This window comes from Xanthomonas sp. NCPPB 3570 (assembly GCF_056725115.1).
Genome location: NZ_CM161513.1, coordinates 57,672 through 112,154 on the forward strand (window position 1 = coordinate 57,672; position 54,483 = coordinate 112,154).

Annotated in this window: 56 protein-coding genes (1 of these 56 cut by a window edge); 42 read left to right on the forward strand and 14 right to left on the reverse strand. The window is 67.7% G+C overall.

The genetic code is table 11. The features are described 5' to 3' along the window. Positions 1 to 83 precede the first annotated feature (83 nt). The 7 genes from AC1PLR_RS00250 to AC1PLR_RS00280 all read left to right on the forward strand — a co-directional run bounded on the left by AC1PLR_RS00250 (position 84) and on the right by AC1PLR_RS00280 (position 6,085). Positions 84 to 437 (forward strand): DUF2185 domain-containing protein, encoded by a 354-nt coding sequence (locus AC1PLR_RS00250; RefSeq protein WP_481102265.1) that lies wholly within the window; start codon positions 84 to 86, stop codon positions 435 to 437. Positions 438 to 1,887: 1,450 nt separating this feature from the next. Continuing rightward, positions 1,888 to 2,583, forward strand: a complete 696-nt coding sequence (locus tag AC1PLR_RS00255) for a DUF1963 domain-containing protein (RefSeq protein ID WP_481102266.1) — start codon at positions 1,888 to 1,890, stop codon at positions 2,581 to 2,583. A 593-nt stretch (positions 2,584 to 3,176) separates the two neighbouring features. Continuing rightward, positions 3,177 to 3,650: a hypothetical protein gene (locus tag AC1PLR_RS00260; RefSeq protein ID WP_481102267.1), complete on the forward strand. Its 474-nt coding sequence runs from the start codon at positions 3,177 to 3,179 to the stop codon at positions 3,648 to 3,650. 167 nt (positions 3,651 to 3,817) lie between these two features. After that, a complete protein-coding gene (locus AC1PLR_RS00265) occupies positions 3,818 to 4,300 on the forward strand; it encodes a hypothetical protein (protein WP_481102268.1) in 483 nt (160 codons plus the stop codon). A 334-nt stretch (positions 4,301 to 4,634) separates the two neighbouring features. Continuing rightward, complete coding sequence (locus AC1PLR_RS00270) at positions 4,635 to 5,201, forward strand: hypothetical protein (protein WP_481102269.1); 567 nt, start codon at positions 4,635 to 4,637, stop codon at positions 5,199 to 5,201. 76 nt (positions 5,202 to 5,277) lie between these two features. Beyond that, a complete protein-coding gene (locus AC1PLR_RS00275; RefSeq protein WP_481102270.1) occupies positions 5,278 to 5,556 on the forward strand; it encodes a hypothetical protein in 279 nt (92 codons plus the stop codon). A gap of 70 nt (positions 5,557 to 5,626) precedes the next feature. Next, the gene (locus tag AC1PLR_RS00280) at positions 5,627 to 6,085 is read left to right on the forward strand and encodes a T6SS immunity protein Tdi1 domain-containing protein (protein WP_481102271.1); all 459 of its coding nucleotides are present in this window, start codon (positions 5,627 to 5,629) and stop codon (positions 6,083 to 6,085) included. A gap of 336 nt (positions 6,086 to 6,421) precedes the next feature. Here AC1PLR_RS00280 and AC1PLR_RS00285 read toward each other — a convergent pair whose 3' ends face one another. After that, on the reverse strand, positions 6,422 to 7,099 hold the full coding sequence (locus tag AC1PLR_RS00285) for a hypothetical protein (protein ID WP_481102272.1): 678 nt from the start codon (positions 7,097 to 7,099) through the stop codon (positions 6,422 to 6,424). Between the two features lie 251 nt (positions 7,100 to 7,350). Between AC1PLR_RS00285 and AC1PLR_RS00290 the strand changes: the two genes are divergently transcribed. The 10 genes from AC1PLR_RS00290 (at position 7,351) to AC1PLR_RS00335 (ending at position 12,543) form a co-directional block, all read left to right on the forward strand. After that, positions 7,351 to 7,827 carry an Imm26 family immunity protein gene (locus tag AC1PLR_RS00290; RefSeq protein WP_481102273.1) on the forward strand — a complete coding sequence of 159 codons (477 nt, stop codon included), beginning with the start codon at positions 7,351 to 7,353 and terminating at the stop codon, positions 7,825 to 7,827. A gap of 100 nt (positions 7,828 to 7,927) precedes the next feature. Next, positions 7,928 to 8,209 (forward strand): hypothetical protein, encoded by a 282-nt coding sequence (locus AC1PLR_RS00295; protein ID WP_481102274.1) that lies wholly within the window; start codon positions 7,928 to 7,930, stop codon positions 8,207 to 8,209. Between the two features lie 124 nt (positions 8,210 to 8,333). Next, the gene (locus tag AC1PLR_RS00300) at positions 8,334 to 8,690 is read left to right on the forward strand and encodes a hypothetical protein (RefSeq protein WP_481102275.1); all 357 of its coding nucleotides are present in this window, start codon (positions 8,334 to 8,336) and stop codon (positions 8,688 to 8,690) included. Between the two features lie 73 nt (positions 8,691 to 8,763). Further along, complete coding sequence (locus tag AC1PLR_RS00305) at positions 8,764 to 9,246, forward strand: hypothetical protein (protein WP_481102276.1); 483 nt, start codon at positions 8,764 to 8,766, stop codon at positions 9,244 to 9,246. A 98-nt stretch (positions 9,247 to 9,344) separates the two neighbouring features. Beyond that, positions 9,345 to 9,797, forward strand: a complete 453-nt coding sequence (locus AC1PLR_RS00310) for a hypothetical protein (protein ID WP_481102277.1) — start codon at positions 9,345 to 9,347, stop codon at positions 9,795 to 9,797. Between the two features lie 142 nt (positions 9,798 to 9,939). Next, complete coding sequence (locus tag AC1PLR_RS00315; RefSeq protein ID WP_481102278.1) at positions 9,940 to 10,200, forward strand: hypothetical protein; 261 nt, start codon at positions 9,940 to 9,942, stop codon at positions 10,198 to 10,200. Positions 10,201 to 10,465: 265 nt separating this feature from the next. Then, positions 10,466 to 10,858, forward strand: a complete 393-nt coding sequence (locus AC1PLR_RS00320; RefSeq protein WP_481102279.1) for a hypothetical protein — start codon at positions 10,466 to 10,468, stop codon at positions 10,856 to 10,858. A 124-nt stretch (positions 10,859 to 10,982) separates the two neighbouring features. Continuing rightward, positions 10,983 to 11,423 (forward strand): hypothetical protein, encoded by a 441-nt coding sequence (locus AC1PLR_RS00325; RefSeq protein ID WP_481102280.1) that lies wholly within the window; start codon positions 10,983 to 10,985, stop codon positions 11,421 to 11,423. A 307-nt stretch (positions 11,424 to 11,730) separates the two neighbouring features. After that, on the forward strand, positions 11,731 to 12,195 hold the full coding sequence (locus tag AC1PLR_RS00330) for a DUF3828 domain-containing protein (RefSeq protein WP_481102281.1): 465 nt from the start codon (positions 11,731 to 11,733) through the stop codon (positions 12,193 to 12,195). A gap of 30 nt (positions 12,196 to 12,225) precedes the next feature. Then, positions 12,226 to 12,543, forward strand: a complete 318-nt coding sequence (locus tag AC1PLR_RS00335; RefSeq protein WP_295944739.1) for a MafI2 family immunity protein — start codon at positions 12,226 to 12,228, stop codon at positions 12,541 to 12,543. A 16-nt stretch (positions 12,544 to 12,559) separates the two neighbouring features. Here AC1PLR_RS00335 and AC1PLR_RS00340 read toward each other — a convergent pair whose 3' ends face one another. After that, complete coding sequence (locus tag AC1PLR_RS00340; RefSeq protein ID WP_481103655.1) at positions 12,560 to 13,297, reverse strand: OBAP family protein; 738 nt, start codon at positions 13,295 to 13,297, stop codon at positions 12,560 to 12,562. Between the two features lie 384 nt (positions 13,298 to 13,681). Here AC1PLR_RS00340 and AC1PLR_RS00345 point away from each other — a divergent pair, with 384 nt between their 5' ends. The 6 genes from AC1PLR_RS00345 to AC1PLR_RS00370 all read left to right on the forward strand — a co-directional run bounded on the left by AC1PLR_RS00345 (position 13,682) and on the right by AC1PLR_RS00370 (position 22,525). After that, a complete protein-coding gene (locus tag AC1PLR_RS00345) occupies positions 13,682 to 16,060 on the forward strand; it encodes a TonB-dependent receptor (protein WP_481102282.1) in 2,379 nt (792 codons plus the stop codon). A gap of 726 nt (positions 16,061 to 16,786) precedes the next feature. Beyond that, on the forward strand, positions 16,787 to 19,048 hold the full coding sequence (locus AC1PLR_RS00350) for a TonB-dependent receptor (protein ID WP_481102283.1): 2,262 nt from the start codon (positions 16,787 to 16,789) through the stop codon (positions 19,046 to 19,048). Beyond that, positions 19,048 to 19,338: a hypothetical protein gene (locus tag AC1PLR_RS00355; RefSeq protein WP_481102284.1), complete on the forward strand. Its 291-nt coding sequence runs from the start codon at positions 19,048 to 19,050 to the stop codon at positions 19,336 to 19,338. The genes AC1PLR_RS00350 and AC1PLR_RS00355 overlap by 1 nt, the downstream gene beginning before the upstream one ends. Continuing rightward, complete coding sequence (locus AC1PLR_RS00360; protein ID WP_481102285.1) at positions 19,328 to 19,600, forward strand: hypothetical protein; 273 nt, start codon at positions 19,328 to 19,330, stop codon at positions 19,598 to 19,600. Before AC1PLR_RS00355 ends, AC1PLR_RS00360 begins: the two co-directional genes overlap by 11 nt. Further along, positions 19,597 to 21,144 (forward strand): PepSY-associated TM helix domain-containing protein, encoded by a 1,548-nt coding sequence (locus tag AC1PLR_RS00365; protein WP_481102286.1) that lies wholly within the window; start codon positions 19,597 to 19,599, stop codon positions 21,142 to 21,144. The genes AC1PLR_RS00360 and AC1PLR_RS00365 overlap by 4 nt, the downstream gene beginning before the upstream one ends. Before the next feature lie 202 nt (positions 21,145 to 21,346). Beyond that, positions 21,347 to 22,525 carry a GGDEF domain-containing protein gene (locus tag AC1PLR_RS00370; RefSeq protein ID WP_481102287.1) on the forward strand — a complete coding sequence of 393 codons (1,179 nt, stop codon included), beginning with the start codon at positions 21,347 to 21,349 and terminating at the stop codon, positions 22,523 to 22,525. 183 nt (positions 22,526 to 22,708) lie between these two features. On the opposite strand, the gene AC1PLR_RS00375 is transcribed toward AC1PLR_RS00370, so the two are convergent. Together AC1PLR_RS00375 and AC1PLR_RS00380 are read right to left on the reverse strand one after the other, a co-directional pair. Next, on the reverse strand, positions 22,709 to 24,349 hold the full coding sequence (locus AC1PLR_RS00375) for a carboxylesterase/lipase family protein (protein ID WP_481102288.1): 1,641 nt from the start codon (positions 24,347 to 24,349) through the stop codon (positions 22,709 to 22,711). Between the two features lie 97 nt (positions 24,350 to 24,446). Beyond that, positions 24,447 to 25,457 (reverse strand): alpha/beta hydrolase, encoded by a 1,011-nt coding sequence (locus AC1PLR_RS00380; protein ID WP_481102289.1) that lies wholly within the window; start codon positions 25,455 to 25,457, stop codon positions 24,447 to 24,449. A gap of 397 nt (positions 25,458 to 25,854) precedes the next feature. Here AC1PLR_RS00380 and AC1PLR_RS00385 point away from each other — a divergent pair, with 397 nt between their 5' ends. From AC1PLR_RS00385 to AC1PLR_RS00425, 9 genes are all read left to right on the forward strand, one after another. Then, the gene (locus AC1PLR_RS00385; RefSeq protein ID WP_481102290.1) at positions 25,855 to 26,679 is read left to right on the forward strand and encodes a 2-keto-4-pentenoate hydratase; all 825 of its coding nucleotides are present in this window, start codon (positions 25,855 to 25,857) and stop codon (positions 26,677 to 26,679) included. A 36-nt stretch (positions 26,680 to 26,715) separates the two neighbouring features. Continuing rightward, complete coding sequence (locus AC1PLR_RS00390; RefSeq protein WP_481102291.1) at positions 26,716 to 27,711, forward strand: TRAP transporter substrate-binding protein; 996 nt, start codon at positions 26,716 to 26,718, stop codon at positions 27,709 to 27,711. Between the two features lie 10 nt (positions 27,712 to 27,721). Continuing rightward, a complete protein-coding gene (locus tag AC1PLR_RS00395; RefSeq protein WP_481099489.1) occupies positions 27,722 to 28,240 on the forward strand; it encodes a TRAP transporter small permease in 519 nt (172 codons plus the stop codon). 2 nt (positions 28,241 to 28,242) lie between these two features. Continuing rightward, positions 28,243 to 29,526: a TRAP transporter large permease gene (locus AC1PLR_RS00400; RefSeq protein ID WP_209029945.1), complete on the forward strand. Its 1,284-nt coding sequence runs from the start codon at positions 28,243 to 28,245 to the stop codon at positions 29,524 to 29,526. 210 nt (positions 29,527 to 29,736) lie between these two features. Then, positions 29,737 to 30,795: a LacI family DNA-binding transcriptional regulator gene (locus tag AC1PLR_RS00405; RefSeq protein ID WP_010343057.1), complete on the forward strand. Its 1,059-nt coding sequence runs from the start codon at positions 29,737 to 29,739 to the stop codon at positions 30,793 to 30,795. A gap of 121 nt (positions 30,796 to 30,916) precedes the next feature. After that, the gene (locus tag AC1PLR_RS00410; protein WP_481102292.1) at positions 30,917 to 31,309 is read left to right on the forward strand and encodes a VOC family protein; all 393 of its coding nucleotides are present in this window, start codon (positions 30,917 to 30,919) and stop codon (positions 31,307 to 31,309) included. Between the two features lie 141 nt (positions 31,310 to 31,450). After that, the gene (gene kduI, locus AC1PLR_RS00415; RefSeq protein WP_481102293.1) at positions 31,451 to 32,305 is read left to right on the forward strand and encodes a 5-dehydro-4-deoxy-D-glucuronate isomerase; all 855 of its coding nucleotides are present in this window, start codon (positions 31,451 to 31,453) and stop codon (positions 32,303 to 32,305) included. 59 nt (positions 32,306 to 32,364) lie between these two features. Continuing rightward, positions 32,365 to 33,120 (forward strand): 2-dehydro-3-deoxy-D-gluconate 5-dehydrogenase KduD, encoded by a 756-nt coding sequence (kduD, locus tag AC1PLR_RS00420; protein WP_481102294.1) that lies wholly within the window; start codon positions 32,365 to 32,367, stop codon positions 33,118 to 33,120. Positions 33,121 to 33,242: 122 nt separating this feature from the next. Beyond that, a complete protein-coding gene (locus AC1PLR_RS00425) occupies positions 33,243 to 33,899 on the forward strand; it encodes an RpiB/LacA/LacB family sugar-phosphate isomerase (protein ID WP_481102295.1) in 657 nt (218 codons plus the stop codon). Between the two features lie 81 nt (positions 33,900 to 33,980). Here the strand turns inward: AC1PLR_RS00425 and AC1PLR_RS00430 are convergent, their stop codons facing one another. After that, positions 33,981 to 34,499 (reverse strand): hypothetical protein, encoded by a 519-nt coding sequence (locus AC1PLR_RS00430; RefSeq protein WP_010343052.1) that lies wholly within the window; start codon positions 34,497 to 34,499, stop codon positions 33,981 to 33,983. Between the two features lie 509 nt (positions 34,500 to 35,008). Between AC1PLR_RS00430 and AC1PLR_RS00435 the strand changes: the two genes are divergently transcribed. The 3 genes from AC1PLR_RS00435 to AC1PLR_RS00445 are packed head-to-tail and all read left to right on the forward strand — an operon-like array spanning position 35,009 to position 36,731. Further along, positions 35,009 to 35,683 (forward strand): CsgG/HfaB family protein, encoded by a 675-nt coding sequence (locus AC1PLR_RS00435; protein WP_481102296.1) that lies wholly within the window; start codon positions 35,009 to 35,011, stop codon positions 35,681 to 35,683. A 20-nt stretch (positions 35,684 to 35,703) separates the two neighbouring features. Beyond that, complete coding sequence (locus AC1PLR_RS00440; RefSeq protein WP_481102297.1) at positions 35,704 to 36,075, forward strand: DUF4810 domain-containing protein; 372 nt, start codon at positions 35,704 to 35,706, stop codon at positions 36,073 to 36,075. Beyond that, positions 36,072 to 36,731: a DUF799 domain-containing protein gene (locus tag AC1PLR_RS00445; protein ID WP_167522045.1), complete on the forward strand. Its 660-nt coding sequence runs from the start codon at positions 36,072 to 36,074 to the stop codon at positions 36,729 to 36,731. Before AC1PLR_RS00440 ends, AC1PLR_RS00445 begins: the two co-directional genes overlap by 4 nt. A 55-nt stretch (positions 36,732 to 36,786) precedes the next feature. On the opposite strand, the gene phhA is transcribed toward AC1PLR_RS00445, so the two are convergent. Beyond that, the gene (gene phhA / locus AC1PLR_RS00450; protein ID WP_481102298.1) at positions 36,787 to 37,677 is read right to left on the reverse strand and encodes a phenylalanine 4-monooxygenase; all 891 of its coding nucleotides are present in this window, start codon (positions 37,675 to 37,677) and stop codon (positions 36,787 to 36,789) included. Positions 37,678 to 37,804: 127 nt separating this feature from the next. Here phhA and AC1PLR_RS00455 point away from each other — a divergent pair, with 127 nt between their 5' ends. The 4 genes from AC1PLR_RS00455 (at position 37,805) to AC1PLR_RS00470 (ending at position 43,085) form a co-directional block, all read left to right on the forward strand. Then, positions 37,805 to 38,284 carry an Lrp/AsnC family transcriptional regulator gene (locus AC1PLR_RS00455; RefSeq protein WP_010343045.1) on the forward strand — a complete coding sequence of 160 codons (480 nt, stop codon included), beginning with the start codon at positions 37,805 to 37,807 and terminating at the stop codon, positions 38,282 to 38,284. 233 nt (positions 38,285 to 38,517) lie between these two features. Then, positions 38,518 to 40,719, forward strand: a complete 2,202-nt coding sequence (locus AC1PLR_RS00460; RefSeq protein WP_481102299.1) for a TonB-dependent siderophore receptor — start codon at positions 38,518 to 38,520, stop codon at positions 40,717 to 40,719. Between the two features lie 132 nt (positions 40,720 to 40,851). After that, entirely contained in the window at positions 40,852 to 41,724 is an 873-nt protein-coding gene (locus AC1PLR_RS00465; RefSeq protein WP_481102300.1) for a hypothetical protein, read from the forward strand. A gap of 32 nt (positions 41,725 to 41,756) precedes the next feature. Beyond that, complete coding sequence (locus AC1PLR_RS00470; protein WP_481102301.1) at positions 41,757 to 43,085, forward strand: XVIPCD domain-containing protein; 1,329 nt, start codon at positions 41,757 to 41,759, stop codon at positions 43,083 to 43,085. Positions 43,086 to 43,253: 168 nt separating this feature from the next. Here AC1PLR_RS00470 and AC1PLR_RS00475 read toward each other — a convergent pair whose 3' ends face one another. The 5 genes from AC1PLR_RS00475 to AC1PLR_RS00495 form a co-directional block, all read right to left on the reverse strand. Further along, entirely contained in the window at positions 43,254 to 44,288 is a 1,035-nt protein-coding gene (locus AC1PLR_RS00475; RefSeq protein ID WP_481102302.1) for a patatin-like phospholipase family protein, read from the reverse strand. 183 nt (positions 44,289 to 44,471) lie between these two features. Further along, positions 44,472 to 45,485, reverse strand: a complete 1,014-nt coding sequence (locus AC1PLR_RS00480) for a TIGR00266 family protein (RefSeq protein WP_481102303.1) — start codon at positions 45,483 to 45,485, stop codon at positions 44,472 to 44,474. A gap of 104 nt (positions 45,486 to 45,589) precedes the next feature. Continuing rightward, entirely contained in the window at positions 45,590 to 46,420 is an 831-nt protein-coding gene (locus tag AC1PLR_RS00485; protein ID WP_481102304.1) for an acid phosphatase, read from the reverse strand. Positions 46,421 to 46,602: 182 nt separating this feature from the next. Further along, a complete protein-coding gene (locus AC1PLR_RS00490; RefSeq protein ID WP_481102305.1) occupies positions 46,603 to 47,385 on the reverse strand; it encodes a rhomboid family intramembrane serine protease in 783 nt (260 codons plus the stop codon). A gap of 102 nt (positions 47,386 to 47,487) precedes the next feature. Continuing rightward, complete coding sequence (locus AC1PLR_RS00495; protein ID WP_017913055.1) at positions 47,488 to 48,441, reverse strand: TerC family protein; 954 nt, start codon at positions 48,439 to 48,441, stop codon at positions 47,488 to 47,490. A 258-nt stretch (positions 48,442 to 48,699) separates the two neighbouring features. Between AC1PLR_RS00495 and AC1PLR_RS00500 the strand changes: the two genes are divergently transcribed. The 3 genes from AC1PLR_RS00500 (at position 48,700) to AC1PLR_RS00510 (ending at position 51,920) form a co-directional block, all read left to right on the forward strand. Beyond that, the gene (locus AC1PLR_RS00500) at positions 48,700 to 49,881 is read left to right on the forward strand and encodes a class I SAM-dependent rRNA methyltransferase (RefSeq protein WP_481102306.1); all 1,182 of its coding nucleotides are present in this window, start codon (positions 48,700 to 48,702) and stop codon (positions 49,879 to 49,881) included. A gap of 87 nt (positions 49,882 to 49,968) precedes the next feature. Then, a complete protein-coding gene (locus tag AC1PLR_RS00505; protein WP_481102307.1) occupies positions 49,969 to 51,126 on the forward strand; it encodes a glycerate kinase in 1,158 nt (385 codons plus the stop codon). A gap of 392 nt (positions 51,127 to 51,518) precedes the next feature. After that, entirely contained in the window at positions 51,519 to 51,920 is a 402-nt protein-coding gene (locus tag AC1PLR_RS00510; RefSeq protein ID WP_010343033.1) for a DUF2628 domain-containing protein, read from the forward strand. Positions 51,921 to 51,965: 45 nt separating this feature from the next. On the opposite strand, the gene AC1PLR_RS00515 is transcribed toward AC1PLR_RS00510, so the two are convergent. The 3 genes from AC1PLR_RS00515 to AC1PLR_RS00525 form a co-directional block, all read right to left on the reverse strand. After that, entirely contained in the window at positions 51,966 to 52,697 is a 732-nt protein-coding gene (locus AC1PLR_RS00515) for a DUF6882 domain-containing protein (protein WP_481102308.1), read from the reverse strand. Continuing rightward, positions 52,694 to 54,136 carry an amino acid permease gene (locus AC1PLR_RS00520; protein WP_481102309.1) on the reverse strand — a complete coding sequence of 481 codons (1,443 nt, stop codon included), beginning with the start codon at positions 54,134 to 54,136 and terminating at the stop codon, positions 52,694 to 52,696. Before AC1PLR_RS00520 ends, AC1PLR_RS00515 begins: the two co-directional genes overlap by 4 nt. A 248-nt stretch (positions 54,137 to 54,384) precedes the next feature. Beyond that, positions 54,385 to 54,483, reverse strand: partial view of a response regulator transcription factor gene (locus tag AC1PLR_RS00525; protein WP_481102310.1) — the 3' portion only. It continues 522 nt past the right edge of the window; 99 of the gene's 621 nt are visible here — the last part of the coding sequence; its start codon lies off the right edge, out of view; its stop codon occupies positions 54,385 to 54,387.

The following is a 54,483-nucleotide window of genomic DNA, read 5'->3' on the forward strand; positions in this document are numbered from 1 at the left end:
GCTTGGAGTACTAGCATCCGAGCCAACAATTTGCTCAACCTGACCCCGCTTCGTGGTGTCGCCCAATCCAGGTGTTAGGACGCATGACCAAGCAGTTCCGACTCTCGCAAGATCAGATCAAGCCAATGGCCGAAGGCTACGGAGGCTGTATTGCCACCGACAGGATCACCGTCGACGGTGATTCCGTGCGCTTCATGTACCGCGAGGCGCCGGACAACGACATCGATAGCGGTTGGCGTTTCATGTCAGGCTCCGAAGACGATGCGTACATGGACAACCCAGCCAACCATGCCATCTATGACGTCAACACGATCGCCAACTACGACCCAAGCATTATTCCGTTTCTGGATGCCCCGGAAGGCAGCGCATTTGAAAAGCTCCCGGAGTCAGAGCAGTTCATCGCGGTGACAAACTGGACGCCGGAGGATGAGTCCTGACAGTTGATTCAAACCGCCTCCAGATCGTGGCGCGGTTTAACTGTGGTGCTAGTGACAATGGGCAATCCTCCGCGAATTCGGATCTATGCAGACTTCAACGGTCTGGTGCGTGGCGTCATCAGTCCGGAACGTACCGCTGTCGTTCTCGACACATTCGGTAGCATCCGCGATCTATCAAACGCTGGGGTTGTGCTGTCGCCTGGCCTTCCGCTTATAGCCTACGATGAGTCGGATGAGTCCGAGGATCTTGAGGGGCATGGAACGGCGCAGTACGACCGGAAGCGCCGTTGGTGGGTAGTTGAGTTCGATGAGCTGGGGGTTCGGTATGTCCCGCGTGTTGGCCAAGTCTCAGAGGCGGTGTTTCACTGCGTTCGTTGCCGTCTTCCGGTGGCTGGAGTTACCTGCAATACGCTTGGCGACCCTGGGCTCTGTTGCAAAAGCTGTGGGACAAGTGCGATGGCGGCAATCAATCCGCCTGCATGACGTGCCACCTAAGTATTTAACCTGGCTGACCCTCAATTGCTTCGCTCTTGGTCCGCTGTGTAGTTCAAACCTTGACCGCACATGAAAACTCCTTTTGCTCTCGTATTGCTCTTGTTCCTAGCATTGCCACTGACGCTAAGCGCGTCTGGTCCGGATCTATTCTGCATTTACTTCAAGCCTGGACAGCCTTCTATTGACAATGATCTGACCACATCCGTCGACTCTACAGAGTGGTTAATGCGCGCCGTGGAGCACGATTCGCAGATCATGTTGCGCGTCAATCAGATTCGGTATCAGGCTGTTGGCAGAGCCGACCCAAGCGAATGTGCGGATGCGCAATGCAGCGCCCTGGCACTCAAGCGTGCGCAGCTGTTTCAGGATGCCTTGGTGAGCGCCGGAGTTCCGCTCTCACTGTTCTGTCCACCCGTCGCGCTTGGGCCACCTTGGCCCGCCACATATCGACCCACGTCGGAGCAGCTGCTATTGGCGCGACAGGCTGGTGTTGAGCCTGTCTTCGACGGCTGTGAGCAAAAGTAGAGGCAAGAGTGCGCTGCTAGGTGCGACACCCTTGAAAGCTAGTCCGATGATTGACGTACATGGGACGCATGCCTACGGTATACCGGAGACGATCGCGCTTCGTGGCGCGGCTGAACCCAGTTGGTGTATCGCTCATGGAATCCATGAAGCTCTTCCCCGGATTGCTTGTCGCTCTTGGTGGCCCGGTGAAGGCCACTGCACCTGACCTCGGCTTAGAAGAGGTTGTCCTCTGTTGCTTCTCGGATTCTGATCTACGCGTATACGAGCGGCTCGTTGCGCAACGGGGGGCCTGACAACGCGCTCAAGTCCGAGGTACCGGGGAAACGGGATCGGAGCGCACTTGTCTTGGAATTGCACACTGGTTCCTGTTCTATCGAACGCAAAGCCAGTAAATACGGCCCAGCCTGGATGAAGCGCGGGAGACGCACACGTGACGACGACAGCTGACGACCTCAAAGCCCAACTCGCCCGCTCGGGTGTCATCCTGGAGATCGGTGGATTCCGGCCGCCCGACGATCCCCTGGCGAGTTGGTTCGGTCGCGTGAACGTCTGCGCGCCGGGCGAGACATGGCCGGAGACCGCGGGACGGCCGATGCATGCGCTGTGTCAGATCAACGTCAGCGAATTGCCGCTGCGGCCGGCCCGCCTCGCGGATATCGCACTGATTGCGGTGTTCATCGGTCCCGATACGCTCCCGGTCGATACGCCCAACGGGGAAGGGTGGTGTCTGCGGGCGTACAAGCGGCTCGATGGACTGATCCCGCTGACGCCACGGCACACTGATTCGCCGATCAGTGCATTTCCGATGCGGCCGCATGTCTTTCATGACGACTACCCGTGCTGGGAGGATGCGCCGATGGATCTGCCAGCAGATATCGAAGCGCACTACCACGATCTCTTCCGGAACCTGGATGGCTTCAAGCTGGGAGGATGGCCGACGCTGATCCAGGCCGAGATCTTCTGGGCACCTTTCAAGCGCCATCCCGCATCGCCGGAGTTCGTCTTCCAGATCGACTCCACGGACAAGGGGCGCTGGATGTGGGGCGACGGCGGCGTCGGCTACTTCGGCCGCGGAACAGCGCCCGGAAAAGAAGACGAGTGGGCGCTTGCGTGGCAGTGCTATTAGACTCGCCTGCTGGAGATGGAAAAGAGGGAACAGAGTGCGCTTTGTTGACTGCGACACCCTTGAAAGTTCACTCTGACACAAGTTCTATCTTTGGCCTTGACGCATCGTGGAACTGGCGAATTCAAAACTTCTAGGATTCGGTGTCTACCGTGATGGTGGATCGCTCAGCCTTTCCTTTAGAACAGCCGATGGCACTGAATGTGAGTTGATATTCAAAGTCAATTTGGCGCCACCAGCGTACAAGCCCAATGGATATGTTGGAGCCCTGCTCTATGAGTACACCCCAACCAGCCGTGCAAATCCGATTACCGGCATGACCGGGTGCGGGGGAAAAGTTGAGCCCCGATCCATAACGTGGCAGGAGGCTGCAATAATTTTGAAATACTTTCACCCACAACTCTCTGTCCTTTCGACTGAGTACTCATGGGTATATCCTGAAATGGTACGTGCTGCGGACTTGAATGGATTGGCAGAATAAACCGGAAGATCTTATGCGAAAAAATGGGCTCCGAATTGCCTTGCCTTGTGCGTGAAACTCCGAAAATTCACTCTTGCTGCCCTCAAGGCATCCTTCAGCCGTAACGAGTAAGAATATGAGCGCTTCTCTTTCGCTAGCGGAAATGTACGGGCACTGGGCGCATTGCGATTCTAGAGTCTGCGAGTTCCAGCATGGGACAACAATGATCTACATCGAGTACAGCGAAGAATATCCCATGGGTAGAAGTTTGGAGGATGCTCAGAAGACCATTGATGTCGTCTTTGAAGAAGCCGATTACGCGTTAGCGTACGCTTCTGCTATATCTTCCGGACAACACCAGGATTTTTGGAAGGCCGCAAACCGCATCAGCCTTAGGCAGAGGCCGCTCATCGTCTACAGTGTTCGATATCCTTTAATTAGCGGTTTTCCAGTTTATGAAATATCGTGGAATCCGCATTTTGAAGTTGAATATGGACTGGCTTACTCCGATGACTGGGTTGAGGAAGTGGTGCGTGTAGAGGTTCCGGATACTAATGATTTCATTAAAGTTAGACGTCGAGCCCCTTACCAGTACGAGTATGTACCGTAACTTCCGGTTAAAGCGAGAGCAGCCTCGCCAGTTGGATTAATTGAGAGGGGAAAAGTCGCGGGCGCACTTTCTCTGTACTAGGATGTCTGGGAATTTCTCGTATCCGACGCCCTGAGACCACTATTGCAAGCCACGCAACAATGCGCGTCAGCTCCTGGAGAGACCATATGAAAAAGCATCTCGCCGTACTGCTGCTGATCGTGGGCCTGGTCTGCAGCGCGCCCGCGCTCACCCAATCCTCCAAGTCCGCATTGCTCGGAAAATGGGTGCTTGATGTCGCGAGCATGCCGGCGCCGCCCGCGCAGCGGCCGAAAAGCGCCTCTCTCACCTACAGCGATGTGGGCACGGGCAAGTGGCAGACGAATGCCGACATCGTCGGTGGTGATGGGCATGACATCCATGCCGTCGCCATTTATCCGCTAGACGGAACCGCAGCCCCAAGCAAAGGCTACCCGACGGTCGACACCACGGCCGTATGGCTGCCGGCGCCGAACGTGATGGTCGCCGCCTTTTACTTGAAGGGAATGCCACGCACGACGCGTACCTACACCGTCGCGCCTGACGGCAAGACGATGACCGAAACAGTGGTCTGGTTGAACATCAACGGAGAGCCGGCGATCACGATGAACCGCTTCAACCGCGCGGAGTAGCCAATGACGCACCGGCGGCGTTGCCCATCGCGCTGCACTGACGGTTACAACCACTATGTCAAGCACCATTGCCGGCCATGCATGCGCAGGCCATGTATGCGGCCGGCAACGCGATGGAAGCACTGCGGATCCTGATACATGCTTACGTCGTACGGCACTACAATGCGGCGACCAAGGTTGGTGGCTCTACTGCGCCAAAAACCTGTTGGTGGCCTGTGAACACTCGGTGGTCACAGAGGAGCCGGTCGTGGCGAGTGTCGACTAAGACGGGAGGCCCCGGACGCTTCTGCAATCTGACAGCACTCCGCACGAACTTGCGTCAAGGCTAGACAGCATGTCGACCAGTCATCTCTCGACCAGTCATCTCGATGGGTTGAAGGAGCAGATACGTGAGCTAAAGGTAGTACAACCTCCACGTCCTTGGCGCCAAATGGCGAAGGTTGCTGTTGGCGGTTTGCACTCCATCGGATTCGATATTGACTCCGAGTATTTGCTCGTCATTTCAAGTGCTGGGCGGGGTGTCATCGACTGTGATACCGGGCAGAAGGTTTCACGAGACTATGATGGGGACTATGAGGGAGAGGAGTTCCTGGAGGCCAATGGAATTGGCCCACTGCAGGGAAAGAAAATCCGCACATCCGGCCTAATGGGTGGAGGTCTACCGTTAAGCACATTCGATGGTTGGCATATTGAACTGGTAACCCTCGACTGGCCCACCAGGGAAATTATTCTCGTAGAGCCTTTTTCATCTCTCTACGGCGCCCGATACGGTAAGCCAGCGATCTTTCATAAGATCTGTGCGGAGTACGAGCTGAGAGCTAGTGGATTTTCGTACACGGGCAAGACGCTTGTCATTGCCACGTCAAGCGATATCGTGATCTTCTCAAGAAGTGGAAGCTGACGTCTCCATTGCCTAGAAAATGAAGATGTCGGCACGGATAGTCTCGATCCACCAAACTCGCCGCTGGTATCGATTCATGCATCTGCCCACCATGACCACATTCCAATTCCAACCCCGATGGAAGGAAGAACTCGTCTGCATCGGGCCGGGTGGCGCGTTCTTGCTGGACTTCCCGATGGGCGTGCCGACGGTCTACGTGCCCACCGGGCATGCCTGGGTGCAAAGTGCACCCGAATGGGCGCGCGACCTGTGGCCGGTGTTCAAGGCCGAACTGGAAGTTTGGTGCGAAGCGCGCGACGTACAGTTCTTCCTGGATGGATCGGCCAAGTGCTACGGAGCCACGGCCAAGGCCTAGGTGAACACGCTGACAGCAGGCGGATGCACGTGGCTTGGTATCCTGGCGCGCCATCGCAGCAAGGTATCCAATGAGCCAGAGTACAGAGCGCGCCGACGCGACGAACGTTTCGCTGTACCACTTGATCGCGCCGGAATCGCACGAGGTCCTCGGTCCGTGGGCGGACACGTTCCCGGCGTATACCGTCGTGGTCGGCTACTCGAGTCTCGGCCACTTCTTTCTGCATGACCCGGCCAGCCAGGATTACGCGGTGCTGCACCCGTTCAAGGCTGCCGGCAAGTCCTATGGCGCGCACGCGTCCACCACGGCGTTCGAGGCGGCCATCCTGCGCGATCCGGGCTTCGAGGCGTACGTGTTGCGCGGCGACCACGTGCGGGCGATCGCGACGCGTCTTGGCCCGTTGAAGCCCGGGCAGATCTATATCCCGCAGCCGTATCCGACGCTGGGCGTCACGGAAGCGCCCGAGACGTACGACAAGGGCGATGCATGGGTGTTCGCGGATCTCGTCGCGCAAAGCGTGGGCTTGTGACGTGAAACCGAGCGATTTCGCAAGGCATGGCTGATGGGGATGGTGCGCGCAAGTCGTCGATCGACACGTGTGTTGTGCTTGCTCGTCGGCGCGCTACTTGGTGTTGCCGCGCTCTGCGTGGGCGTTGATCCTGCGTCGCCGGTACGGTCGGGCGCGTGCGTGCTGCTTGCGATCGGCGCCGGTGTCCACGTGTTCTCCGCGTTCCTGGGCAGCGACGCCTGGCGGAGTCGCTTGATCGGGCTATGGCCGGGCATCTGAAGGCAAGCTTTCGAGAACCCAGGCGGCACGACCTCGCCGCCCGGATGACATGCAACCCGAGAGCCGCAAACGCTCGCCTCAGTGCTTTGCGGCCTTGCGCCGGTACACACCATTGAAGCTCACATTGGCGCCGCCGCACTGCAGGTTGTCCGAGACCACCAGCAGGTCGCCGACCAGCTGCAGGCGGACCTTGCAGTCGTCCTCGCTCAGTTCCAGTCGATTGCCTTCCGGAAACCCCCGCGCGGTGACGGCGCCGATGTTCGGGCCGCCCGGCCGGTCTTCGGGGCTCGGGTTGGCGCTGGGCCAGTAGGCATCGCCGTTGGCGGTGATGGTGCCGTCGCCGTTGGCGATCAGTTGCAGGCCGTTGTCGCCGTCGTGCCACTGACCGACCCAGGCCTGCGGCTTCGGTGCGGCCGTCGTCGGCAGCGGCTGCACGCTGGACGCCGCCACCCAGCCAGCGCTGCCGCCGACCTTGTTGGGGTAGAACGCGCAGACGAAGCCGCCCTGGCGCTGCGCCAGGATCACCGTGTCGTCCTTGACCACATAGGCGCGCTGCCGGCACGCGGCCTCGCCCTTGGCCGGGCAGCCATTGTCGTCGTTGAGCAGGTACAGGCGCGGCACCGCGACCTTGGCGAGCGAGAACCCGGCCGTGCTCATGGGGAAGCCGCCGTTGCGGCACATCGCCGCGTCCTCGTCCGGCGCCGCGTAGGCCAGTGCGGGAACCGCCAACAGGGCGAGCAGCCAGGTCTTGTGCATCAGAGTCGCTCCAAAGGTGGGGCGATAGTGTGGGCCAACGGGGGTGAACCGGTGGCGAGCGAACAGGCAGGTGAGGGCTTTGTGGTGCCTGCCAGGCACTGCCGCCACGGTGTGCAGTGGTCCAGCCGCAACTCATTCGAGTGGCGTCACCCACGTGGAAAAACGTCTGGGCCTGTAAGGTAAATGCCATCAGGCACGTTGCAGGGATCTCCTTTGCGGCGATCCAGCTTTAAAACGCAAGAGGTAGTGGAATGGCAGTGAAGTACCGGGCAGGCGATGTCTTCGCGATCCCGTTGGACACGGGAACGTATGCGCTATGCCAGGTGCTGTGGGCGCCGCAGGGCGACTATCGCCAGGTGGTCGGCTTCTGCGTGCTGGAACGGCATGCCTCCACGCCGGCGCTTGGCCCGTCGCCGGGACAGCCGCTGCCCGTGCACGACGGGGACCAGGACATCCGCTTGCTGTTTGCCGGCACCCAGAAGCTCAAGCGCGGCGACTGGAAGATCATTGGCCACGCGCCGCTGCCCAGCGACATCAGGGACCTGCTGACCTTCCACATCGCCGGGGAGCTGCACGAGGGCGACAGCTTCGTGCGAATGCTGTCGGTGGATGAGTACGCCCGCTATAGCTTCGTGCGGATGCTGTCGGTGGACGAGTACGCCCGCTATCCGTCGATGTCGGTGTTTGGATTCGAACTGGTGCATCGGCTGCTCAGCGGCAGCCAGTGAGCCGTTGACGGCCACCGGCCGCTGGGCGAGCATCGCAGGCAGGCCCAACGCAGGGGCGTGGCCGGCGCCGTACATCACTCTGTCTGGATCAGCTGACACCATGCCCGCACGCCTGTTGACCGAGATCGTCCTGCGCCCGCTGCTGGAGATCGTCCTGTACGGCCTGTGCTATGTCGTCGGCATGATCGTGGTGCCGGCGTTCTCGTTCGGCCACTACAGCGTCGAAAAGTGGAGCAGCAAGCAGCGCAGGAAATCCGGCAAGCGCAGTGCCTATCTGGCCCCGCGCGTGGTCTCGGCCGACACGGCGGCCTTCTGGGGCGGGTTCGCGCTGGTGGGCTTTGGGCTGTTGGGCTATGCCCTGTGGCAGGCGGCGGGGAGCTGACGCCAAGGCTGGGCGAGGCAAAACGGAGTAGTAAACCGATTGAGTCCTGGCTGAGCAAGCGGCATCTAGAGTGCCCTTACCTTGCCTCGTCATGCTTCTGCTTCATCCATATCAACATTGCTCTATGAAGGTCTACGTGATGGCAAAGGATCTATACTGCTGGCGTTGCGACAAGGTGGTGGCAATGCTGGACGACGCAGAATGGGAAACCATGGATCCTGCATTGACCGAGTCGCTCTACGATATTCAGGAGCTCCGGCGGCAGAATGGAATCTCCTTGCATGAAGCGCTGGCAATGCCATACGGACAGCGGGCGCGCCAGCTCTATCACGAATTGACCGGGCGGACCGAGACCAATCTGGCCGTGATCTGGCATCACCGCCTGTCCATCTACGGCCCCCCGTGCCACGTCTGCGGAAAGCCATTGCGAACGCCGCGGGCCAAGCTCTGCGCCGCGTGTGGCAAGAGCATACCCATTTGACCCGCCTGGCTGCACGCGATTGCATCGGGCCTGCCGGTATACGCTGGTGGATGTCGGCGACAAAGGAATACACATGCGAGATCCAGAGAGAATCGATGGCGTCCTCGCCGCGGTGAAGGAGGCATGGCAGTGCGATCCTGATCTGCGTCTCGGCCAATTGATGATGATTGCGGTAAAGCCTGAGTTGCCGTGTCGCGAGATGTTCTACATCGAAGACGACGCATTATTGCGGTCTCTGCGGAACGATGCAGATGTGCGTCGCGTCGCATCGACACGCCGTCAGGATGAAATGCTGACCTTGCGTCGCGCGGTCAGCGAGGTGCTGCACTACTTCTGGGACCCAATCGGCATCGCAGGAGTACCGCAGGCGCGCGACGAGTACGAAGGCTATGTCGAGCCGATCTGCAGTCTGCTCTGGCAAGGTGCGGACCATCCGGCGCTGGTTCGTCATCTGCTGCAGCTCAGCGAGCAGGGTATGGGTCTTCCCGGAGTGCAAGAACAGGCCGCACGGGCGGCAGACAGATTGCTGGAGTGGCGTGAGATCGTGACAGGCTGAGTAAGGAGCGCTATTCGCGACCTTGGCTCTACGGCGCGCCTGTGCCAATGTTGCATGGCGATGCTCGACTCCCTCGCAATGGACTGCACCTGACCCTTATGCCTCATTCCGCCACCTGCTTCACCACCCGACACACGCTGTCGGCGCTGCGCGATCAGATCGACGAACGCCCGGAACTGGAGATGGCGTTGGAGTGCATGATCGAGGTGGAGGAGGAACATTTCCCGGACCCACCGACCTTTGCGGCGCTGTCGCATCTGGCGCAGTGCACGGCGTGCCAGGCCTGGAGAACCGCCTGGATGGACGCGCAGTTCCCGGAGCGTGTGGTGTGGCGCAAGCGAATCGCACGCTACTGCTGCAGCAGCATGTTCGCCGCGGTGACCAAGCCGGACAGGACGGTACGGATCGGGTTCGAGCTGTTCCGCGGCGAGGATCCGACCTGGTACCTCAACGACGCGATCTGTGTGCAGTTCTGTCCGTGGTGCGGGCAGCGTCTGCCCGATCGGCCTTTCGAGCCGGATCTGGAGCCGGAACCGGAGCAAACACCGTGAGGCTGTGCCGCCGCTACGTCGCCATGACGGCGGCAGGGCTGCCGCGACGGTCGATCGCCCTGTGGCTGCTCAACCAGCTTGCGGATCCGTCGCACGATCACGCTGCTTGCCGCGTGCCGACGTCGGCGCTTGGCGGTGTGCGATGAAGCAGCGCCTGTTTGCCCTCGCGATCGCGCTGCTGTCCGCCGGTTGGGTGCTGCCGCTGTGGTGCGGTGTCGAGGCGTGGCTGACGTTCTGGCAACGTGGAGGCGCAGCGTCGTTGCAAGGTGGTTCTCCCGGCGACTCGTTTCCGTACCTGGCCTTCGCCTCGGCCTGCAGCAAGGTGGCCAGCGTCTGGCTTGCCGTCGCAATCGGTATCTGGGCGTATCTGGGCGCGCGTGCCTGTCTACGACAGATGCGATGAGTTGTCATGCGCGCGTGCTGCAATGGGTCCGGCCGGTCGCTGTACCACGGTGTCGGCCCCTGGTGGCAGGGCGCTGCGAGACGCCCATGTGCCGCAGACGGCGATGCCGGCCGCCACCGGGTTGCATGACGTGCCGCACCGTTGTCCACCTGGGCGGCCGTGCATGCGTTACCTTCCTGGACCGCCCATCCGCGCCTGATCGCCATGACGCAGCCGCGCCGATGCGCGCGTCCGCCCCCTGATCGTTCGAGAGTCAAGCTGCCGCATGCATCCTGTCATCCACTTCCGCTCCCGCCTGCTCGAGGTGAGTGCCGAGCCGGAGAATCCGATCAATCCGATCCATGGCAGCTCGCTGCTGGACTGGCTGCGCGTCCGCGTCGGCGACAGCATGGTGCTGTCCGAGCCGGACCCGGAAGACTGGGGCTGGGCCTCCGAAGCCGAATGCCAGGGGCGCACCTACCTAGTCGGCGCCTACGCCGAGGAAGAGGTCGACGGCAACCATACCTGGATGCTGCAGATCGAAAAGGAGCGCTCGTTCTGGGAGCGCCTGCTCGGCCGCCATGCGATGCATGACGACGATCCGTGCTTTGTGCGGTTGCATGCGCTGATCGCCGCCGAACCGCGGTTCACCCACGTGGTGGTGGAGCGCGAACCCTGACGGCCTCCGCCGTCTCGACGGCGGCGCAGCACGGTGCGCGACGGTGGACGCCTGGCTGCAGCACGCCCGCCATCGTGCTTGGGTATGCTCGCAGGCCCGTCCACGTCCATGTCCGCGCGCCCCGATGCCGAGTCGAACCCTGTCGCTGTTTCCGCTGCTGCTGATCGGCATTGCGCCCGCGCTGATGGCGGCGCCCAGGCACTGCCTGCCGTACGGGCCTACCCAGGTCACCCTGTCCGGCACCCTGGCGCCGTCGCCCACAGAACCCGCGGCGCCCACCGCGCCGCATGCCCACACGCATGCCGACGCCGCTGCCGCAGCGACCCAGGAAGAGGTGCTGATCCTGCCGCAGCCGCTGTGCGTGGCGGCATCGGCGGACGGGCATCAGCCGCGGCACGAGCAGGTGCGCCAGCTGCGGCTGGCGGTCACCGCGGACCAGGCTGCGCATCTGCGCGAAGAAGGGAGCGGCCAGGTGGTGCGGGTGACCGGAAGACTGGCGCATGCGCCAGCCGGCCCGGATGCACCGCCGCTGCGCCTGAGCGTGCTTGGGGTGGACAGCGACTGAAGGACCGCCCTGGTACGTGCTTTTGCTTCGACGTAGCGGAATGTGCCGTGGCCTTGTTTACGCGCGATGGGCGTTCCCGGTAAAGCCCGTCGCGGCTGAAGCCGCTCCTACGTGGGTGGGTGGAGTCCGGGTCAGATCGGATGTTTCCTGTTACCCAGGCCCACCTGATTGCTGCGTCCAAGCCGGCCGCTAGCGCGCACGGGGAGCGCGCATTGACGGCGCGCAGCGCCTCGTTGAGGATCGCCATGCCGCGCCTGGCGGCTCAAGGTGTCGGCGATCGATGAGGGGAATCCGTTTTCTGTGTGCGATGAGCCTGTGGCTGAGCGCGTTCGCCGCCATCGCGGGCGAGTCGCCGGCGCGCACGGTCCAGACGTTCTATCGCTGGGCGATCGTGCCCGAGCACGCCGACGGGGACGTTGCGCAGGTGCGGCAGCTGCTGGGGCGGGACTTGTTCGCGGCGCTGCAGGCGCAGCGCGCCTACGAGGCGGCCTGCGCCAAACTGGTGCCCGCAGACGTCAAGCCGCATATGCTCGACCAGAGCCCGTTCTTCCTGTGGCCGGACCAGCCGACTGCGCTGGTCTCGACGACCGCCCAGGTCACCGGCGACACCGCGCAGGTGCGCGCCCGCCTGGTCGTCGATAACCAGCAATGGACGGACACGGTGGTGCTCGGCCGCCAGGACGATCGCTGGGTGATCCTCGACATCGCCTGGCAGGAAGGGACACTCACCCGACGTCTGACCGAATTTGCCGCGCAGCCGTGCACGCAGTGATGGCCACCGGCGCGGACGAGAGAAGGCACGATGGATGACGTCGGCAGCCGTGCCGCGTTGCTGCTGAGTCTGCAACGCGGCCTGCTCGGCGAGGTGCACCCGCAACTGCGGCAAGCCTCGATCGAGGCCGATCGGGCGCGGCGCGTGGTCCGATTGCGCTTCGAATACGATGGCCAGCCGTTGGAAGCGCCACACGAAAGCTGCTCGCGCGCCGCCACCGAGGTAATCGCGGACTTCCCGGCAGGCTGGAACCTCGAAGAAGCGCATGTCGCCGTGCCGATGCCGGCGCCGCTGCAGGCCCTGCAGCACGTGGCATATCGCCGCGCAGAAGCGGATCATTCGGCCTGACTGGCGCCGCCGGTACCTACCGGGCCTCCGTGCCCGCCTCCACCACCCCGGGAATCGGCGTGGCCGCGGGAAACGCGTCGCGCAGCAGGTCCACGCCCTGCTGCGGCTTGGCCAGCGGCGTCAGATCCTGGCGGTCGGCGCGCAGTTCGGCGCTGCGGTGCGGGGCGATGGCATCACGACGGGCCTGCAGGTCCGGCCGCAGTTCGCCGTCGCGGTTGAACGACCAAGCCAGCATGGGCTCGCCCAGCGGCAGGGCGTCGCCGGCGGCATCGCCGTCGCGCGAATGCCAGGTGTGCCAGGTCTTGCCGTAGCTGTTGAGCTTGCTGCGCATCAGCGCCTTCTCCGCGGTCAGCGGCAGCCCGGGTGCGGACAGCTGGCCGGACAGGATCTCGCCGTTGTGCGGATGCCAGTAGCGGCGCTCCTGGGGCGGGAGTTGCTGGAACAGCCGCTCGGAAATGATGTACTCCACGCCGGTGAGGTTGGCCCGCGCGGTGTCGCCGTCGAACAGGGCGCACTGGGCGAAATCCTCGTTGGCCTGGCGGCAGAAGTGGTGGGCTTCCATCTGCTGGTGCGGATGCTCGCGCATCGGATGGAAGCCGACCAGGTGGATGTCCAGCACCGCGGCGGGGCCACTGTCCTGCAGTGCCTTGGCGCCGGCTTCCAGGACCCGGGTCTTGGCGCTCTCCGCCGCGCCGGGCGGTTGCGTGGCGGGTTCGGGGCGATCGCGGCCGCAGGCGGCCAACGTCAGCAACAGGGGAGCGAACAGGATGCGGCGCATGCGGTGCCTCCAAAGGCGCGGCGGCGTGGGCCGCATGGCCCGGACGCGTGGCGCACGACAAGGGGCAGCATCGGCTGCGCCACGTCGATCGGCCGTGGCCGGGGTGTCTGCACGGCGTCGTGATGTGCAAAGCCGACCTGTGCCGTGACGCATGCAGGTCCACCCATGTCTGCTGCAGCGGCGTCGCGTGACGTCGGGTGGTCACGCACCCGTCGCCTCGTGGCCGCCACGCCGTCATTGCAATGGCGTTGCAACACAGGCGACATATCGTGCCGCGCTGCGCCACCGTATGGCGCATGCCGTCGCGGGCTGCTGCGCAAGCCGAACGGACTCGATTCTGCGCGCTCACAAGGATCCGACATGCTGCTTTCCTCTCTCTCCCCGTGGCCGCTGACCGCGCGCGCCGCGCCGGCCCGTACCCGCCTGGCGCAGGCCTACGCCGCCCTGGTACTGGCCTCGGTCGCCGCCGCGGCCGCTGCGCAGGACAGCGCGCCGTCGCTGGCCGGCAGCGAGACCCGCCCGGCCAATGCCGCCGGTACTGGCGACGCGGCGACCTCACTGGACACCATCATCGTCACCGCCGAGCACCGCGAGCAGAACCTGCAGGAGGTGCCGGTGTCGGTGGGCGTGGTGCAGGGCGAGGCGATGCGCGACTTCACCGCCGGCGGCGACGACACGCTGCTGGCGCTGTCCGGCCGCGTGCCCAGCTTCTACGCCGAAACCACTACCGGCCGCATCTTCCCGCGCTTCTACATCCGCGGCCTGGGCAACATCGACTTCTACCTCGGCGCTTCGCAGCCGGTGTCGATCATCCAGGACGACGTGGTGCTGGAGCACGTGGTGCTGAAGTCCAACCCGGTCTACGACGTGGACCAGGTGGAAGTGCTGCGCGGCCCACAGGGCTCGCTGTTCGGCCGCAACACCACCGCCGGCATCGTCAAGTTCGACAGCATCAAGCCCAGCGACGACTACACCGGCCGCGTCACCGCCAGCTACGGCAGCTACAACACCGTTTCGGTGGACGGCGGCATCGGTGGCCCGATCAACGACGTGCTGTCGTTCCGCGTGTCCACGCTGTACCAGCACCGCGACGACTGGGTGAACAACACCTACACCGGTCCCAGCGCCGACGGCACGGTCACCCCGAAGAAGGACGCGATGGGCGGCTACGACGACCGCAACGCGCGCCTGCAGCTGCTGCTGAAGCCGAGCGAGAACTTCTCCCTGCTCGGTTCGTTCCATACCCGCGACTACGACGGCACCTCCACGCTGTTCCTGCGCGGCGCGCTGCACAAGGGCTCGAACAAGGTCGACGTGCCGCGCGACCAGGTGGCCTACGACGAGGCCCACGACAACCCGCAGGCGTACAAGACCCACGGCGCCTCGTTGAAGGCGATCTACGACTTCGGCGGCGTGTCGCTGACCTCGATCAGCGCCTACGAGACCACCTCCGGCTACAGCCGCGGCGACACCGACGGCGGCGCCGCGGCCAATTTCCCGGTCAACGGCGTGCCCAACGGTTACGGCCAGTCGATGGGCCAGGTGCGCGACCTGGACCAGTACACCCAGGAACTGCGCCTGGCCAGCGAAGGCGACGCCGCGCTGCAGTGGCAGGCCGGCGCGTTCTACTTCGACGGCAAGGACACCACCGACTTCTACCAGCGCGCCTACTTCCTGCAGACCGCCGCGCGCAATCCCAACAACTGGGTGCGCCTGCACAACAGCAATACCTCCTGGGCCGGCTTCGGCCAGTTGACCTACAAGGTCACCGACGCGCTGACCCTGACCGCCGGCGTGCGCCAGACCCGCGACAGCAAGGAGACCAAGCTGCTCAAGACCGCCGACACCGCGGCCGGCGTGGTCACCTACAAGGGCCGCCGCGACGTGCGCCTGGCCGACACCCAGCCAAGCTGGGACCTGAGCGCGATGTACGAGATCAACCCGAACGTCAACGTGTACGCGAAGGTCGCCCGCGGCTTCCGCGGCCCGACCATCCAGGGCCGTTCGGCGGTGTTCAACTCCGATTTCACCACCGCCGACTCGGAAACCATCCTGTCGTGGGAAGCCGGCATCAAGAGCAACCTGTTCGACAACCGCCTGCGCCTGAACGTCACCGGCTTCACCTACACCGTCGACGACATCCAGCTCAACGGCAACGACTCCAACGGCAACGGCGTGCTGTTCAACGCCGACAAGGCCAAGGCCTACGGCATGGAAGCGGACCTGGACTGGCGCCCGATCCCCAACCTGTCGCTGACCGCCGGCCTGAGCCTGCTGCACAGCGAGATCCAGGACAAGCGCGTGTACGCGCAGGTGTGCGGCCTGAATGGCGTGGTGGTGTGCACGGTGAAGGACCCGACGATCCGCATCGGCAACAACACCTTCGCCCAGATCGACGGCAACCCGCTGCCGAACGCGCCCAAGTACAACGTCAACCTGGCCGCCCGCTACGACATCCCGGTCAACGACGGTGGCGCCTTCTTCGTCGCCACCGACTGGAACAAGCAGGGCTACACCAGCTTCGTGCTGTACGACTCCACCGAGTTCACCTCCAACGGCAACTTCGAAGGCGGCCTCAAGCTAGGCTACACCGGCGATTACGGCGCCTGGGAAGTGGCCGCATTCGCCCGCAACATCACCAACGAGAAGAACCTCAAGGGCGTGATCGAGAACTACATGGCGGCCGTGTACAACGAACCCCGCATCGTCGGCGTCTCGTTCAACCTGCACTGGCACTGATCGCAGGCATCGCAGCATACGCGCCTGCAGCACATGCCGGCGCCAGCGGGCGGGAGGGCGAGAGTCCTCCCGCCCGTTTGCGTTTGGCAGCATAAGTTGCGGCGGCTGTAGCCGTTGCCGTTGCCGTTGCAGTTGCAGTTGCTTGGCTTTGGTTTTAGCTGTTGATTTACCGGGTTCCCTTCCGAAGCGGCGGCCAGCGCGGGGAAAAACCCGAAGGGCGGCGCACAAGGATGTGCGCCGTCCGCGGCAGGGGCAGGATGCCCCTTCCGCGGATCCCCGTGATGGACGCGAACCCGGAGCGCGCAGCGCGGAGGGCGCAAGGCAGGGCGCGCTTTCTTTTGGTTACCTTTTCTTTGCGCGAGCAAAGAAAAGTAACTCGCCCGCAAGGGCGAAAGCCTTTGCTGTTGCTTCAAAGCATGAGTGTCAGACAAGAAAAACCGTAGGAGCGGCTTCAGCCGCGACCGCGATTTTCACGGTAGAGCCCGGTCGCGGCTGAAGCCGCTCCTACGACGCCTACGACGCCTACGCCCCCAAGAGCCCAAGAGCCCAAGAGCCCAAGACAAACCCGCCACCCATCCCAAATCCCATAGCGCCCCCGCCCCCGCTCTGCTAAAGTCCGCGCCCAGCGCTGCCGGGTCCGGCAGCCGGGCACAGCCGCCGCCATGCCTTCATCCGTGCGTTTTTCGGGGGGAGTGGTGCATGCGCGTCGCGCGATCGGTGTTGTCCTTGTCTGTCGTCTCCATCCTGCTGGGCTGGGCGCCCACAACGCGCGCCGCAGGCGGTGAGGCCGCGCCTCCCCCCGATCCCACCACCCTCGACCAGATCGTCGTCACCGGCGAGAAAAGCGGCCGCAGCGTGCAGGACACCACCAGCTCGGTCGCCGTCACCACCGAAGCGCGCATCGAGCAGGAGAACCTGCAGAGCGCCTACGAGGTGTTCAACCGCACCGCCAACATGGCCCAGACCTACGGCGATGCCGGCTTCAGCATCCGCGGCATCCGCAACATCGACGGCGGCAGCGATGCACCGCTGGCCACCATCTACCTCGACGGCGCCGCCCTGCCATGGAAAGCGATCAGCTGGGCGCCGCTGAGCCTGTGGGACCTGCAGCAGGTGGAAGTCCTGCGCGGCCCGCAGTCCACCCTGCAGGGCGAGAACGCCCTGGCCGGCGCGATCGTCCTGCGCACCGCCGAGCCGACCATGGACTGGCAGGGCAAGCTGCGGGTACTCGCCTCCGACCCGTCCGACCGCAGCCTGGCCGGCGCCATCGGCGGCCCGATCGTCGCCGACGAACTGGCGTTCCGCGCCTCGGTGGAGCAGCGCAGCTTCGACGGCTACACCTGGAACCTCACCCGCCAAGCCGCCGACGACGCACAGGTCTCGGCGATCTACCGCGGCAAGCTGCTGTGGACGCCGTCGGCGATCGCCGGGCTGAAGGTGCAACTGGGCTACACCCGCTCGCACCGCACAGGGCCGTACATGTACAGCTACGTGCGCACCGATTTGCCCGACTATTTCGTGCACCGCTATACCACCAACAACACCCCGGACCGCACCCGCAGCGACAGCGACATCGTCACCCTGCAGGCCGACTACGCGCTCTCCGACGCCTGGTCGCTGTCCTCGGTCAGCGCCTGGAACAAGGTCACCTCGTCCAGCATGTGGGACATGGACCATGGCCCGGACAACGCCGGCTACGCGCGGCGCCAACTCGACGACACCACCGCCTCGCAGGAACTGCGCCTGCACTACGCCGGCGCCGCGGTGCAGGGCCTGCTCGGCGCGTACTGGGCGCGGCACGTGGAAGACAACGACGCGCAACTGCTGAACAACGTCGCCACGCCGACCACCACCATCGCCGGGCTGCTGCGCAGCGCCGGCTTCCCCACCGCCACCGCCACCGCGATCGCCACCCGCTACGCGCAGGCCCTGCCGGTGATTCCGGTCGACTACGTCAGCGCCAGCCCGACCCGCTCCAGCAACCGCGCGCTGTTTGCCGACGGCCAATGGCAGGTGGGCAGCGGGTTCTCACTGCTCGGCGGGCTGCGCTACGACCGCCAGCGCTATGCCATGGCCTCCGAAACCACGGCTGCGTTCGCCGGCCGCTATCCCGACCCGGCCGCCTTCGCCGCCAGCGGCACCGCGCTGTATCGGGCCATCGTCGCGATCAACCAGGGCGTGGCCGGCATCGTGCGCTCGGCCAACGGCGAGGTGGCCTGGAACACGCGCGACTTCGACGCGCTGCTGCCCAAGCTCGGCGTGCGCTACGACTGGAACCCGGACCTGTCGGCCAGCCTGGTGGTACAGCGCGGCTACCGCTCCGGCGGCTCCAGCTTCAACTCGGCGCGTAGCCAGGCCTTCCCCTACGACCCGGAATACACCTGGAACTACGAGGCCGCGCTGCGCTCGCAGTGGCTGGACCGGCGCCTGACCCTCAACGCCAACGCCTATTACATCGACTGGAAGGACAAGCAGACCACCGCCTACTTCGGCCTCAACAGCTTCGACTTCAATACCGTCAACGCCGGCCGCGCGCATCTGTACGGGGCCGAGCTGGAGGCCAGCCACCGCCCCAACGAAGCCTTCGACTGGTACGGCTCGCTGGGCTATGCGCGCACCCGCTACGACAGCTTCGCCACCATCGCCGGCGCCTCGGTGATCGACTACGCCGGCCGCGAGTTCGCCTACGCGCCGCATTGGACCGCGGCGCTGGGCGCCAACTGGCGCTTCGCCGAGGGCTGGCTGGCCAACCTCAATGCCAGCTTCCGCGACCGCGTGTACACCGACATCGGTGCCGGCGCGGTGCAACTGGCCTCGCGCACCGTGGTCAACGCCAAGTTCGGCTACGAGAACCTGGACTGGAGCGCGTGGATCTTCGCCAACAACCTGCTCGACCGCGACTACGTGCAGTACCGCTGGGCCACCGAGCCGGTCGCGATCCTGGGCGCGCCGCGCGTGGTCGGCATCGGCTTCGAGGCACGCTGGTGATGCCTGCCGTCGCCACCGCCAGCTATCTGCTGGCCGCCGCGCTGGCGGCGCTGGCCTTCTACCTGGCTACGGCACACCAGCGGCTGCGCCCGGCGTGGCGCCGGCATGCGCGCGCGCTGCGCGTGGCCGGCACCCTGCTGTGCGTGGCGGCGCTGGGCGCGGCGATCGCCGCGCTGGGCCTGTGGGCCGGCGTCTTCGCCGCATTGAGCGCGACGATGCTGGCGGCGATGGCCTTGCCGTACCTGGACGCGTGGCGGCAACTGCATCGAGGGGCTGGCGATGTGGGCTAGGTGGCTGGCGGCGATCGTGCTCGGGCTGCCGCTGGCGGTGGGTGTGATCGGCCTGTGCGTGTTGCTGTGGCCGGGCGATCTGCAGGTGCATACGCTGCCCTGGCTGTTGCTGGTGTTCCCGGCGTGGGTCGGCGCGATGTCGCTGGCTTTCGTGTTTCGCAGCGGCGCGCGCGCGTGGTTGTGGCTGGGCGGTGCGACCGTGCTGTGCTACGTGGCGCTGTTCCTGCTCAAGGCCAGCCATCTCGTGCAGGTGACCCCATGAAGGCCGCGACCCTGCGCCAGTTCCTGTCGGCGCACAGCTGGATGGGCCTGCTCGCCGGCATGGCCTTGTTCATCGCCTTCTATGCCGGGGCGATCAACGTGTTCACCCATGACCTGGAGCAGTGGCCACGGCCGCCTGCCGTGCACGCGCCTGCGCTGCCGCCGGAACAGGCCGCGCAGGCGCTGGCCGACGCGGTGCTGGCGCGGCATCCGGCGCTGGCCGAGTCCTACACCCTGATGCTGCCCGGCGAAGGGCGCACGTTGCCGCAGCTCTATGCGTTCGGGCCGGCCGCGCAGCAGGCCTTCGGCGGCATGGTGCAGTTCCAGCCCGGTGCCGATGGGCAACCGGTGCAACTGCCGCAGCGCAGCGGTTTCGTCGATTTCCTGTACGACCTGCATTTCACCGCCGGGCTGCCGCGCACCTTCGGCACGTATCTGTTCGGCGTGGTCTGCCTGCTGTACGGGTTGGCCCTGGTCAGCGGCGTGGTGCTGTATGCGCCGGTGCTGCTCAAGGACCTGTTCGCGCTGCGCCGCGGTCGCAACGTCAAGCGCCTGTGGCAGGACGCGCACAACGCCATCGGCATGCTGTCGCTGCCGTTCCACGTGATCTTCGCCTGGTCCGGCGCGGTGCTGACCCTGGGCGTGCTGCTGCTGGCGCCGTTCCAGACCCTGGTGTTCGACGGCAAGCTGATGCAGGTGCTGCAGCCGGACTTCGAACTGGCGCCGCACGTGCAGCCCGCGCACGTGCCTGCGCCGATGCTGCCGGTGGCCGAGCTGGTGGCGCGGGCGCGCGCGGCCAATCCCGGCTTCGTGCCGGAGAGCCTGTCCTTCCACGATGCCGGCGACGCCAACGCGCAGGTGGAGCTCTACGGCCACCAGGACCAGCGCCGGCTCAACACCCTCGGCGGCGTGGCGCTGCGCGCGGCCGACGGCCAGGTGCTGCGGGTGCTGTCGCCGCAGACCATGTCGCCGGGCGTGGCGGCGCTGCGCGGCCTGCAGACCCTGCACTTCGGCAACTACGGGCGCTGGCCGCTGCAGTGGCTGTACTTCCTGCTCGGCCTCGGCGGTGCGTTCCTGTTCTACAGCGGCAACCTGTTGTGGGTGGAAGCGCGGCGCAAGCGCCGTCAGCATGCGCAGCCGCTGCGCACCCACGTCATGGCACGGCTCACCACCGGCGTGTGCCTGGGCTGCGTGGCAGGGGTCTCGGCGCTGTTCGTGGCCGCACGCCTGCTGCCGCCGGGGATGGAGCGCGGCGCGTACTACGCGGTGTTCGCGCTCGGCGTGGCCTGGGCGCTGTTGCGGCCGACCGCCCGCGGCGCCTACGAACTGCTGCTGGCCTGCGCGGTGCTGACCGCGCTGGTACCGCTGGCCGGATTGCGCGGCGCCGCCGGTTGGGTGGGGCCGTGGAGCAGCGGCACGCTGCTGGCGATCGATGCCTGCGCGCTGGTGTTGGCCTGGGCCTACTGGCAGATGGCGCGCGCGGCGTACCGTCGTGGGCAGGGCGGCGATCCGCACAGCGTGTGGGCGTTCCCGCCGCCGCGCTGAGGCGCCGCATACCGCGCCATGCGGCGCAGTAGGGCGCCGCTGTCACGCAATCGATCGCTGCGAAAGTGGACAATCGCGCGCCGGTGCTTTTTCATGGTCTCGACGTGGGCACCGCAGCGTCCGCACGAAATGGAGTCGGGTTCCACGACCTGATGTGACCCGCTCCGCACTTCGCGCCGCGCTGCCGTCGACAGGGGACTGCATGCACGAGCGTTACCAGGAGCCACACGACACGCCGCCGGGCGAGGCCTACGCGGCGCAACTGCGCAAGGGATTCGCCGCGCTGCGTTTCGATCCTCCGCTGGAACGGGCGTACCGCCATTACACCGCCACCACGCTGGGCTTCGCGCAGCGCGTGGCGGCCTCGCTGGGCGTGTTGATCGCGCTGCTGCTGCTGGGTTGGGATGCGGTGCATTTCGGCTGGCGCGGCGGCGGCGGCCTGTTGGGCTATGCGATCGCGGTGCGCGCGGCGACCCTGCTGGCGTTGCTGTGGGTGGCGGCGGCGATCCACCGTGCCGACACGCACGGCCCCGGCCGCGCCGCGCTGCTGCTGCTGGTCGGCGGTACCGGGCTGGTGCTGTCGAGTATCGGCTACCCGCCGCAGGAGCTGCGCTACGCGGCGGCGGTGATGACCCTGGTGCTGGTGGCCGGTTTCTTTCCGCTGGGCCTGGCGCTGTGGCAGAGCGCGGCGGTGGCGCTGCTGCTGTGTGCGATCAGCGCCGCGGCCGGCCACCTGCTGCTGGACGGCGCGGCCCGGGATGCCTACATGCGCCTGCAGTGGCTGCTGTGGACGGCCGTACCGGTCGGCGCGGTCGGCGGCTACCTGCGCGAACACTCGCGCCGCGAAGGGTTTCTGCAGCGCCGCGTGCGCGACGACGAGGCCTTGCGCGACGCGCTCACCGGCCTGGGCGACCGTCGCCGTTTCGACGAACACCTCGCGGTGGCGCTGGCCGAGCGCGGGCGCCTGCAGCGCGGTCTGGCGCTGATCCTGGTCGAACTGGACGGCTTGGCCGCACTGGTGCAGCGCGCCGGTGCCGGCGCCGGCGACCGCGCGGTGCTGGAGGTGGCCGAGGCCATGCAATGCCTGCTGCGACCGCTGGACGTGGCCATGCGCATCGGCGTCAACCGCTTCGCGCTGGTGCTGTACGACGCCAGCGGCGCACACCTGCGCCAGGTGGCGCCGGCGCTGCGCGACATGGTCGAGGTGATGGCGATCGCGCAGGACACGGCGGACGCGCAGCCGCTGACCGTCAGCGTGGGTGCGTTGCTGGCCACGCCCGAGGACACGCCGGCCACGCTGATGCAGCGTGCCGAGGCGTTGCTGGACGCCGCGCGCGCCGTCGGCAACCGTGTGGTGCTGGCCGAGGACACCGGTTGGTAGCGCGGTGATCCGGCGCACCAGCCCTCGCGACTGACGCCGCCGCCGCGGCAGCCATTGTGGGAGGGGCTTCAGTCCCGACGCAGCACACCAACCTACCCGGGAAGCGCGCCTCTGCTTTCGACAGGCGCACACCCGTGTTTCGTCACGGCCACGCGCGCCGCGCGCCGCGATTGTGGCACCGCCTCACAACGTCCCGCGCTGCACGAACGGCACTTGCTGGTACAGGCGCCGCTCGCCGCCGCGCGGGTCGTGCGCCAAGCGGCTGTCGGTATCGAACAGCATTGTTTCGCGTTGGGCCAGCGAATACGGCTCCCAGCGCGGCAGCCCGGCGTGGTTGGGATCGCCGTGGCGGGCGAAGGCCAGCAGCGCTGTGCTCATCGCATCGGCCATGCGTTGCGCATCGGCGCCATCGCCGGTGCGCGATCCGGGTTGGCGGATGTTGTCGAACACCAGCGGGATGTCCAGAGTGTGGAAGGCGCCGAACTTGCCGCCGTCCAGCGGCGAGCCCCAGTCCAGTTGATAGACCCAGGTCGGCGCGCCCTGCCGCGCACGCGCCTCGGCTTCCTCCACCGCACCGCGCCAGGAGCGACCGGCGGTGGTGGCAGCGAAGAACACCTCGCTCGGCGTGTAGTGCGGATACAGCCGCCGGTACTCGGCGATCACCACCTGCGGCGACAGGTCCACGTACTGCTCCTGCGCCAGCCTGGCCGGCAGCGTGTCCCAGGTCAGCGCGAAGTTGGCCGGATCGTGGCCGAGGAAGGCGCGGGTCTCGTCGTGGGTGTTGCCGATCACCATCGGGATGCGCGCCGACTGCGGCGGCGCGTCCGGCCAGAACGGATGGCGGTGCAGCACCTGCGCATCCAGCACCGGGCCCAGGTACAGCGCGGTGTCCTCCGCGCGCGATGGATCGCGGATGCGGGTGGCCTCGAGCACGCGCTGCAGCGGCAGCGTGCGCAGCGCGTCCAGTTGCGTTGGCGCCAACTGCAGGGCCTGCAGCAGCAACTGCGCGCGCTGGCCGGCGGCGCGTGGCCCGGCGGCGGTGACCTGCTGCCCGCTCATGGTCCAGGCGCGGTGGAACAGGCCCTGCGCGGTCGGCATCGCCATCAGCGTGGCGATCTTGGCGCCGCCGCCGGACTGGCCGAACACGGTGACGTTGTCGGCATCGCCGCCGAACTCGCCCGCATGCGCGCGCACCCACTGCAACGCCTGCACCAGGTCGAGCTGGCCGACATTGCCCGAGGCGGCATAGGCGTCGCCTCCGAACGGCGCCAGGTACAGATAGCCGAACGCGTTGAGGCGGTGATTGACGCTGACCACCACCACGTCGCCGCGCTGGCACAGGCGCACGCCGTCGTACAACGCGTCGCTGCCGGAGCCGTTGTTGTACGCGCCGCCATGGATGTAGAACAGGATCGGGCGGCGCGCGCCGTCACGCAGGCCGGGCGTCCAGACGTTGAGGAACAGACAGTCTTCGCTGACCGGCTCGGACCCGCGCTGTGGCGCCGATGCGCCGTAGGCGCTGCAGTCGCGCACGCCGTGCCAGGGCCGTTCCTGCAGCGCCGGCTGGAAACGTCGCGGCGCGGTATCGGCGCCGTAAGGAATGCCCTTGAACACGCACACGCCCTGATCGCGCACGCCGCGGATGCGGCCGCTGCGGGTGCGCGCCAGCGGTGCCGCTGGCGTCGGCGCCGATGCGCTCGCGAGGCCGGGCAGCACGCCACCGACGGCCAGCGCGCCGAGCGCGCCGTTGCGCAGGAAGCGGCGCCGGCCCTGGTCGTCGAGCGCGGTGGGATGCGGGGCGGGCAGGCGAGGGCGGGCGGTCATGCGTGGACGGACTCCTGATGAGGCGATCGGGGACGCGCGTGCGGCGTGGCGGCGCGATCGCCTGGCGGGGCAGCCAACGGCGCGCAGGCCATGTGGTTCACTTTCCCCCCGCCGGCGGCGGGATCGGTGCGCGGGCGCGCGGATCGTCCTGCACGTTGCGCATCCAGCTCAGCGCCAGTTGCGGCCATGCCGCCAGCGGCAGGCCGGCGATGCCGCGGACACCGAAGCCATGGCCGCCGTGCGCGAACAGGTGCAGCTCGGCCGGTATCCCCGCCTGGCGCAGCGCCTGGTAGAACAGCAGGCTGTTCTCCACCGACACCACCGGGTCGTCCTGCGCCTGCACCAGAAAGGTGGGCGGCATGCCGGCATGCACGCGGTTCTGCAGCGAGTAGGCGGCCATGGTCGCCGCGTCCGGGTGGCGGCCGAGCAGCCGCAGCCGCGAACCGGTATGCGCCGCGGTGCCGCTGCCCATGTCGATGACCGGGTACAGCAGCAACAGGAAGTCCGGCCGCGCGCTGACCCGGTCGATCGCATCGCGCGCCGGATACACCACGTCGTCGTAGCGGGTGCCGAGGCTGGCGGCGACGTGGCCGCCGGCGGAGAACCCGATCGCGCCGATGCGCTGCGGGTCCACCCCGTAGTCGGCGGCATGCGCGCGGATCAGGCGCAGCGCGCGCTGCGCGTCGGCCAGCGGCTGATCGCGCGCCGCGGCGCCGTCGACCGCCGCATCAGGCAACCGATAGCGCAGCACGAACAGGGTGATGCCGGCCTGTTCGGCGAAGATCGGCACCAACGCTGTCCCCTCCTTGTCCAGCACCACGCGCGCGTAGCCGCCGCCGGGCGCCACCAGCAGCGCACTGCCGTTCGGGTGCTTCGGTCGGTACACCACCATGTAGGGCTGGTAACGGCCGCTGAGCGCGCGGTCAGGCAGGGCCGGGTCGTCGCTGCGCTCGACCAGGTGCGCTTGCTCGGGTCCGGCCGTCGACCCCGGCGCCGGACCGGACCACAGCGGCAACCGCGCCGCTATCTCGGCGGCGCTCTCGCTGGCCGGCCGCTCGGCCGCCATGGCTGCGCCGGGGGCAAGCGCGCAGAACAGCACGCCAGCCATGGACAACACTGCGGTCCAGACGCGCCGCGCCGCGGGACGAGGGGCACCCGCGGCTGAGGACTGTGCGCTGGTCGCGCGTGGCAGATCCGCGCCGTGTGCGTGTTCGTGGAATGACTGCAGTTTCATTGGTTCCTCGCCGGTCGTGGCATGGGCATGGCGCTCAGTCTGCGGCACCGTGCGGCACCACCAACGCGCCGTCACACCGCCGTTGCCGATGTGTTTGCTTTTGCCATTGCCGTTGACCAATCCCGAATCCCCAATCCCGAATCCCGGCCGCCCAAAGGCGGCCCTTTGCCGCACCGCACATTGCCAATGACACCGGTTTACCATATACAACGGCGCAACGCGCTGTCGATGCGCGGCGCAGCAATTCCGATCCCCCACATTCCTTGCGGAGATGCCCTTGAGCCTTCCTTCCGGCCCGTCGCAGACGCCACCGCCCGCGTTGGCCGACATCGCGGCCCGCTTCGTCCAGGCCCGTCGCCAGGGCCGCGCACTGCCCGATTTCCCAGGCGTCATCCCCGACGATCTGGAGACCGCCTACCGCGTGCAGGACCTGGCGATCGCGCAATGGCCGGACCGCGTGGTCGGCTGGAAGGTCGGCTACATCGCCGCCGAGCGCCGCGACCACTCCGGGGACGAGCGCCTGCTCGGCCCGATCTTCGCCACTGCGCTGTGGAATGCCACCGGTGGAACAGCCGACATCCCGGTGTTCGATGGCGGCTTCGGCGCGGTCGAGGCCGAGTACGTGCTGCGCCTGGACGCCGACGTGCCGGCCGACCAGTTGCACTGGACCGCGGAGCAGGCCGCGCAGGTGCCGGCGACGCTGTTCGTCGGGGTCGAGGTGGCGAGCAGCCCGCTGGCCACGATCAACCAGCTGGGGCCGCGCGTGGTGATTTCCGATTTCGGCAACAACAACGGCCTGCTGCTGGGGCCGCAGGTGCCCGACTGGACCACGCTGGACGAGACCGCGCTGCGCGCCGAGACCTGGATCGAGGGCCAGTGCGTGGGCACCGGCGGCGCCACGCTGCTGCCAGGCGGGCTGCGCGCGGCGTTCGCGTTCGCGCTGGCGCGCTCGGCCAGGCGCGGGCGGCCGCTGCGCCGCGGCGAGCTGATCGCCACCGGCAACGCCACCGGCATCCACGACATCGCCATCGGCCAGCAGGCGACGATCCGCTTCGATGGCTACGGCGAACTGCATTGCAGGGCGGTCGCAGCCTAGGCTGCGCGCTGACCACGACGCGCGGGAGGGCGCAGCATGATCACTCGTAGACGATTCCTCGGTGCCGGCATCACCGCTGCGGCGGCGGCCAGCGTGCCGCTGGGTGCGCTGGCGCAGCGCGGCGACACCCGCCTGCTCACCGCCACCGACGTGCACGTGGCCGACTACCCCACCGTGGAGGCGGTGCGCTGGTTCGGGCAGACCCTGGAACAGCAGACCGGCGGCCGCCTGCGCCTGCGCCAGTACCACTCCGGCCAGCTCGGCCGCGAGGCGGAGGCGATCGACATGGCGCGCTTCGGCGCCATCGACATCACCCGCGTCTACTCCGGCGCGCTGAACAACACCTTCCCGCTGACCCAGGCGCTGTGCCTGCCGTACGTGTTCGACTCGGTGGCGCACCTGCGCCGCGCGATCGACGGTCACGTCGGCGACAGCATCCTGCGCAGCTTCGAACAGCGCGACTTGGTCGGGCTGGCGATCTACGACTCCGGCGCGCGCTGCTTCTACAACACCAAGCATCCGCTGCGGCAGCCCAAGGATCTGCACGGGCTCAAGCTGCGCGTGGCGAACTCGGACATCTTCCTCAAGCTGATGCGCATGCTCGGCGCCAACCCCACGCCGATGTCGCTGGGCGAAACCTTCTCGGCGATGGAAACGCACATGATCGACGGCGCCGAGAACAACATGCGTAGCTTCCAGTCCAGCCGCCACTTCGAGGCCGCGCACTACTGGTCGCAGAGCGATCACTCCTACGCGCCGGACGTGCTGGTGATGTCGCGGCGCAGTTTCGAGGCGCTGGCGCCGGACGAGCGCGCGCTGGTGTTGGAGACCGCGCGGCAGTCGGTGACGGTGATGCGCCGGCTGTGGGACGCCTCCGAGGCGCAGGCGCGGCAGCAGGTGATCGACTACGGCGTGGCCATCAATGAGGTCGACATGCCGGCCTTCCGCAAGGCCGCCGCGCCGCTGCTGGCCGAGTACCGGCAGCAGCCGGAGATCGAAGCCCTCTACCGCCGCATCCGCGATTTCGCCTGAGCCCATGCCGATGACCGACCACGACCCCGCCCTCCCGGTGCCGCCGCTGCAGCGGCTGCTGGACCGGATCGCCAACCTCGCCATCGGCATCGCCGCCGCCGCCCTGCTCGGGCTGGTGGTGGTGCAGGGCTGGCAGGTGTTCACCCGCTACGTGCTCAACGACTCGCCGAGCTGGACCGAGCCGGTGACGCTGCTGCTGCTGAGCACGGCGATGAGCCTGGGTGCCGCCGCCGGCGTGCACACCCGCCGCCATTTCGGCTTCTTCCTGCTGGCCGAGACGTTGCACGCCAACCTGCGCCGTTTCATCGACCTGCTGCGCCCGCTGCTGGTGGCGGCGATCGGCGCGGTGATCGCGTGGTGGGGCGCGGTGCTGCTGCTGGACGGGCTGGACATCAAGATGGCCGGCGCGCAGATGCCGCAGAGCATCAACTACCTGCCGCTGTCGCTCGGCGGCGCGCTGATGAGCGTGTTCGCGCTGTACCAGGCCTGGCGGGTGCTGCGCCCGGGCACCACCGTGGGGAGGAACTGAGCATGGCCATCGCCATCCTGTTGGGATTGTTCGTGGTGCTGCTGCTGATCGGCGTGCCGGTGGCGTATGCGCTGGGCGCGGCGGCGCTGGCCACGCTGCTGTATCTGGACCTGCCGGCGGTGGTGCTGGTGCAGCAGATCTCCGCCGGCAGCGGCTCGGCGTCGCTGATCGCGATCCCGTTGTTCATCTTCGCCGGCGAACTGATGCTGCGCGGCGGCATCTCCGACCGCCTGATCGCGCTGGCGTCCTCGCTGGTGGGGCGCATGCGCGGCGGCCTGGGCCAGGTCAGCGTGCTGTCCTCGCTGTTCTTCGGCGGCGTGTCCGGCTCGGCCATCGCCGACGTCTCGGCGGTCGGCGGCACCATGATTCCGCAGATGATCAACCGCGGCTACGACCGCGACTACGCGGTCAACGTCAGCATGACCGCGGCGCTGGTGGCGCTGCTGGTGCCGCCCTCGCACAACCTGATCCTGTTCTCGGCCGCGGCCGGCGGCGGCCTGTCGATCGCCGACCTGTTCGCCGCCGGCATCGTCCCAGCGCTGCTGATGACCGCGGCGATGATGCTCACCGGCTACGCGGTGGCGCGCTCGCGCGGCTACGGCACCGAGGCGTTCCCCGGCTGGCGCGCGGTGGCGCTGCGCCTGGTCGGCGCGCTGCCGGGTCTGGGCCTGGTCGCGCTGATCTTCGTCGGCATCCGCGCCGGCATCTTCACCGCGGTGGAGAGCGCGGCGATCGCGGTGGTGTACGCGTTGCTGGTCACCGCGCTGCTGTACCGGCAGCTGCGCTGGGCCGAGTTCTTCGGCGCGGTGACGCATGCCGCGCGCACCACCGGGGTGATCCTGTTCGTGATCGCCACCGCGGCGGTGTTCGGCTGGCTGCTGGCCTACCTGCAGGTGCCGGCGGCGGCGGTGCACTTCCTGCAGTCCATCGCCCACAGCCAGCACACGGTACTGCTGATGATCGTGGTGATGCTGCTGCTGCTGGGCATGTTCATGGACCTGGCGCCGAAGATCCTGATCTGCACGCCGATCTTCCTGCCGGTGGCCAAGGCCTACGGCATCGACCCGATCCACTTCGGCCTGGTGATGGTGCTGGCCGGCGGCATCGGCCTGATCACCCCGCCGGTTGGCTCGGTGCTGTTCATCGGCACCTCGATCGGGCAGATCACCGTGGCCCAGAGCATGCGCACCATCTGGCCGTTCTGGCTGGCGGCGCTGTGCGTGCTGCTGATCGTGGCGTTCTTCCCGGAGCTGTCGCTGTGGCTGCCGCGCGCGCTGCGCGCCTGAGCCGGGCAGCCGGCGCCGGGTCGCGTCATGGCGCGCCACCGGCGTGAAACGCACGCCGCTGCGGCCGCGGCAGGCGCCTGGCGTCGACACCGGCGCCAGGCCAAGTCGGCTCGGCGCCGACGCGCTGCGTTTACCCCGGTTCCGGGACCGTACGCTGGAGCGAGCATGACACCCAGTAGAATCCCCTCTCTTTCGTCCGGTTTTCCGTCCATGGCGCCGAACAAGCCCCGCCCCGCCGATGCTCCCGCTTCCGCCCACGGCAAGGCCGCGACGATCAACGACATCGCGCGCCTGTCCGGGGTGTCGAAGAAGACCGTGTCGCGGATCATCAACAACTCGCCGCTGGTGCGCAAAGACACCCGCGAGAAGGTCGAGGCGCTGATGCGCGAGGTCGGCTACGCGCCGGACCCGCTGGCGCGCGGGCTGGCGTTCCGCCGCTCGTTCCTGATCGGCATGGTCTACGACAACCCCACCGCGCAGTACATCGTGGACATGCAGTACGGCGCGCTGGACGCGCTGCGCGGCTCCAGCTTCGAGCTGGTGGTGCATCCCTGCGACAGCCGCAGTCCCGGCTACATCGAGGGCGTGCGCCGCTTCGTGCAGCAGCAGAAGCTGCACGGGGTGATCCTGGTGCCGCGCGCCTCCGAGGACCAGGCGCTGGCCGACATGCTCGCCGGCATCGGCGTGCGCTACACCCGCATCGCCTCGCTGCCGCTGGACGACACCTCGCAGATGGTGGTCACCCACGACCGCGACGGCGCCGCCGAGGCCGCCGACTACCTGCTGTCGCTGGGCCACCGCGACATCGCCCTGATCACCGGCCCCAGCGCCTACCGCTCCGCCCACGAGCGCACTGCCGGCTTCATCGACGCGCTGACCCGGCGCGGCATCGAGCTGCCGCCGGCGCGCATCGTCGAGGCCGGCTACACCTTCGAATCGGGCGTGGCCGCGGCGGAAAAGCTGCTGCTGGGCAAGCAGCGGCCCAGCGCGATCTTCACCGGCAACGACGAGATGGCCGCCGGCGTGTACAAGGTGGCCCTGCGCGCCAACATCAACATCCCGCGCCAGCTGTCGATCATCGGCTACGACGACAGCCCGCTGGCCTCCCGGCTGTGGCCGTCGCTGACCTCGGTGCGCCGGCACACCCGCGACACCGGCCGCACCGCCGCGGCGATGCTGATCCAGCCCGAGGGCACGCCGTCGCTGGCGGTGGCCAGCGTGCGCCCGCACCTGATCGTGCGGGACTCCTGCCAGCCGCCGGAAGACTGAGCCCGCCGCGGCCGGTGTAGACTCCGGCGACCGTGCGGACACCGCTCCGCCCATCGAAGGCCCGCTCCGTCCCGGCACCGTCCGCGCGGACCCACGCGGCCTTCCTGCGAGGAGCTTCGCCATGTCGTCCCCCGTCCCTGCCGCCGCCGCGGTCCGTTTCGGCCGCCTGGCGCCGACCGTGCCCGTCGCCGAGATCGCCCGCGCCGTCGCCTTCTACACCGAGCGCCTGGGTTTCCGCAGCGTGTTCCAGAACGGCAATCCCGTCGGTTTCGTGATCCTGAAGAAGGACGACGCCGAACTGCACCTGACCCTGCGTTCCGACCACCGCGGCAGCACCAGCAACGTCGCCCACCTGATCGTCGACGACGCCGCGGCCCTGTACGACAGCCTGCAGGCGCAGGGCGTGCGCATCATCAAGGCGATTCGCGACGCCGACTTCGGCCTGCGCTGCTTCGTCTTCGCCGACCCCGACGGCAACCGCATCGACGTAGGCGAGCCGCTGCCGCCCGACTAGCACGCCGTCAGCGAGCGGCGCAGCGCTCTTATCCCCAATCCCGGCCCTTCGTGCACTGCGGAATGACACCGGTTTACCAGACCCGCTAGACTGTCCTCCGTGGCGGGCTGCCGCATGCCGTCGCCTGCACTGGAGAGGCCCATGTCCCTGTACTGCAAGACCCACTACGCCACCCATCCCGACGCGATCAAGGGCGCCAGCAACGACCAGTTGCGCGACCTGTACCTGCTCGACGGCCTGTTCGTGGACGACGCGGTGACCCTGAAGTACACCCACTACGAGCGCTTCGTGCTCGGTGGCGCGGTCCCGCGCACGCGGGCGCTGACGCTGCCTGCGCAGGCCGAGCCGGCCTCGGCCGCCGGCCACCCGTTCCTGGAGCGGCGCGAGCTGGGCGTGATCAACGTCGGCGCCGGCAGCGGCACTGTCACCGTCGACGGCACCGCGTATCCGCTGGGCCCGAAGGACGGCCTGTACGTGGCGATGGGCAGCGCCGAGGTAGTGTTCGCCTCCGACGACGCGGCCAACCCGGCGCAGTTCTACCTGGCCTCCACGCCGGCGCATGCGCGCTTCGCCACCAAGCGCCTGTCGATCGCCGAGGCGGTGGCGCTGGACCGCGGCGCGCTGGAGACCAGCAACGAACGCACCATCTACCAGTACATCGTGCCGGCCACCTGCCAGTCCTCGCAGCTGCTGCTGGGCCTGACCGTGCTCAAGCCGGGCAGCGTCTGGAACACCATGCCGCCGCACCTGCACGACCGCCGCAGCGAGGTCTATTTCTACTTCGACCTCGGCGCCAACGACCGCGTCTACCACTTCATGGGCGAGCCGGACGCGCAGCGCCACATCGTGGTGCAGAACAACGAGGCCGTGGTGTCGCCGCCGTGGTCGATCCACATGGGTGCCGGCACCGCCAACTACGCCTTCATCTGGGCGATGGGCGGCGAGAACCTCGACTACACCGACATGCACGTGCTGGACATCTGCCAGCTCAAGTAGGCCGCCGTCCCGCGCCGTTCCCATTCCCGTCGTCCGCAGTCCCTCAAGGAGTCCACGCAATGACCCACCCGTTCAGTCTCGAAGGCAAGGTCGCCCTGGTCACCGGCGCCAACACCGGCCTCGGCCAAGGTATCGCCCTGGCCCTGGCGCAGGCCGGCGCCGACATCGCCGCCGCCGGCATCGCCGCACCCACCGAGACCGAGGCCAAGGTCACCGCGCTGGGCCGCCGCTTCGTCGCCATCGAGGCCAACCTGATCAGCATCGAGCCGGTGCAGCGCATCCTCGACGAGACCCTGGCCGGGCTCGGCCGCCTCGACATCCTGGTCAACAATGCCGGGCTGATCCGCCGTGCCGACGCAGTGGACTTCAGCGAGCAGGACTGGGACGACGTCATGAACGTCAACATCAAGTCCGCGTTCTTCATGTGCCAGGCCGCCGGCCGCCACTTCATCGCCCAGGGCAGCGGCAAGATCATCAACATCGCCTCGATGCTGTCGTTCCAGGGCGGCATCCGCGTGCCCTCGTACACCGCCAGCAAGTCCGGCATCGCCGGCATCACCCGCCTGCTGGCCAACGAGTGGGGCGCCAAGGGCGTCAACATCAACGCCATCGCCCCGGGCTACATGGCCACCGACAATACCGCGCAGCTGCGCGCCGATGCCGCGCGCAACCAGGCGATCCTGGACCGCATCCCGGCCGGCCGCTGGGGCGTGCCGGAAGACCTGGGCGGTACCGCGGTGTTCCTGGCCAGCAGCGCCTCGGACTACGTCAACGGCACCGTGATCCCGGTCGACGGCGGCTGGCTCGCCCGCTAACTGCCGACCCTTCTCCCCTCGGGAGAAGGTGCCCGTCAGGGCGGATGAGGGTACGCCCTCCGCCGACCCATCCCAACCAAACCACCCTGCCCACCACCAATCCCCCACCCCAAAGGACCCCCATGAAAATCGCCCTAATGAACGAGTTCAGCCAGGCCGCCAAGAACCCGGTGATCCTGCAGCAGCTCAACGACGTCGCCGCCGCCCAGGGCCACAGCGTGTTCAACGTCGGCATGGACGGCGACGCCGACCACCGCCTGACCTACATCCACCTGGGCATCTGCGCCGGCCTGCTGCTCAACGCCGGCGCGGTTGACTTCGTGGTCGCCGGCTGCGGCACCGGCCAAGGCGCGATGATGTCGCTCAACGCGCACCCGGGCGTGTTCTGCGGCTACTGCATCGAGCCGACCGACGCCTACCTGTTCGCCCAGGTCAACAACGGCAACGCGCTGGCGCTGGCCTTCGCCAAGGGCTACGGCTGGGGCGCGGAGATCAACGTGCGCTACATCTTCGAGAAGGCCTTCAGCGGCGAGCGCGGCATGGGCTACCCGGCCGAGCGCCGCGAATCGCAGCAGGCCAATGCCGGCATCCTGACCCAGGTCAAGCAGGCCCTGGCCAAGTCCTACCTGGACGGCCTGCGCGCGCTGGACCCGGAACTGGTCAAGCAGGCCGTGGGCGGCGCGCGTTTCCAGCAGTGCTTCTTCGACAACGCCAAGGACGCCGACCTGCGCGCCTTCGTCGCCGGCGTGCTGGGCAAGGCCGAGGCCGCGGCGGCGTAAGGTCGTTTAGATGCCCGGGCGGGCGCGCCCGGGCGCTGTTCGCAAAATGCCCCGCATCTGCGGGGCGTTCTGCATACGGTCTTACTGCACCAACAGCAGGCCTTCGGCCAGCGGATAGTTACGCTCTGGGCAGGCGATATGCATGCTGTCCACCACGTAGAACGTCTGGCCCAGCTTCTGCTCGGTGTGCACGACATAGGTCAGGGTGCCGCGAGGCGCATACAGCTTGGCGAGGATGCCGTGGCCGACCAGCAAGCGCTTCAGGTCCTTGGCGAAGTTGTTGGCGATGGAGTTGGTCTGGCTCTGTGCGCCGACCTGGCACGCCATCAGCACGATCTCCTCGAACGAGTCCTTGCCCAGCCCCTTGTTCAAAAGTTGCTGCAGGAACGCCTCCGGCGTCAGCCCGGCAAAGACGTTGACGTTGCCGTGCGAATTGATCACCAGGCGCTTGCCGCGCGTCTTGTTGCTGGGCGACAGCGACGTCGCATCGAGCAGGGTCAAGGCATGCGACTGGGTTTCGCCGAAGTGGGATTGCAGGGCCTTCAGCTTGGCGCCGCGCTGATCCGCTTGATCGCCGTCCAGGCCGACATAAATGAGCATGAGGATTCTCCCGACGCAAAGGGCCGCCAACACGTGTTGGACGGGAGCGTCCGGGAATCCGGGGTGTCCGCGTCGTGGCGCACCGATGTCGCTCGCTGCACAGCCTGGGGCTCGGAGGCGCGGTGCGGGATCGGGCCGAATCCGATTTGCCGGTGCGCGCAAGCCCATGCGCGCCCGCCGCTTCGCATCTAAGCTTCGGGTCGGCATGCAAGAAGCACCCGCGATGCGCCGGTGCGGGTTGATGCGTTCGTGCCATTGCGCCCTAAAGTTCCTGGTGACGCCGCCGATATCGGACAACTGGCTAGGTCTCGCTGTGTCGGCGGGACGACATGGATCTTTCTTTCCCTGCACTGCGCAGGATGGTCATGGACCGACATCGCATGTCTGCTGTTCTGTTTGCCAACGTTCGCCAAGGGCGTGCATGGGGGCCATGCGCGATGTCCGCGCATGCCTGAGGCTGGGCGCCGGCAAACCTTTTTTTTCGTCGCTGCACCAACAAGGGGTAATGAATGAAGAATGTTGTGATCAAGGGAGCCACCGGGCTGGCAATCGCACTGGCCTTGGCCGGTTGTGCCACCGAAACCCATCAGAGCGTCAGGCCGCAGACCGTGGCAGCGGCGAGCGTTCCCTATGCCGGCGCGCGGGCGCCGATCGCGGTGGGCAAGTTCGACAATCGCTCGTCCTTCATGCGCGGTCTGTTTTCCGATGGTGCGGATCGCCTGGGCAGCCAGGCCAAGACCATCCTGATCACCCATCTGCAGCAGACCAATCGTTTCCGCGTGCTGGATCGCGACAACATGGGCGAGATCAAGCAGGAAGCGCAGATCAAGGGCCAGGCGCAGCAACTCAAGGGCGCCGACTACGTCGTCACCGGCGACGTGACCGAGTTCGGCCGCAAGGAGACCGGCGATACGCAGCTGTTCGGCATTCTCGGCCGTGGCAAGCAGCAGCAGGCCTATGCCAAGGTCAGCCTGAACGTGGTCGATAGCGCGACGTCCGAAGTGGTGTATTCGGTGCAGGGCGGCGGCGAGTACACCTTGTCCAACCGCGAGGTCGTCGGCTTCGGCGGGACCTCCAGCTACGACTCCACGCTCAACGGCAAAGTCCTGGATCTGGCGATCCGCGAGGCTGTCAACAATCTCACCGCCGCGATCGACTCCGGCGCCTGGAAGCCGGTCAAGTGACCCGCAACGGACCCTCGCACATGAATACCTTCAATGTCCGCACGCGGTTCTGGCTCGGCGCCTGCGCCATGCTCGCGCTGGTCGGCTGCGCCCACCAGAGCGCCTCGCTCTACCAGTGGGGCAGCTACCAGGATCAGGTCTACAGCCACTTCAAGGGCGGTAGCCCGGAACAGCAGATCCAGGCGCTGGAAAAGGACCTGCAGGTGATGCAGGCCGCCAACCGCAGGCCGCCGCCGGGACTGCAGGCGCATCTGGGCATGCTGTACGCCGAAACCGGCAACGATGCCAAAGCGCAGCAGGAGCTCCTCGCCGAGAAGACGCAATACCCCGAGTCCGGCACCTACATCGATCTGTTGTTGAAGAACGCCAGCAATGCGAGGAGCGCGCAATGAAGAACGTCGCAAGAATGGCCTGTGTGGCCGTGCTCGGTCTGCTGCTTAGCGCCTGCGCGACGCAGCCGATGTCGCGCGATTACAGCGCGTACAAGGCCAGCAAGCCGCGGTCGATCCTGGTCCTGCCGCCGGTCAGCCATGCCCCGGACGTCAACGCCAGCCTGAGCGTGCTGTCGGTCACCACGCTGCCGCTGGCCGAAGCGGGCTACTACGTGATGCCGGTGGCGCCGGTCTACGAGACCTTCAAGCAGAACGGCATCACCGTGGCGGATGAAGCACAGGCGGTGTCTCCGGAGAAGTTGCGGGAAATCTTCGGGGCCGACGCCGCGCTGTACATCACCGTGGAAAAGTACGGTGCCGTCTACCAGATCATCAACAGCGTGGTCGTGGTCTCGGCCAACGCCAAGCTGGTGGATCTGCGCACCGGGACGGTGCTGTGGCAGGGCCAGGCACAGGCGTCGAGCGGCGAAAATCAGAACAACGCCGGGGGCGGCCTGGTCGGAATGCTGGTGACGGCTGCGATCAATCAGGTCGTCAACCAAGTCACCGACCAAGGGCATCAGATGGGGAACGTGGCCAGCCAGCGTCTGCTGTCCGCCGGCCACCCTGGCGGCTTGTTGTACGGCCCCTACAACCCGAAGTACGGCACCGACTGAGCCGGCGCCATGCCCCGTCTCCGTCAGGTTTGGCGGGGACGGGCAGTGCCGCGATTCAAACGTCGCCGCCGTCCGCCCAGCCTTCGCCGCTGCCGGCATGGAACACGCGGTCCTGTGCTTGCACCTGGCCGGCCGGCAGATGCGCCTGGTCGGCCAGCGCCGCGTAGATCGGGGTGAAGTCCGGCGCGGTCGCCTGCATCAGCTGTTCGAAGCTGCCGATGACGAAGTAGGTCTTCTGGTAGGTGTCGATGCGGTAGCGGGTGCGCATGATCCGCTGCAGGTCGAAGCCGATGCGGTTGGGCGCGTCCGACTCCAGCGAGTACAGCGATTCGCCCTTGGACGAGACGATGCCGGCGCCGTAGATGCGCAGGCCGTCCGGGGTGTCGATCAGGCCGAACTCCGCCGTGTACCAGTACAGCCGGGTCAGGTTCTGCAGCGCGTCCGGGCCGATCGCGTGCGCCTTCACTCCGCCGCGGCCATAGGCCTGCATGTAGTCGGCGAACAGCGGATTCATCAGCAGCGGCACGTGGCCGAACAGGTCGTGGAACAGGTCCGGCTCGGCGATGTAGTCGATCTGCTCGGGACGGCGGATCCACCAGGTCACCGGGAAGCGGCGGTTGGCCAGGTGGTCGAAGAAGTCCAGTTCCGGCAGCAGCCCTTCGACGCCGACCAGCGTCCAGCCGGTGGTCGCCTGCAGCACCGCGTTGAGGTCGTCGAAGCGCGGGATCGCCTGCGGCGTCATGCCCATCGCGTCCTGCGCCTGCAGGAACTCGTCGCATGCGCGGCCGACCAGCAACTCGCGCTGGCGCGCGTACAGCGTGCCCCAGGTGGAATGGTCGTCGGCGCTGTAGCGCTCCCAGGGCTGGGCCACCACCGACGTGGTGTAGACCGGCACGTAGCCCTTGTCGGTCTGCTGGTGTTCGACGCGGCGCGGTGCGGTGTCCATGGTCGACGCTCCGGAAAGGAATAGCCAAGATGGTAGGCGTGCAGCCGCGCAATGGGCTTGCGAAGTTGCGCGGTTCCGCGCGCTGTGCGCAAGATTGTTGCGTAGAAGCCATGCTGCAGAGCAATAAATGACCGGATCGCCGACCTTCGACCGCACTGACCTGCGCCTGCTCGCCCTGCTGCAGCGCGAGGGCCGCGCCAGCAACGCCGAGCTGGCCGCGCAGGTGAACCTGTCGCCGTCGGCCTGCCTGCGCCGGGTGCAGCGGCTTGAGGCCGAGGGCGTGGTCGCCGGCTACGCCGCGCGGTTGGTGCCGGCGGCGATCGGCCTGGGCCTGCAGGCCTTCGTCCGCGTGCAGTTGGAAAAGCACGGGCAGAGCGGCATCGCCCATTTCGCCGACAGCGTGCAGGGCTGGGACGAGGTGGTCGCCTGCCATGCACTGACCGGCGACATGGATTACCTGCTGCACGTCTACGTCCGCGATCTGGCGCACTTCTCCGCGTTCCTGCTGGACAAGTTGCTCAATGCCGCCGGCGTCGCCGACGTCAATTCCAGCTTCGTGCTGCGCACGGTCAAGGACTTCGCCGGCCTGCCGTTGCCGCGCGGCTAGCGGGACTGCCACGGATGTGTCGCCGCGTGTCGGCGCATGGCCGCCCTTGTTAAGTTGTTGCTAACGATTTACATTTGCGTTCTGCGACAGCCATCCACGGCCACAGCCCCTCCGCCAGCCCTGCCGGGCCAGCCACGCCGGTTCCCCGCCGTGGAGTGCGGCTGCGCCTGTCCTTTTCCCGCCACCCGCGGCGCGACCGTGTCGCCCGTGCCCAAACTTCGCGAGATCGATCCATGCTTTCCTCCGCTCCACGCCGCCTGCTGTCCCTCGCCGTGCTGTCCGTGCTCTCCGCCGCCTCGGCACCGTTGCTCGCCGCCGAGGCCGAGGCCGCTGACGACATGCAGCCGACCACGCTGGACAAGGTCGAGGTCAGCGGCAGCCCGTCGCGCGCGCAGCCGTCCACCACCACCCGTCTGCCGCTGACGCTGCAGGAGACGCCGCAGTCGGTGAGCGTGCTGGGCCAGCAGCGGCTGGAAGAGGAATCGCTGTTCAGCATCAACGACGTGATGCGCAACGTCACCGGCGTCAACGTCTCCTTCTACGACACCCAGCGCCCGTTGTACTTCGCGCGCGGCTTCCAGATCACCGACTTCCAGGTCGACGGCCTGCCCACCTACAGCGGTTCCACCAACCAGGAATACGACATGGTCTTCTACGACCGCGTCGAGGTGATCCGCGGCGCCAACGGCCTGCTCAGCGGCGCCGGCATTCCCTCGGCCACGGTCAACCTGCTGCGCAAGCGCCCGGGCAAGACCTTCGATGCCGCGTTCGCGGCCTCGCTCGGCACGTGGGACTTCCGCCGCACCCAGGCCGACGTCACCGCGCCGCTGACCGCCGACGGCCGCTTCCGCAGCCGCTTCGTCGCCGCCTGGCAGGACCGCGGCTACTACTACGACCACTACAGCGACCAGAAGATGTCCGGCATGGCGGTGCTGGAAGGCGACCTGACCGACAGCACCACGGTCACCGTCGGCTACCAGCGCCAGGACAACGACCCGGTCGGCGCGACCTGGGGCACGGTGCCGTACTTCTTCGCCGACGGTGCGTACGCCGACCTGCCCACGTCCACCAACCTGGCGCCGAAGTGGACGCGCTGGCAGCGCAACACCCACACCACCTTCGCCAACCTGGAACAGCGCTTCGGCGAGAACTGGCTGCTGAAGGTCAACCTGGCGCGCACCGAAGGCGAGGTCAACAACCTGCGCGTGTACGGCAGCGGCTATCCCAAGCGCGACGGCAGCGGCATCTACCTGCGCGCGGCCGCCGGTCGGACCACCGACACCCGCGACGGCCTGGACGTGTACCTGTCCGGTTCGTTCCCGCTGTTCGGCCGCGACCACGACGTGGTCCTCGGCGGCAGCTGGCAGGACCTGCAGTCGACCACGCCGACCCTGGCGCAGCGCTATCCGGGCGACTGGACCACCTGCGGCCGCGAGCGCTGCTACTACATCCCCAACGTCTACGACTGGCGCGGCGACGTGGGCCAGATCACCACCACCCGCACCGGTGCGCGGCGCGAGGCACGCACCACCCAGCGCGGCGTGTACGCCTCCACCCGCCTGCGCTTGGCCGAGCCGCTGTCGTTGATCGCCGGCGCGCGCCTGAGTTCCTGGCAGACCCGCACCCAGTCCTTCGCCGCCGATGGCAGCTACACCGGCACCAGCGGCCGCTACCGGGTCAGCGACGAGGTCACGCCCTACGTCGGCCTGGTCTACGACATCACCCCGGCCATCTCCACCTACGCCAGCTACACCGAGATCTTCAATCCGCAGAACTACAAGGACAAGGACAACAACCTGCTGGCGCCGGTGCAAGGCTCCAACCTGGAAGCGGGTGTCAAGGCGCAGCTGGCCGACGGCCGCGCGCTGCTCAGCGCGGCGGTGTTCGAGGCCAGGCAGGACAACTACGCGGTGCGCGACATGACCCAGCCCGAGGCCTCGCTGCCCGACGGCAGTTCGGCCTACATCGGCGTCGACGGCACCAAGAGCCGCGGCTGGGAAGTGGAATACAACGGCGAACTGCGCCCGGGCTGGACGCTCAACGCCGGCTACACCCGCGCCAAGGTCACCCGCGCGCCGACCGATGCGATCTACGCCAACCTGCCGGAAGACTACCTGCAGCTGTCCACCCAGGTGCGCCTGCCCGGCGCCTGGCAGCGCCTGAGCCTGGGCGGCGGCGTGAGCTGGCAGAGCGCGGTGCGCGGCTACAACATCCAGCGCCCGGTCGGCGACGGCAGCGCCGCCACGCGCCCGGTCACCGTGGTGCAGGATCCGTACGCGCTGGTGCACTTCAACGCCAACTACCAGCTCAGCTCGCAGTGGACCGCGACCCTGGCGGTGACCAACGCGCTGAACAAGAAGTACTGGGCCAACCTGGATTACCAGAACTACGGCGAGCCGCGGTTCGTCAGCTTTACATTGCGCTGGCGGTACTGAGCTGCGGCGCATGACGGGCAAGGACGCCCTTCGCGCAGCCAGGCATTGCTGCGCCGCTGGTCGCCGTGGCGATGCGTGCCGATGGCCGGCATCGCGCGTCTATACTGCCGCCGCCATCATCGGAGGATGCAGATGCGACCCGCCACGCGCTTGGCTCAGTGCTTGTTGCTTGCCGGCATCCTGCCCCTGGCAGGGTGCGCACAGTCCGGCTCTGCCGACACGCCGGCGGCCACCTCCACCAATGCCCAGGGCTGCGTGAGACAGCGCCAGCTCGGCCCACAGGATCCGTTCAAGACGCCGCCCCCACTGATGGAGGCATGCCTGGGTCCGTACAAGCTACGCATTCCGGCCAACTACTTCGGCGACCAGATGGGGCCGAACTTTGACGACAGCTTCGGCCTGTACCTGGAATACCCGTCGCTGCAGCCGTTCGCGCCGGGCGAACGCGCGCATCTGAGCCTGGATGTGTCGACGCGGACGGTCGATATCGGGTATCACTATTTGGATCGGGTGGACGTGCATGAGGCGCTACGCAGGCGCTATACCGGCTATTCCGCGGACAAGGAGAATCCGGCAGAGCATCTGCAGAGCCGTCTCAGGCAAAGCCCGGTGTATGGGCTGACGCCCTACTATGCGGATCTTCCGAAAGTGTTTGCCTACTACAAGGCGAAAGGATACCGGGCGTCGGCGCCTGCGCTCAACGCAGAGGAGCACGATGATTGGTACGTCGAACGGGATGCGCATGGCCAAATTCGCACCTTCATCAAATGCACCTCGCATGTAGTGACCGAAACCGGTGTGGAGTACCAGAAAGGAAAACTGGTGCGTAGCCAAGACGCCGAACTTCCAGAGTGCCGTCATATCTTCGTGCTTCCCGACGTCAGGACGCTCGTGGAGGTGCGCTACGTGCGCGCGGCATTGCCGGACTGGAAGAGAATCGAGGATGCAGCGCGTAGCTATCTGGAGAAGTTCATGGTGAAAGGGAATCGGGCGCAGAACAGGTAGTTCTGTAGGCAAACGGCAAAGGAGTTCTGGGAATGAGTGGTCTGGACAAGCGCGATCTCGCAGTTCTCGGTTACTACGCCGAACAGGGAAATCGAGAGCTTTATTGGAACTACCTCGCAAACAAACAAGGCAATGACGGCTACGGGTTGCTCGCGCTCGGTGTCGTCCGCAACGATAACGCACCAGGCGCCACGGCAAACGCGTTCGCCGAGAGCCAGGCCCGTCGTGACGGTGTCCCGATGAGCGAACGGCAATGGAACAAATTCGGCATTGATTTGATGAAGAGCGACTTCGAGAGTCGGCGAAGCTACTTCGACAATGGCCAACCCGCGCAGGCTCTGAATCTTCCGGTCAAGGACGTCGAAGCCGTCCACGACGCCACCTTCCAGAAGCATCACATCAACCCCAACGGCTGGACGCCGCGCGAACTGCTCGACGCCGCGCGCCGCCATGGTGGCGAGCCCGAGGCGGAAAAGGTCTGGACGATGATGCTCGACAACTCCGCACTCGGCTTGAGCCGCGCCGGTTTCACCATGAACGACGTGCGCAAGTACGACGACGCGCAACTCGATATGGTGTCCTACACCGCACGCATGACCGCCGCGCGCCTGCTTGCGCACGAAGCACGGCCGATCACCGATCCGGAACGGATCGGCGCACAGAGCTTCTATTACGAGCGCGATGCGCGAACCGGGCAATGGACCAATTGGGTGTCCGGTGGCGAGCAGACCATCGCCCAGCCGGTGCGCGACCCGCAACAGCTGCGCGAGCTCGACGACACTCGTGCGCTGCGCCTGGAGCGCCAGCAATTGCGCGAACAGTTCCACCCCGAGGATCCGTATCGCCACCAGCCGATCCTGCGCAGCCCGCAGACGCTGGCCGAAGCCGATCCGGTGCAGGCGGGACCGGCGGTCGCGCAGGCCGCGCGCACGTCCGATCCCGCCGAGCCAGGCCATCCGCGCCATGCGCTGTACCAGCAGTGCGCCGCCGGTACCCAGGCGCTGGATCGGCAGTTGGGACGCAGCCCCGATGCGGACAGCGCCTGCATGGCGGCCAGCGTCACCGACCTTGCCGCACGCAACGGTCTGCAGCGGGTGGATCACGTACTGTTGAGCGAGCGCGGGCGCACGGCGCAGCCGGGCGAGTTGGTGTTCGTCGTGCAGGGCGATCCGAAGGATCCGGCGCACGTGCGCGCTCACATGTCCACCGAAGAGGCGATCCGCACGCCGGTAGCGCAGTCCTTCGAGCGGCTTGCCGAGTTCGATCGGCAGCAGGCATTGGTCCAGGCGCAGCAGGTCGCCCTGCATCAGGATGTCCACCAGCAGGACGCGCAACGGCAGAGTGCGGTGCCGCGGATCTGAGCGACGCGACGCCTGCGGGACCTGTGGTCATGTCCGCAGGGCGCATGCGGGAGGCGACTGCTGTGCGTCCCACGCCAGGCGTCACAGCGGCGCGCGCGGTTCTGCAATGTGACTGGTGCGCTTACCCTCACCCGCGGTTCTCTCCCGGTGGGAGAGGGGAGCGACGCCTCAGTCCTTGGGCTTGCAGGGGTCGTCGCGGCGCAGCAGGCGGCCCAGCCGCGACTGCGGTTCGCACGGCGGCGGCGCCGGTTGCGCGGCCTTTGCCGCCGCCGCGGCGGCGTCGCTGCGTTGCTGCTGCAGTTGCGCCAGCTTGGCCTTGATCTGCGGCATCGCCGCCAGCGCGGCCTTCTCGCCTTCCAGGATCGCGGCGTTGCGCTGGGCGAAATCGGCCGCGCCGATGTCGTTGACCTTGGGCCGGATCACGATGTCGGCGCGGCCCAGTTCCTGCTGGCCCAGGCGTTGGCCCATGATCGCGATCGACTGGTTGACGGTGCCGAGCATGCTGCCCGGGTTCTTGCCGCTGGCCTTGCTGGAGATGTCCACGGCAATGACGAAGTCGGCGCCGAGCTGGCGCGCCGCGTCCACCGGCACCGGGCTGACCACGCCGCCGTCCACGTAGTGGAACTTGCCGATGGTCACCGGTTCGAACACGCCAGGGATGCTGCTGGAGGCACGCACCGCCTGGCCGGCGTTGCCGCGCACGAACACGGTGCGCTCGCCGTCTTCCAGCCGCGTGGCGACCGCGGCGAACGGCTTGGCCAGCTTTTCGATCGGCTTGCCCTTGAGCTGGGCGTTGACGTAGTCCTGCAGCGCCTGGCCCTGCACCAGGCCGCCGGAGAACAGGCGCATGTCGCGGATGCTGCTTTCGTCCAGCGCCACCGCCGCCTGCTGCATCTGGAACGCGTCCATGCCGCTGGCGTACAGCGCGCCGACCACGCTGCCGGCGCTGGTGCCGGACACCACCGTCGGCTCCAGGCCGTTGGCCTGCAGCATCTTGATCACGCCGATGTGGGCGAAGCCCTTGGCCGCACCGCCGCCCAGGGCGATGCCGATGCGCAGCGGCTTGGCCGCCGGCGCGGGCAGCGGCGCCGGTCCGGTCACCACCGGGGCCGGCGGGGCCGGCTTGGGTTCGCCGCCGCAGGCGGCAAGCAGGCCGAACAGGGACAGGGACAGCAGCAGGCGCGGGGAACGGAACACGGTCATGGAAGCGTCGCGGAAAGGAGGAAGGAGCCGGCGCGAGCATAGCGGCATCCTCCTGCACCGCCCACGACTGGAGGTCATGGTGTGGGCGCTTGGACGTTCCGGAGCCGCCTGATCCCGTGAGCGCTGCGCCCGCACCCTCACCCCAACCCCTCTCCCGGGGGGAGAGGGGCTGAGCATGCCGTCTTAGAACCTGTTGTCGCCGTCCAGGATCCGGCCGAAGTCGCCCAGCACCGAGCCTTCGCCGCGGTTCTGCCCGCCGCCTTGCGGTGCGGCGGCGAGCATGCGTCCGGCCAGGCGCGAGAACGGCAGCGACTGCAGCCAGACCTTGCCGGGGCCGGTCAGGGTGGCCAGGAACATGCCTTCGCCGCCGAAGAACATGCTCTTGATGCCGGTGACCGGGCGCACGTCCATGTCCACCGAGGCGTGGAACGCGACCACGCAGCCAGTGTCCACGTCCAGCCGCTCGCCGGCGGCCAGTTCGCGCTCGACCACGCAGCCGCCGGCGTGCACGAACACCCAGCCGTCGCCCTCGAGCTTCTGCATGATGAAACCTTCGCCGCCGAACAGGCCGGTCATGACCTTGCGCTGGAAGTGGATGCCCAGCGAGACCCCGCGCGCGCCGGCCAGGAAGCTGTCCTTCTGGCAGATCAGGCGGCCGCCGTGCTGGTCCAGTTTCATCGCCAGCACCGTGCCGGGGTAGGGCGCGGCGAAGGCGACCTTGGCCTTGCCGTGGCCCTGGTGGGTGAACACGGTGGTGAACAGGCTCTCGCCGGTGACCAGGCGCTTGCCGGCCGACAGCAGCTTGCCCATCAGCCCACCCTGGTCGGCGTTGGAGCCGTCGCCGAACACGGTGTCCATCCGCACCGCCGCGTCCTTGAACATCAGTGCGCCGGCTTCGGCCACCGCGCTCTCACCCGGGTCCAACTCGATCTCCACGAACTGCATCTCGTGGCCGACGATGCGGTAGTCGATCTGGTCGGCGCGGCTGGCGGCGGTGGGCAACGGCGGCAGGCCCGGCGGCAGGAAGGACGCGCCGCCCCGCAGCGCGGCGATCTGCGCCACCGGCAGCCAGCCGCTCTGGCCCTGGCACCAGGCCAGCGCCGTGGGGTTGTTGCGGGCGAAGGCGACCGCGTCGGCATCGTCGAACGGGCCGGAGCGGGTCTGTTCGCTGCCGGTCAGGAAATACCACTGGGTCATGGGTGCAGGTCCTTGGAGAGAAGTCGCGCGAGTCTAGCCTGCCGTCCCGGACCGTTCGCATCTGCCCAAAGACAGGGGGCGGTGCGGGCGGCCGAACGCCGTGCCTACAGCGCGCTGGCCGGCCGCACCTGCAGGACGCCGGCTTCCGCGGCGCAGTCGTCGGCCGGCACGCGCCCGGCCGCGCGCGCGGCGGCGATCTCGCCGCGGGCCGCGGCCAGGTCGGTGCGGAAGGCCGGATCGTCGTGCAGCCGCGCCACCGTGGCCGCGCCCATGAAGCGGCCGGCGAGCACGTCGCTTTGCCAGTGCACGTTGCACACCAGCCGGCTCTCGCCGTAGTTACGGCCGCGCGCGATCAGCGCATCGGCGCGTTCGGGCGCGATCTCGCTCAAGATCAGCGCCCACGCCCAGCCGATGGCGCTGTGCCCGGACGGATACGAGCCGCTCTGGCGCAGGTCGTCCAGATCGTCCGGGGTGCACACCGCCTGCTGGTTGCGCAGGAACGGCCGCGCGCGCTGGTACTGGCGCTTGGCCGCCTTGGTGGCAGCGCTGGCGTCGATGCGGCTGCGCTCCAGCAGGGTGTACAGGTGTGGGGTGTGCTGCGCGTCGATCGCCACGCCCAGCGCGCAGGCGAACTGGCCGGCACCGTTCGGGAAGCTCAGATCGGCATCGCGCGCGGCCTGCTGCCAGCGCGCGCTGCCGCGCATGGCCAGCGCCTCGCGGTTGACCGCCAGGTCCAAGGCCTCGCCCGGCGAGCCGGCCGCCGGGGGTGCCGGCAGCAACTGCAGGCTGTCCGGCACCGCCGCGGCCGGCAGGTAGCCCACCGCCTTGGCCGGCACAGGTGCCGGCGCACGCAGCGCGGGGCCGCTGCAGGCGGCCAGGGCGAGCGCCAGCACGGCGGCGGCGGAGCGGGAACGGCAGGCGTGCGACACGGACATGCGAACTCGGACAGCGACGGCGGATCGGTCAGTGTACGGCGCGATGCCGCGACGGGTCGCCCGTGACGGCATGCCGCGGCGCCCGACTGCTGTAGGGGCGGCTTCAGCCGTGAGGGACATTCCCGGGAAGGCGTCGCGGCTGAAGCCGCTCCTACGGATACCAACGCACGTCCGGCCGCACCTCAGCCCCCGTCACGCTCCCCACGCGGTGGGAAGCGCAGCACGACCCCGCGCGGCGCCTGGGGCGGCTGCCACAGCACCGGCACCTGGGTCGGCGGTGGCGGTTCCAGTTCGTCGTCGGCGACGAGGAGGTCGTCGGTGTCTTCCTCGTCCTCCCAGCTGTAGCGCTTGCGCGGCGGCAGCGGATCGCGGTGGCGCAGCAGCAGCGCCGCGACCACCCCGCCCACCGCGCCGCCCAGGTGGGATTGCCAGGACACCCCGTCCTCGTGCGGCAGCACCGTCACCAGCATGCCGCCGTAGAACAGGAAGGCGATCATGCTGGCGGCGATCGCCGCGCGGTCGCGGCGCAGCAGTGCAAGCACGAACACCAGGAACAGCAGGCCGTGGGCGACGCCGCTGGCGCCCAGGTGATGGCTGCCGGGGTCGCCGAGCCACCAGGCGCCCAGGCCCGAGCCCAGCCACAGCAAGGGCAGCCCGGCCAGGGTGGCGCGCGGATACACGCTGCCGGCCAGGGTGCCCAGGATCAGCAGGGCGCCGGCATTGGCCCCCAGATGCTCGAGCGAGCCATGCAACAGCGGCGCGGTGAGCACGCCGAGCAGGCCCGCGGCCGTATGCGGGGCGACCGCCCAGGGCCGCCAGTCGAACAGGCCCTGGCTGGCGAACACCGCCACCAGCACCGCTACGAAGGCCAGGCTGACATTGAACGCGCGCAGGATCCGCGCGCGGTCGAAGCGGCCCTGCGCCTCGGGCTCGGGCGTGGGCGAGGGGAGCGAAGAGGTGTCCATGCTCCCTGGATGGCGGCGCCGGGCGTCCAAGGCAAGGCGCCGCCGGTGGGAGGGACTGGCCGCGACCGCGGGACAATCCGCGGCCGCGGCACAGGTGCCGGGTCAGTGCGCCGGCTTGGCCGGGCGCAGCAGGCTCAGCACCACGGTGGCGCCGATCACCACCGCCACCGCCAGCAGCGACACCAGCACCGGGATCTTGTACAGGTCGATGATCAGCATCTTGGTGCCGATGAACACAAGCACGATCGCCAGGCCGTAGGGCAGCAGGTGGAAGCGGTCGGCCATGCCCGCCAGCAGGAAGAACATCGCGCGCAGGCCCAGCACCGCGAACACGTTGGAGGTCAGCACGATGAACGGGTCGGTGGTGATCGCGAAGATCGCCGGGATGCTGTCCACCGCGAAGATCACGTCGGTGATCGCGATCAGCATCAGCACCGCGAACAGCGGGGTGAACCAGCGCTTGCCTTCCTGGGTCACGCTCAGCGCGTTGCCGTGGTACTGCGGGGTCAGGCGCAGATGCTTGCGCATGAAGCGCAGCACCGGGTTGGCTTCCAGGTCGGGCTCCTTGCCCGCGGAGAACCACATCTTGATGCCGGTCAGCAGCAGGAACGCGCCGAACACGTACAGCAGCCAGTGGAACTTGGTCAGCAGCACCGAGCCGGCGAAGATCATCACCGCGCGCAGCACGATCGCGCCGAGCACGCCGATCACCAGCACGCGCTGGCGCTGCTCCTCCGGCACCGCGAAGTAGCTCATGATCATCAGGAACACGAAGATGTTGTCGACCGCCAGCGACTTCTCGACCAGGTAGCCGGTCAGGAACTCAAGCCCCAGGCGGTTGCCGGTGGCCACATCGATGGTCTCGCGCAGGTACCACCACAGGCCCGCGTTGAACGCCAGCGCCAGCGCGATCCAGCCGATGCTCCACCACAGCGCTTCCTTGAAGGTGACCTTGTGCGGACCGCCGTGGCGCATCAGCACCAGGTCCGCCAGCAGCGCCACGACCACCACGATCGCGAAACCGCTCCACAACCACACGTTGCCTATCGTTTCCATTGGGAATCTTCCGTCAGTGAACAGGGAACCTCGGGGCCGCGTTGGCGGAGGCGTTCCGGACGGAGACGACGGATGTCGTCCAGAGGGTGCCTTCGCCACTGCGGCGAAGGTCTCGCTCGCAACCGGCGGACCGGTTGCCGTTGCACCGGAGCCCGCGGGCTCGAATTGACGGCGACAACGTCGGGAGCTACTCCCCTTCTGAGGGCATTCTTGCGGCTGCCGGCGGTGCCGTCAATCGGGGCGGCTACAATGGCGTTCATGAATAGTCCCCTGCCCGTAGTCCGCCTCAAGAACGCCTGGCGCTCCAGCCATCCTTGGATCTTCCAGAAACTGGTCGAAAAACCCGCCGCCAGGCCCAAGCCGGGCGCGCTGGTGGACGTGGTCGGGGTGGATGGCGACTGGATCGGCCGCGGCTTCTACAACGGCCACTCGCGCATCGCCGTGCGCATCCTCGAGACCCACCCCGACATCGCGGTCGACGAATCGTGGTTCGCGCGCAAGATCGCCGAGGCGGTGTCGCTGCGCCGTGACGTGCTCAAGCTGGACGCGGTCAGCGACGCCTGGCGCGTGGTGCATGCCGAGGGCGACGGGCTGTCTGGGCTGGTGGTGGATCGCTACGGCGACCTGCTGGTGGTGGAATTCTTCAGCGCCGGCATGTTCCGCCACCGCGAGTGGATCTACGCCGCGCTGCGCGCGCAGTTCCCCGGCGCGCGCTTCTACAGCTTCGCCGAGGAGCACGTGCAGAAGCAGGAGAGCTTCGACTACCGGCCGGTGTCCAGCAGCGGAGAGCGCCCGGAGCCGGCGATCATCAGCGAATACGGCGTGCGCTTCCGCGCCGACCCGGCCGGCGCGCACAAGACCGGCTTCTTCGCCGACCAGCGCGAGAACCGGCAGTGGCTCAGCCAGCAGGTGGAGGGCAAACGCGTGCTCGACCTGTGCTGCAACACCGGCGGTTTCGCGGTCTACGCCAAGGTCCGCGGCGCCACCGAGGTGGTCGGCGTGGACATCGACGAGGACGTGATCGAGATCGCCAAGGGCAACGCCCGCCTCAACGACGTGCGGCCCAAGTTCGTGCAGGCCGACATCTTCCCGTACCTGCGCGATGCCGCTGCCCGCGGCGACCAGTACGACGTGGTGATCCTGGATCCGGCCAAGATGACCCGCGACCGCGACCAGGTGATCCCGGCGCTGAAGAAGTACCTGGACATGAACAAGCTGGCGCTGGGCGTGGTCGCCCCGGGCGGCCTGTTCGCCACCTTCTCCTGCACCGGCCTGGTCGCCGAGCACGAGTTCCTGGACATGCTGCGCCGCGCCGCCTACTTCTCCGGCCACACCATCCAGATCCTGAAGGTGGCCGGCGCCGGCGCCGATCACCCGTTCATGGCCCACGTGCAGGAATCGCGCTACCTCAAGGCGGTGTTCTGCCGCGTGCTGGACTAGCGCGCCGCGCATGCGCCAGGCCGAACCGCGATGCCTGCGTGACGGCCTGATCCGGGCGCGCCGGCCGGCGTTCGCCGCCGCAGCTGCATGAAGATCGTCATCGCCCCGGACGCATTCAAGGAGAGCCTGTCGGCGGCGCAGGCCGCGGCGCAGATCGCGGCCGGCTTCCGCAGCGTGTTCCCGGACGCACAGTACGTGCTGCTGCCGTTCGCCGATGGTGGCGAAGGGACGGTGGACGCGCTGGTGGCCGGCGCTGGTGGACGCCGGGTCGCCTGCACGGTGACCGGCCCGCTGGGTGAACCGGTGGCGGCGCAGTTCGGGTTGAGCGAGGACGGCGACACCGCGCTGATCGAGATGGCCGCGGCCAGCGGGCTGATGCTGGTGCCGCCGCATGTGCGCGATCCGCGCCTGACCGGCACCCGCGGCGTCGGCGAACTGATCCTGGCCGCGCTGGATGCCGGCGCGCGCCGGCTGCTCATCGGCATCGGCGGCAGCGCCAGCAACGACGGCGGCGCCGGCATGGCGCAGGCCCTGGGCGTGCGCCTGCTGGATGCGCACGGCCGTGACCTGGCCGCCGGCGGCGCGGCGCTGGGCGCGCTGGCGCGTATCGACCTGGACGGGCTGGACCCGCGGCTGCGCGACTGCACCATCGAGGTCGCCTGCGACGTCGACAACCCGCTGACCGGGCCGAGCGGCGCCTCGGCGGTGTTCGGGCCGCAGAAGGGCGCCACCCCGGCGATGATCGCCGAACTCGATGCCGGGTTGCGGCACTACGCCGAGGCGATCGAACGGACCCTGGGCGTGGCGGTGGCGTCGCTGCCCGGTGCGGGCGCCGGCGGTGGCATCGGCGCGGCCCTGGTCGCCTTCCTCGGCGCGCGCCTGCGCCCGGGCGTGGAGATCGTCGCGCAGGCGCTGGGGCTGGAAGCGCACCTGGCCGGCGCCGATCTGCTGGTCACCGGCGAGGGCCGCCTGGACGGGCAGAGCGCGCAGGGCAAGGTGCCGGTCGGCCTCGCCCGCATCGCGCGACGTCACGGCGTGCCGGTGCTGGCCATCGCCGGCGGCCTGGGCGACGGCGCGGCGGACCTGCATGCGCAGGGGATCGACGCGTTGTTCGGCGCGGTGCAGCGGGTGTCCACCCGCGAGGCCGCGCTGGCCGACGCCGCGGATGCCCTGCGCGCGGCGGCACGCAACGTGGCTGCAGCGATCGCGCTGGGCCGGCGCCTTGGCGTTCCCCGCGCGCAATAGATGACCGGTGATTGCCGCATGGCCCCCGCGAGGTCGCTGCTCCGCGCGTCGCGGCTGAAGCCGCTCCCACAGGGGGGCATTTCGCCAGCGGATACGCCACGCACAGGAAGGCCTTGTGGGAGGGACTTCAGTCCCGACGCGATGAACCGGCGGTTGTCCCAGCTGAGGTAGGGAGCCCGTCTCAAGGCAGGCATAGGTCCGCGCCGGGCCCGCTTTCGCCATCCCCAATCCCCAATCCCCAATCCCCAATCCCCAATCCCCAATCCCCAATCCCCAATCCCCAATCCCAACTTCCGTTCCCGCACCAAACTGGTGCTACAGCCCGCGCCCATTTGGCGCACGCCGCCCCATTCAGGTAAACTGAAAACGTTTACAACACGGATGCTCCCGCCATGGAAACCCCCAATCTCCCGCAACGCGCCCCGCTCAGCCCCAAGTGGCAGTTTCGCTTCGACTTCTTCGACCGGTACGGCGCCCCCTCCACGCCCGAGTACAAGGCCGCGTTCAAGGCGCTGCCGTTCATGGAGCGGTTGAAGATCAACATGAACTTCTTCGCCCTGTTCTTCGGCTTCATCTACTTCTTCGTCCTCGGCATGTGGCGCAAGGCGTTGGGGCTGATCGGCATCTCGCTGGTGCTGGGCATCGTCGCGGCGTTCCTGCCTGACGCGCTCGGCCGCGGCCTGGGCATCGCCTACTCGCTGCTGGTCGGCATGGCCGCCAACTACGCCTACTACCTGGACCAGCGCAAGGGCAGCGTCAGCTGGAACCCGTTCGAAGGCGTGCGTTGGTGGTAATGGCCGGGTGTGGCGTCGCGAGCATGCGTCGCGCCGCTACGTCAGTCAGCGTCTACGCTTCCAGAATTGCCAGGCAGGCGCCGGCTTCGCCGTGACCGCCGCGGCGGCGGCCTGCGCCGGGGCCAGTTGCCCTTTCACGCCGGTCAGCCGCTCCTGCGCATCGAACGCCAGGACGATGCGGCTGTTGCCACGGATCGCCACGGTCTGCGCGGATTCGCGCTGCAGCGCAAAGCCCTGGTCGGCCAGGAAGCCGTCGGTCATGGCCCGGTGGTCGAGTTCGAACTGCATCGGCAATTCGCCGAGCAGGCGCAGCACGCGGGCGTCGTCGCAAGGCGCGAAGACCGCGGCCGGCACGTCCTCGAGCAGGAAGAACAGCGCACCGCCGTCGTACGGCGCGCGGTAGTAGCAGCGCCCGCGCAGGGCGCCGGCGAGCAGGGCGACATGGTGGCCGGCGTCCTCGCCCACTGCCCAGGACGGGGTGACCAGTTCCTCGATGCCTTCGCGCTCGCCGTACGCGCGTAGCGCGGCCGCGTCGGCCAGCAGGGCCGGCGGCAGGTTGCTGGCGGTGTTGGCCCAGGCCCACAGCCAACTGGCGCTGGCCTCGGCGGCGGTGCCCAGCAACTGCAACGGAAACGACAGATCCTCGCCGAAGTGCACCCGGCCTTCGCCCAGGTCCACCTGCCAGCGCCGCTCGGCCAGCACGTCGGCCAGCGCCAGCTGGCGTGCATAGGCACTGCCGATGTGGCGTGCCAGGGCAGCCTGGAATTGCGGACTCATCGCGGGGTCTGCGCGCGCTGCAGCAGGCTGTTGCGGCGGCCGTACAGCAGGTAGGCGACCACGCCCAGCGCGTTCCACAGCCCGAACCAGATCTTCGTGGTATCCGGCAGGCTCCAGAACAGGTACACACAGCCGCCGATCGCCAGCGGCCCGACCAGCCACGCCAGCGGCGTGCGGAAGGTGCGGGCGCGGCCGGGTTCGCGGCGGCGCAGGACCAGCATGCAGGCGGCCACGGCGATGAAGGCGGCCAGGGTGCCGGCATTGGCCAGCGCGGCGATCTCGTCCAGCCGCGCCACGCCGGCCAGCGCCGCCACCAGCGCGGCGGTGAACAGCGTGGTCGCCACCGGCGTGCCGGTGCGCGCGTTGACCTTGGACAGCCCGCGCGGCAGCAGGCCGTCGCGCGACATCACGAAGAAGATCCGGCTCTGCCCGTACAGGAACGCCAGCAGCACGGTCGGCAGCGCGATCACTGCGACCGCGCCGATCACCGCCGCCGCATCGGGCTGGCCCAACTGGCGCAGGATCAATGCCAGCGGCTCGGCGCTGGCGCCGAACACGTCGTAGCGCATCGCGCCGACCGCGGCCAGCGCCACCAGGATGTAGATCAGGGTGCAGCCGATCATCGAGCCGACGATGCCGATGGCCAGGTCGCGCTTGGGGTTCTTGGTTTCCTCGGCGGCGGTGGAGATCGCATCGAAGCCGTAGAAGGCGAAGAAGATGATCGCCGCCGCGGCCATCACCCCGTGCACGGCGCCGTCGGCGCTCACCGACTTGGGGAAGCCATAGGGCATGAACGGGTGCAGGTTGGCGCTCTGGAACGCCGGCAGCGCCACCGCCACGAAGATGCCCAGCGCGATCAGCTTCAGCACCACCAGCACCGCGTTGAGCGTGGCGCTTTCCTTGGTGCCGGCCATCAGCAAGCCGGCCACGGCGAAGGTGATCAGCACCGCCGGCAGGTTGACGATGCCGCCGGCATGCGGCCCGGCGATCAGCGCCGCCGGCAGGTTCAGGTCCATGCCGGTCTGCGCACTGGCCCAGTGCAGGAAGCCGACGAAATACCCGGACCAGCCCACCGCCACCGTGCTGACCACCAGCGAGTACTCCAGGATCAGGCTCCAGCCCACCACCCAGGCGATCGCCTCGCCCAGCGCGACGTAGCTGTAGGTGTAGGCGCTGCCGGCGGCCGGCATCATCGTCGCCATCTCCGCATAGGCCAGCGCGGCGCAGGCGCAGATCGCCCCGGCCACCGCGAAAGACACCAGCACCGCCGGCCCGGCCAGCTGCGCGCCAGTGCCGATCAGGGTGTAGATGCCGGTGCCGACGATCGCGCCGATGCCCAGCGCCACCAGATGCGGCCAGCTCAGCGAGGGCACCAGCCGGCGGCCGGCCTCGTGGACGGTGACCAGATCGAGCGACTTGCGCCGGAACAGGAACGACATGCGGGCCTCGGGTGCGGAAGTGACAAGCCCGGCAGTGTCGCCGAATGCAGTGCAGCAAAGCTATGCCTGTGGCGCGGTATGGCACGGCGCTTGTGCGGGTCGATGCGAAGCGGTGTCCGGCTTTATCGCGCGGAGACCGCTGTATCTCTCTGTCGCGTAGGAGCGGCTTCAGCCGCGACGGGCGTTCCCGATGACGCCTGTCGCGGCTGAAGCCGCTCCTACCGAATACCTGTGCGTCAGGACGTGTTCTACCGACCCAGCCGCTCCGCCAGCCGCACCAGCTCCGCCAGCGAGCCGACCTCCAGCTTGCGCATCGCATTGCCACGGCGCACCTTCACCGTGATCTC

Excerpts from the sequence above, each read along its gene's own strand:
- AC1PLR_RS00335 (WP_295944739.1), top strand. The coding sequence starts at position 12,226 with ATGGATGACGTCGGCAGCCGTGCCGCGTTGCTGCTGAGTCTGCAACGC.
- AC1PLR_RS00445 (WP_167522045.1), top strand. The coding sequence starts at position 36,072 with ATGAAGAACGTCGCAAGAATGGCCTGTGTGGCCGTGCTCGGTCTGCTG.
- AC1PLR_RS00395 (WP_481099489.1), top strand. The coding sequence starts at position 27,722 with ATGACCGACCACGACCCCGCCCTCCCGGTGCCGCCGCTGCAGCGGCTG.
- AC1PLR_RS00315 (WP_481102278.1), top strand. The coding sequence starts at position 9,940 with ATGAAGCAGCGCCTGTTTGCCCTCGCGATCGCGCTGCTGTCCGCCGGT.
- AC1PLR_RS00280 (WP_481102271.1), top strand. The coding sequence starts at position 5,627 with ATGAGCCAGAGTACAGAGCGCGCCGACGCGACGAACGTTTCGCTGTAC.
- AC1PLR_RS00440 (WP_481102297.1), top strand. The coding sequence starts at position 35,704 with ATGAATACCTTCAATGTCCGCACGCGGTTCTGGCTCGGCGCCTGCGCC.
- AC1PLR_RS00465 (WP_481102300.1), top strand. The coding sequence starts at position 40,852 with ATGCGACCCGCCACGCGCTTGGCTCAGTGCTTGTTGCTTGCCGGCATC.
- AC1PLR_RS00355 (WP_481102284.1), top strand. The coding sequence starts at position 19,048 with ATGCCTGCCGTCGCCACCGCCAGCTATCTGCTGGCCGCCGCGCTGGCG.
- AC1PLR_RS00390 (WP_481102291.1), top strand. The coding sequence starts at position 26,716 with ATGATCACTCGTAGACGATTCCTCGGTGCCGGCATCACCGCTGCGGCG.
- AC1PLR_RS00365 (WP_481102286.1), top strand. The coding sequence starts at position 19,597 with ATGAAGGCCGCGACCCTGCGCCAGTTCCTGTCGGCGCACAGCTGGATG.
- kduD (WP_481102294.1), top strand. The coding sequence starts at position 32,365 with ATGACCCACCCGTTCAGTCTCGAAGGCAAGGTCGCCCTGGTCACCGGC.
- AC1PLR_RS00250 (WP_481102265.1), top strand. The coding sequence starts at position 84 with ATGACCAAGCAGTTCCGACTCTCGCAAGATCAGATCAAGCCAATGGCC.
- AC1PLR_RS00480 (WP_481102303.1), bottom strand. The coding sequence starts at position 45,485 with ATGACCCAGTGGTATTTCCTGACCGGCAGCGAACAGACCCGCTCCGGC.
- AC1PLR_RS00405 (WP_010343057.1), top strand. The coding sequence starts at position 29,737 with ATGGCGCCGAACAAGCCCCGCCCCGCCGATGCTCCCGCTTCCGCCCAC.
- AC1PLR_RS00290 (WP_481102273.1), top strand. The coding sequence starts at position 7,351 with ATGGCAGTGAAGTACCGGGCAGGCGATGTCTTCGCGATCCCGTTGGAC.
- AC1PLR_RS00520 (WP_481102309.1), bottom strand. The coding sequence starts at position 54,136 with ATGTCGTTCCTGTTCCGGCGCAAGTCGCTCGATCTGGTCACCGTCCAC.
- AC1PLR_RS00435 (WP_481102296.1), top strand. The coding sequence starts at position 35,009 with ATGAAGAATGTTGTGATCAAGGGAGCCACCGGGCTGGCAATCGCACTG.
- AC1PLR_RS00475 (WP_481102302.1), bottom strand. The coding sequence starts at position 44,288 with ATGACCGTGTTCCGTTCCCCGCGCCTGCTGCTGTCCCTGTCCCTGTTC.
- AC1PLR_RS00490 (WP_481102305.1), bottom strand. The coding sequence starts at position 47,385 with ATGGACACCTCTTCGCTCCCCTCGCCCACGCCCGAGCCCGAGGCGCAG.
- AC1PLR_RS00375 (WP_481102288.1), bottom strand. The coding sequence starts at position 24,349 with ATGACCGCCCGCCCTCGCCTGCCCGCCCCGCATCCCACCGCGCTCGAC.
- AC1PLR_RS00370 (WP_481102287.1), top strand. The coding sequence starts at position 21,347 with ATGCACGAGCGTTACCAGGAGCCACACGACACGCCGCCGGGCGAGGCC.
- AC1PLR_RS00510 (WP_010343033.1), top strand. The coding sequence starts at position 51,519 with ATGGAAACCCCCAATCTCCCGCAACGCGCCCCGCTCAGCCCCAAGTGG.
- AC1PLR_RS00325 (WP_481102280.1), top strand. The coding sequence starts at position 10,983 with ATGCCGAGTCGAACCCTGTCGCTGTTTCCGCTGCTGCTGATCGGCATT.
- AC1PLR_RS00265 (WP_481102268.1), top strand. The coding sequence starts at position 3,818 with ATGAAAAAGCATCTCGCCGTACTGCTGCTGATCGTGGGCCTGGTCTGC.
- AC1PLR_RS00345 (WP_481102282.1), top strand. The coding sequence starts at position 13,682 with ATGCTGCTTTCCTCTCTCTCCCCGTGGCCGCTGACCGCGCGCGCCGCG.
- AC1PLR_RS00320 (WP_481102279.1), top strand. The coding sequence starts at position 10,466 with ATGCATCCTGTCATCCACTTCCGCTCCCGCCTGCTCGAGGTGAGTGCC.
- AC1PLR_RS00275 (WP_481102270.1), top strand. The coding sequence starts at position 5,278 with ATGCATCTGCCCACCATGACCACATTCCAATTCCAACCCCGATGGAAG.
- AC1PLR_RS00310 (WP_481102277.1), top strand. The coding sequence starts at position 9,345 with ATGCCTCATTCCGCCACCTGCTTCACCACCCGACACACGCTGTCGGCG.
- kduI (WP_481102293.1), top strand. The coding sequence starts at position 31,451 with ATGTCCCTGTACTGCAAGACCCACTACGCCACCCATCCCGACGCGATC.
- AC1PLR_RS00295 (WP_481102274.1), top strand. The coding sequence starts at position 7,928 with ATGCCCGCACGCCTGTTGACCGAGATCGTCCTGCGCCCGCTGCTGGAG.
- AC1PLR_RS00455 (WP_010343045.1), top strand. The coding sequence starts at position 37,805 with ATGACCGGATCGCCGACCTTCGACCGCACTGACCTGCGCCTGCTCGCC.
- AC1PLR_RS00425 (WP_481102295.1), top strand. The coding sequence starts at position 33,243 with ATGAAAATCGCCCTAATGAACGAGTTCAGCCAGGCCGCCAAGAACCCG.
- phhA (WP_481102298.1), bottom strand. The coding sequence starts at position 37,677 with ATGGACACCGCACCGCGCCGCGTCGAACACCAGCAGACCGACAAGGGC.
- AC1PLR_RS00505 (WP_481102307.1), top strand. The coding sequence starts at position 49,969 with ATGAAGATCGTCATCGCCCCGGACGCATTCAAGGAGAGCCTGTCGGCG.
- AC1PLR_RS00495 (WP_017913055.1), bottom strand. The coding sequence starts at position 48,441 with ATGGAAACGATAGGCAACGTGTGGTTGTGGAGCGGTTTCGCGATCGTG.
- AC1PLR_RS00515 (WP_481102308.1), bottom strand. The coding sequence starts at position 52,697 with ATGAGTCCGCAATTCCAGGCTGCCCTGGCACGCCACATCGGCAGTGCC.
- AC1PLR_RS00360 (WP_481102285.1), top strand. The coding sequence starts at position 19,328 with ATGTGGGCTAGGTGGCTGGCGGCGATCGTGCTCGGGCTGCCGCTGGCG.
- AC1PLR_RS00330 (WP_481102281.1), top strand. The coding sequence starts at position 11,731 with ATGAGCCTGTGGCTGAGCGCGTTCGCCGCCATCGCGGGCGAGTCGCCG.
- AC1PLR_RS00470 (WP_481102301.1), top strand. The coding sequence starts at position 41,757 with ATGAGTGGTCTGGACAAGCGCGATCTCGCAGTTCTCGGTTACTACGCC.
- AC1PLR_RS00460 (WP_481102299.1), top strand. The coding sequence starts at position 38,518 with ATGCTTTCCTCCGCTCCACGCCGCCTGCTGTCCCTCGCCGTGCTGTCC.
- AC1PLR_RS00270 (WP_481102269.1), top strand. The coding sequence starts at position 4,635 with ATGTCGACCAGTCATCTCTCGACCAGTCATCTCGATGGGTTGAAGGAG.
- AC1PLR_RS00385 (WP_481102290.1), top strand. The coding sequence starts at position 25,855 with ATGCCCTTGAGCCTTCCTTCCGGCCCGTCGCAGACGCCACCGCCCGCG.
- AC1PLR_RS00485 (WP_481102304.1), bottom strand. The coding sequence starts at position 46,420 with ATGTCCGTGTCGCACGCCTGCCGTTCCCGCTCCGCCGCCGCCGTGCTG.
- AC1PLR_RS00430 (WP_010343052.1), bottom strand. The coding sequence starts at position 34,499 with ATGCTCATTTATGTCGGCCTGGACGGCGATCAAGCGGATCAGCGCGGC.
- AC1PLR_RS00400 (WP_209029945.1), top strand. The coding sequence starts at position 28,243 with ATGGCCATCGCCATCCTGTTGGGATTGTTCGTGGTGCTGCTGCTGATC.
- AC1PLR_RS00285 (WP_481102272.1), bottom strand. The coding sequence starts at position 7,099 with ATGCACAAGACCTGGCTGCTCGCCCTGTTGGCGGTTCCCGCACTGGCC.
- AC1PLR_RS00260 (WP_481102267.1), top strand. The coding sequence starts at position 3,177 with ATGAGCGCTTCTCTTTCGCTAGCGGAAATGTACGGGCACTGGGCGCAT.
- AC1PLR_RS00380 (WP_481102289.1), bottom strand. The coding sequence starts at position 25,457 with ATGGCTGGCGTGCTGTTCTGCGCGCTTGCCCCCGGCGCAGCCATGGCG.
- AC1PLR_RS00500 (WP_481102306.1), top strand. The coding sequence starts at position 48,700 with ATGAATAGTCCCCTGCCCGTAGTCCGCCTCAAGAACGCCTGGCGCTCC.
- AC1PLR_RS00300 (WP_481102275.1), top strand. The coding sequence starts at position 8,334 with ATGAAGGTCTACGTGATGGCAAAGGATCTATACTGCTGGCGTTGCGAC.
- AC1PLR_RS00410 (WP_481102292.1), top strand. The coding sequence starts at position 30,917 with ATGTCGTCCCCCGTCCCTGCCGCCGCCGCGGTCCGTTTCGGCCGCCTG.
- AC1PLR_RS00305 (WP_481102276.1), top strand. The coding sequence starts at position 8,764 with ATGCGAGATCCAGAGAGAATCGATGGCGTCCTCGCCGCGGTGAAGGAG.